The organism is Nostoc sp. NMS2, assembly GCF_017115105.1.
Lineage (GTDB): Bacteria > Cyanobacteriota > Cyanobacteriia > Cyanobacteriales > Nostocaceae > Nostoc.
In genome coordinates, this window is record NZ_JABXKH010000060.1 from 1 (window position 1) to 57,671 (window position 57,671).

At 42.5% G+C, this 57,671-nt stretch carries 46 protein-coding genes; 23 read left to right on the plus strand and 23 right to left on the minus strand.

Annotated elements, in window-relative coordinates; translation table 11 throughout:
• Nucleotides 1-140: 140 nt before the first annotated feature.
• Both HWQ36_RS11500 and HWQ36_RS11505 read right to left on the minus strand, forming a co-directional pair.
• Nucleotides 141-1,001, minus strand: a complete 861-nt coding sequence (locus tag HWQ36_RS11500) for a 3'(2'),5'-bisphosphate nucleotidase CysQ (RefSeq protein WP_292702181.1) — start codon at nucleotides 999-1,001, stop codon at nucleotides 141-143.
• 131 nt (nucleotides 1,002-1,132) lie between these two features.
• Nucleotides 1,133-2,005, minus strand: coding sequence for a sugar kinase (locus tag HWQ36_RS11505; protein ID WP_292702320.1), 873 nt, complete (start codon nucleotides 2,003-2,005; stop codon nucleotides 1,133-1,135).
• Nucleotides 2,006-2,202: 197 nt separating this feature from the next.
• Here HWQ36_RS11505 and rsmI point away from each other — a divergent pair, with 197 nt between their 5' ends.
• The 4 genes from rsmI to HWQ36_RS11525 all read left to right on the plus strand — a co-directional run bounded on the left by rsmI (nucleotide 2,203) and on the right by HWQ36_RS11525 (nucleotide 8,880).
• Nucleotides 2,203-3,063: a 16S rRNA (cytidine(1402)-2'-O)-methyltransferase gene (gene rsmI, locus HWQ36_RS11510; RefSeq protein ID WP_292702183.1), complete on the plus strand. Its 861-nt coding sequence runs from the start codon at nucleotides 2,203-2,205 to the stop codon at nucleotides 3,061-3,063.
• A 240-nt stretch (nucleotides 3,064-3,303) separates the two neighbouring features.
• Complete coding sequence (locus HWQ36_RS11515) at nucleotides 3,304-3,582, plus strand: GlsB/YeaQ/YmgE family stress response membrane protein (protein ID WP_292702186.1); 279 nt, start codon at nucleotides 3,304-3,306, stop codon at nucleotides 3,580-3,582.
• Between the two features lie 58 nt (nucleotides 3,583-3,640).
• Nucleotides 3,641-4,561: a hypothetical protein gene (locus HWQ36_RS11520; RefSeq protein ID WP_292702189.1), complete on the plus strand. Its 921-nt coding sequence runs from the start codon at nucleotides 3,641-3,643 to the stop codon at nucleotides 4,559-4,561.
• A 686-nt stretch (nucleotides 4,562-5,247) separates the two neighbouring features.
• Entirely contained in the window at nucleotides 5,248-8,880 is a 3,633-nt protein-coding gene (locus tag HWQ36_RS11525; protein ID WP_292702191.1) for a response regulator, read from the plus strand.
• Nucleotides 8,881-9,182: 302 nt separating this feature from the next.
• Here HWQ36_RS11525 and HWQ36_RS11530 read toward each other — a convergent pair whose 3' ends face one another.
• Together HWQ36_RS11530 and HWQ36_RS11535 are read right to left on the minus strand one after the other, a co-directional pair.
• Nucleotides 9,183-9,878: a Uma2 family endonuclease gene (locus HWQ36_RS11530; RefSeq protein WP_292702194.1), complete on the minus strand. Its 696-nt coding sequence runs from the start codon at nucleotides 9,876-9,878 to the stop codon at nucleotides 9,183-9,185.
• Nucleotides 9,879-10,030: 152 nt separating this feature from the next.
• Nucleotides 10,031-11,047 (minus strand): ribose-phosphate pyrophosphokinase, encoded by a 1,017-nt coding sequence (locus tag HWQ36_RS11535; RefSeq protein WP_292702196.1) that lies wholly within the window; start codon nucleotides 11,045-11,047, stop codon nucleotides 10,031-10,033.
• A gap of 766 nt (nucleotides 11,048-11,813) precedes the next feature.
• Here HWQ36_RS11535 and HWQ36_RS11540 point away from each other — a divergent pair.
• The 4 genes from HWQ36_RS11540 (at nucleotide 11,814) to HWQ36_RS11555 (ending at nucleotide 17,093) form a co-directional block, all read left to right on the plus strand.
• Entirely contained in the window at nucleotides 11,814-13,547 is a 1,734-nt protein-coding gene (locus tag HWQ36_RS11540; protein ID WP_292702198.1) for a serine/threonine-protein kinase, read from the plus strand.
• A 232-nt stretch (nucleotides 13,548-13,779) separates the two neighbouring features.
• A complete protein-coding gene (gene bioD / locus HWQ36_RS11545) occupies nucleotides 13,780-14,469 on the plus strand; it encodes a dethiobiotin synthase (protein ID WP_292702201.1) in 690 nt (229 codons plus the stop codon).
• A 139-nt stretch (nucleotides 14,470-14,608) separates the two neighbouring features.
• Nucleotides 14,609-15,727, plus strand: a complete 1,119-nt coding sequence (locus HWQ36_RS11550) for an FHA domain-containing protein (RefSeq protein ID WP_292702203.1) — start codon at nucleotides 14,609-14,611, stop codon at nucleotides 15,725-15,727.
• 148 nt (nucleotides 15,728-15,875) lie between these two features.
• On the plus strand, nucleotides 15,876-17,093 hold the full coding sequence (locus tag HWQ36_RS11555; protein WP_292702205.1) for a M20 family metallopeptidase: 1,218 nt from the start codon (nucleotides 15,876-15,878) through the stop codon (nucleotides 17,091-17,093).
• A gap of 36 nt (nucleotides 17,094-17,129) precedes the next feature.
• Here the strand turns inward: HWQ36_RS11555 and HWQ36_RS11560 are convergent, their stop codons facing one another.
• Together HWQ36_RS11560 and HWQ36_RS11565 are read right to left on the minus strand one after the other, a co-directional pair.
• A complete protein-coding gene (locus HWQ36_RS11560; protein WP_292702207.1) occupies nucleotides 17,130-17,573 on the minus strand; it encodes a type II toxin-antitoxin system VapC family toxin in 444 nt (147 codons plus the stop codon).
• A gap of 2 nt (nucleotides 17,574-17,575) precedes the next feature.
• On the minus strand, nucleotides 17,576-17,848 hold the full coding sequence (locus tag HWQ36_RS11565) for a DUF2281 domain-containing protein (RefSeq protein ID WP_181929844.1): 273 nt from the start codon (nucleotides 17,846-17,848) through the stop codon (nucleotides 17,576-17,578).
• Between the two features lie 734 nt (nucleotides 17,849-18,582).
• Between HWQ36_RS11565 and HWQ36_RS11570 the strand changes: the two genes are divergently transcribed.
• The 3 genes from HWQ36_RS11570 (at nucleotide 18,583) to HWQ36_RS11580 (ending at nucleotide 21,585) form a co-directional block, all read left to right on the plus strand.
• Nucleotides 18,583-19,905, plus strand: coding sequence for an acetyl ornithine aminotransferase family protein (locus tag HWQ36_RS11570; RefSeq protein WP_292702212.1), 1,323 nt, complete (start codon nucleotides 18,583-18,585; stop codon nucleotides 19,903-19,905).
• Nucleotides 19,906-20,359: 454 nt separating this feature from the next.
• On the plus strand, nucleotides 20,360-20,728 hold the full coding sequence (locus HWQ36_RS11575) for a Crp/Fnr family transcriptional regulator (protein ID WP_292702213.1): 369 nt from the start codon (nucleotides 20,360-20,362) through the stop codon (nucleotides 20,726-20,728).
• 491 nt (nucleotides 20,729-21,219) lie between these two features.
• A complete protein-coding gene (locus HWQ36_RS11580) occupies nucleotides 21,220-21,585 on the plus strand; it encodes a Lin0512 family protein (protein WP_292702323.1) in 366 nt (121 codons plus the stop codon).
• A gap of 40 nt (nucleotides 21,586-21,625) precedes the next feature.
• Here HWQ36_RS11580 and HWQ36_RS11585 read toward each other — a convergent pair whose 3' ends face one another.
• The 3 genes from HWQ36_RS11585 to HWQ36_RS11595 all read right to left on the minus strand — a co-directional run bounded on the left by HWQ36_RS11585 (nucleotide 21,626) and on the right by HWQ36_RS11595 (nucleotide 27,621).
• The gene (locus HWQ36_RS11585) at nucleotides 21,626-22,333 is read right to left on the minus strand and encodes a PIG-L deacetylase family protein (RefSeq protein ID WP_292702215.1); all 708 of its coding nucleotides are present in this window, start codon (nucleotides 22,331-22,333) and stop codon (nucleotides 21,626-21,628) included.
• Nucleotides 22,334-22,482: 149 nt separating this feature from the next.
• Nucleotides 22,483-24,486 (minus strand): glycosyltransferase, encoded by a 2,004-nt coding sequence (locus HWQ36_RS11590; RefSeq protein WP_292702218.1) that lies wholly within the window; start codon nucleotides 24,484-24,486, stop codon nucleotides 22,483-22,485.
• 369 nt (nucleotides 24,487-24,855) lie between these two features.
• Nucleotides 24,856-27,621 (minus strand): DUF3131 domain-containing protein, encoded by a 2,766-nt coding sequence (locus tag HWQ36_RS11595; RefSeq protein ID WP_292702221.1) that lies wholly within the window; start codon nucleotides 27,619-27,621, stop codon nucleotides 24,856-24,858.
• A gap of 159 nt (nucleotides 27,622-27,780) precedes the next feature.
• Here HWQ36_RS11595 and HWQ36_RS11600 point away from each other — a divergent pair, with 159 nt between their 5' ends.
• The 3 genes from HWQ36_RS11600 to HWQ36_RS11610 all read left to right on the plus strand — a co-directional run bounded on the left by HWQ36_RS11600 (nucleotide 27,781) and on the right by HWQ36_RS11610 (nucleotide 29,208).
• Complete coding sequence (locus tag HWQ36_RS11600; RefSeq protein ID WP_292702224.1) at nucleotides 27,781-28,011, plus strand: addiction module protein; 231 nt, start codon at nucleotides 27,781-27,783, stop codon at nucleotides 28,009-28,011.
• Nucleotides 28,008-28,298 carry a type II toxin-antitoxin system RelE/ParE family toxin gene (locus tag HWQ36_RS11605; protein ID WP_292702226.1) on the plus strand — a complete coding sequence of 97 codons (291 nt, stop codon included), beginning with the start codon at nucleotides 28,008-28,010 and terminating at the stop codon, nucleotides 28,296-28,298. The genes HWQ36_RS11600 and HWQ36_RS11605 overlap by 4 nt, the downstream gene beginning before the upstream one ends.
• A 367-nt stretch (nucleotides 28,299-28,665) precedes the next feature.
• Nucleotides 28,666-29,208 (plus strand): Uma2 family endonuclease, encoded by a 543-nt coding sequence (locus tag HWQ36_RS11610; RefSeq protein WP_292702229.1) that lies wholly within the window; start codon nucleotides 28,666-28,668, stop codon nucleotides 29,206-29,208.
• Between the two features lie 130 nt (nucleotides 29,209-29,338).
• On the opposite strand, the gene HWQ36_RS11615 is transcribed toward HWQ36_RS11610, so the two are convergent.
• A complete protein-coding gene (locus HWQ36_RS11615) occupies nucleotides 29,339-30,820 on the minus strand; it encodes a DUF3131 domain-containing protein (RefSeq protein WP_292702232.1) in 1,482 nt (493 codons plus the stop codon).
• A gap of 149 nt (nucleotides 30,821-30,969) precedes the next feature.
• Between HWQ36_RS11615 and HWQ36_RS11620 the strand changes: the two genes are divergently transcribed.
• The 3 genes from HWQ36_RS11620 to HWQ36_RS11630 all read left to right on the plus strand — a co-directional run bounded on the left by HWQ36_RS11620 (nucleotide 30,970) and on the right by HWQ36_RS11630 (nucleotide 34,017).
• Nucleotides 30,970-31,545, plus strand: coding sequence for a TIGR04376 family protein (locus tag HWQ36_RS11620; protein WP_292702235.1), 576 nt, complete (start codon nucleotides 30,970-30,972; stop codon nucleotides 31,543-31,545).
• Between the two features lie 313 nt (nucleotides 31,546-31,858).
• On the plus strand, nucleotides 31,859-32,767 hold the full coding sequence (locus HWQ36_RS11625) for a nucleotidyl transferase AbiEii/AbiGii toxin family protein (RefSeq protein ID WP_292702239.1): 909 nt from the start codon (nucleotides 31,859-31,861) through the stop codon (nucleotides 32,765-32,767).
• 689 nt (nucleotides 32,768-33,456) lie between these two features.
• On the plus strand, nucleotides 33,457-34,017 hold the full coding sequence (locus HWQ36_RS11630; protein WP_292702242.1) for a nitrate transporter: 561 nt from the start codon (nucleotides 33,457-33,459) through the stop codon (nucleotides 34,015-34,017).
• 3 nt (nucleotides 34,018-34,020) lie between these two features.
• Here HWQ36_RS11630 and HWQ36_RS11635 read toward each other — a convergent pair whose 3' ends face one another.
• From HWQ36_RS11635 to HWQ36_RS11660, 6 genes are all read right to left on the minus strand, one after another.
• Nucleotides 34,021-35,421, minus strand: coding sequence for a collagen-like protein (locus tag HWQ36_RS11635; RefSeq protein WP_292702245.1), 1,401 nt, complete (start codon nucleotides 35,419-35,421; stop codon nucleotides 34,021-34,023).
• Between the two features lie 87 nt (nucleotides 35,422-35,508).
• The gene (locus tag HWQ36_RS11640; protein WP_292702248.1) at nucleotides 35,509-36,531 is read right to left on the minus strand and encodes an NADP-dependent oxidoreductase; all 1,023 of its coding nucleotides are present in this window, start codon (nucleotides 36,529-36,531) and stop codon (nucleotides 35,509-35,511) included.
• A gap of 386 nt (nucleotides 36,532-36,917) precedes the next feature.
• Nucleotides 36,918-41,882, minus strand: coding sequence for an Ig-like domain-containing protein (locus HWQ36_RS11645; protein ID WP_292702251.1), 4,965 nt, complete (start codon nucleotides 41,880-41,882; stop codon nucleotides 36,918-36,920).
• Between the two features lie 64 nt (nucleotides 41,883-41,946).
• On the minus strand, nucleotides 41,947-43,041 hold the full coding sequence (locus HWQ36_RS11650; protein WP_292702254.1) for a TIGR03032 family protein: 1,095 nt from the start codon (nucleotides 43,039-43,041) through the stop codon (nucleotides 41,947-41,949).
• 545 nt (nucleotides 43,042-43,586) lie between these two features.
• Nucleotides 43,587-43,754, minus strand: coding sequence for a hypothetical protein (locus tag HWQ36_RS11655; protein WP_292702256.1), 168 nt, complete (start codon nucleotides 43,752-43,754; stop codon nucleotides 43,587-43,589).
• Nucleotides 43,744-45,252, minus strand: a complete 1,509-nt coding sequence (locus HWQ36_RS11660) for an FAD-binding oxidoreductase (RefSeq protein ID WP_292702258.1) — start codon at nucleotides 45,250-45,252, stop codon at nucleotides 43,744-43,746. Before HWQ36_RS11660 ends, HWQ36_RS11655 begins: the two co-directional genes overlap by 11 nt.
• Before the next feature lie 30 nt (nucleotides 45,253-45,282).
• On the opposite strand from HWQ36_RS11660, the gene HWQ36_RS11665 reads away from it, so the two are divergent.
• Nucleotides 45,283-46,635, plus strand: a complete 1,353-nt coding sequence (locus HWQ36_RS11665) for a pentapeptide repeat-containing protein (RefSeq protein ID WP_292702260.1) — start codon at nucleotides 45,283-45,285, stop codon at nucleotides 46,633-46,635.
• 29 nt (nucleotides 46,636-46,664) lie between these two features.
• On the opposite strand, the gene HWQ36_RS11670 is transcribed toward HWQ36_RS11665, so the two are convergent.
• From HWQ36_RS11670 to HWQ36_RS11690, 5 genes are all read right to left on the minus strand, one after another.
• Complete coding sequence (locus tag HWQ36_RS11670; RefSeq protein WP_292702261.1) at nucleotides 46,665-47,279, minus strand: Uma2 family endonuclease; 615 nt, start codon at nucleotides 47,277-47,279, stop codon at nucleotides 46,665-46,667.
• A gap of 320 nt (nucleotides 47,280-47,599) precedes the next feature.
• Nucleotides 47,600-48,220 (minus strand): Uma2 family endonuclease, encoded by a 621-nt coding sequence (locus HWQ36_RS11675; protein WP_292702264.1) that lies wholly within the window; start codon nucleotides 48,218-48,220, stop codon nucleotides 47,600-47,602.
• Between the two features lie 60 nt (nucleotides 48,221-48,280).
• Nucleotides 48,281-48,913 carry a restriction endonuclease subunit R gene (locus HWQ36_RS11680; protein WP_292702267.1) on the minus strand — a complete coding sequence of 211 codons (633 nt, stop codon included), beginning with the start codon at nucleotides 48,911-48,913 and terminating at the stop codon, nucleotides 48,281-48,283.
• 32 nt (nucleotides 48,914-48,945) lie between these two features.
• On the minus strand, nucleotides 48,946-49,722 hold the full coding sequence (map, locus tag HWQ36_RS11685; RefSeq protein WP_292702271.1) for a type I methionyl aminopeptidase: 777 nt from the start codon (nucleotides 49,720-49,722) through the stop codon (nucleotides 48,946-48,948).
• A complete protein-coding gene (locus tag HWQ36_RS11690) occupies nucleotides 49,722-50,738 on the minus strand; it encodes a Gfo/Idh/MocA family oxidoreductase (protein WP_292702274.1) in 1,017 nt (338 codons plus the stop codon). Before HWQ36_RS11690 ends, map begins: the two co-directional genes overlap by 1 nt.
• 430 nt (nucleotides 50,739-51,168) lie before the next feature.
• On the opposite strand from HWQ36_RS11690, the gene HWQ36_RS11695 reads away from it, so the two are divergent.
• Nucleotides 51,169-51,468: a ferredoxin gene (locus tag HWQ36_RS11695; protein ID WP_292702277.1), complete on the plus strand. Its 300-nt coding sequence runs from the start codon at nucleotides 51,169-51,171 to the stop codon at nucleotides 51,466-51,468.
• Nucleotides 51,469-51,805: 337 nt separating this feature from the next.
• Here HWQ36_RS11695 and HWQ36_RS11700 read toward each other — a convergent pair whose 3' ends face one another.
• A complete protein-coding gene (locus HWQ36_RS11700) occupies nucleotides 51,806-53,395 on the minus strand; it encodes a SpoIID/LytB domain-containing protein (RefSeq protein ID WP_292702325.1) in 1,590 nt (529 codons plus the stop codon).
• A gap of 232 nt (nucleotides 53,396-53,627) precedes the next feature.
• On the opposite strand from HWQ36_RS11700, the gene HWQ36_RS11705 reads away from it, so the two are divergent.
• From HWQ36_RS11705 to HWQ36_RS11720, 4 genes are all read left to right on the plus strand, one after another.
• Entirely contained in the window at nucleotides 53,628-53,891 is a 264-nt protein-coding gene (locus tag HWQ36_RS11705) for a ParB N-terminal domain-containing protein (RefSeq protein ID WP_012410090.1), read from the plus strand.
• Nucleotides 53,892-54,053: 162 nt separating this feature from the next.
• Complete coding sequence (locus tag HWQ36_RS11710; RefSeq protein WP_292702287.1) at nucleotides 54,054-54,545, plus strand: Dps family protein; 492 nt, start codon at nucleotides 54,054-54,056, stop codon at nucleotides 54,543-54,545.
• A 105-nt stretch (nucleotides 54,546-54,650) separates the two neighbouring features.
• A complete protein-coding gene (grpE, locus tag HWQ36_RS11715; RefSeq protein ID WP_292702290.1) occupies nucleotides 54,651-55,295 on the plus strand; it encodes a nucleotide exchange factor GrpE in 645 nt (214 codons plus the stop codon).
• A gap of 911 nt (nucleotides 55,296-56,206) precedes the next feature.
• Nucleotides 56,207-56,533, plus strand: a complete 327-nt coding sequence (locus HWQ36_RS11720; protein WP_292702292.1) for an STAS domain-containing protein — start codon at nucleotides 56,207-56,209, stop codon at nucleotides 56,531-56,533.
• Here HWQ36_RS11720 and HWQ36_RS11725 read toward each other — a convergent pair whose 3' ends face one another.
• Nucleotides 56,534-57,670 carry a SpoIIE family protein phosphatase gene (locus tag HWQ36_RS11725; RefSeq protein ID WP_292702328.1) on the minus strand — a complete coding sequence of 379 codons (1,137 nt, stop codon included), beginning with the start codon at nucleotides 57,668-57,670 and terminating at the stop codon, nucleotides 56,534-56,536. It lies immediately after the preceding gene.
• Nucleotide 57,671 lies beyond the last annotated feature (1 nt).

A 57,671-nucleotide genomic window follows, 5' to 3' on the forward strand; every position in this document is an offset into this window, starting at 1 on the left:
TGGGAGAGGGGCTGGGGGTGAGGGAAAAGATTTAAGCTTGCATTGGGATGCTCCCGTGGAAAATCCAATCCAATGGCAGGATGCCCACAAGAATCATCCTTTAATTCAGCAACGCCAAATATTTACCCTCAAATGCCCCATTAGCTACGGTCAAACTGCGCTAAAATCTTTTCTGCTTGCTTGCATAGTGCTTCGTGATATTCACCATTACTAGCCAGCAAACCTCCCCATTGATTGATATCACCAGTGTTATACTGCAACGGAGCGCCGTCAAAGTGGGTAAACTTCCCACCAGCTTCTGTTAAAATCAGTTCTGGTGCTGCCATATCCCAATCTTTGGGCGCAGACTTACCAGAAAGGGAAATATAGATATCTGCTTGTTGCTCGACAATAGTTGCGATTTTGCAGCCTACACTACCCACAGCTTTCTGATTTTGACAAGGTAAATTTTGTAGCAAGTAATCTAAGCGCTGGTTGCGGTGAGAGCGGCTAACCACTAAGGTTAAATCCTCAACTGGTTTACCTGACGACACTTGTAAAGAAATAGAGCTATCACGAGTTTCTACAAATGTCCCCCCACCTTTGGTAGCGTAATATAACTTTTCTGCCTCTGGCACTGCCACCACTGCTAAAACCGGACGTGTTTCCTTGACTAAAGCAATGTGAACTGCATAGTCCCCAGTTTTTTCAATAAAGTCTCGTGTGCCATCCAAAGGGTCAATTATCCATACCCAAGGGGCGGAAGGGTGTGCGCCTGTAGTTGCCGATTGATAAGTTTCTTCGCTGATGTAAGCAAAATCTTCATTACCCAAAGCTGCTTGTAGCTTCTGCAAAATGTATTGACTCACAGCTACATCAGCAACGGTAACAGGCTCATTTTGTTTATATTGTACCTCTAAGTTAGGGTCTTGTGCGGTGCCGTGGTAATACGATCGCAGTATATCTGCTGCACCCCAACCTATCTCACGAGCGATCGCTAATATTTCTTGTAAACCTTTCATTAATTTAGCCTGAACTAAAAATATGTATAACGTCATTAGTGACGCACAGAGATACTTAGTTTAACTAATTACTAATTCGTAATTCCAAATCTTAAATTACGAATTACGAATTACGAATTACGAATTACGAATTACTTTAATTCCATCCAGCGCCGAGTGCCAAAAAATTTACAGGAATCAGCAGCAATATTAGCTGCCAGCGCCAGCGCATCAGTAAAACTTTCCCTTAAAATATAATCACAAAAAGCACCGTGGAAAATATCTCCAGCCCCTAACGTATCAACCGCGTGTATTTGCGGCACATCTACGATACCAGTTTTAGTGCAACTCAAGTATTCAATTGGTTTTTGTCCGTGGGTAATGGCGATGTAAGGAATATCAAATCCGGCCAGATAGGCAAAAACGTCTTCTCTAGTCTGACAGTTGGGGGGATAAAAATTAGCTGAACAGATGGCATAATCTACAAAGGGCAAAATTTGCTCAAATCCAGGCTTCCAACTGCCACCATCCATTACTACTGGGATATTTTTGGCTTTAGCTGTTTGGGCTATGGAATAACTAACCACCATCTGATGTCCATCAATCAGTATTATATTGACATTTTGGAAAATATCTGATGGGATAGATGCGCTGCTAGCTTGAGTTTTGACAGCATTGATGGAAACCACGGCTCGTTCACCTGTGGCTTGGGTGACAATGATTGACGAGACAGGCGGTGCTAAATCAGTGGTAGGCTCAAGGTCTGCGATCGCAACTTTGTAATTTGCCAAATCACCTCGAATTAGCTGTGTCATTGGGTGAGAACCCACTACACCTAAGACTGTAGCCTGATTGTCTAGATGGCTGAAAGTCACAGCCGCATTTGTTGCTGGGCCACCTGCCGCTACAGTATGGTCAGTAGCAACAATCTTCTGATTATTTTTGGGGGCAGATTCAGCAAGGTAAATCAAATCTAAAGTTACTAAACCTACAAATAACCCACGATGTGATTTTGGATTTTGGATACTTCGACTTACCTCGGCTTCGCTCGGCACAAGTCGCTCAGTACAAGTTTTGGATTTTGGATTATCCATTTCTCATATATATATGCTCGTATAAATGTATAAATTATTGGTCATAGCTCCTAACTCTGCTAATTTTGGATTTTAAATAAAAATCTAAAATCTAAAATCTAAAATCCAAAATTGAATAACTCCTAACTATGCAAACCGATCCAAAACCAAGAACACTTTACGTTGTCGGTACACCCATTGGCAACCTGGAAGATATAACCTTTCGGGCGGTGCGAATTTTGCAGACTGTGGATATCATCGCTGCGGAAGACACCCGTCACACAGGGAAATTATTACAGCATTTTCAAGTTAAAACTCCCCAGGTGAGTTACCACGAACACAATCGTACCAGCCGCATCCCAGAATTATTAGAGCATTTAGTTAACAATAAAGCGATCGCTCTTGTGAGTGATGCTGGAATGCCAGGAATTTCCGATCCTGGATATGAACTGGTGAAAGCCTGCATTGAGGCGGGGATTTCAGTAGTTCCCATTCCTGGCCCTAGTGCAGCAATTACCGCTTTGAGTGCTGCTGGATTACCAACAGATCGGTTTGTCTTTGAAGGCTTTCTCCCGGCGAAAACTCAACAGAGACAAGAACATTTAGAGTCTCTGCAAACAGAATCTCGCACATTGATTTTCTATGAATCGCCCCACCGCTTGCGAGATACTTTACAAGACTTAGCAGACGTTTGGGGAAGCGATCGCCAAATTGTGCTAGGGCGGGAGTTAACAAAATTGTATGAGGAATTTTGGCGGGGGACAATTGCCGAAGCGATCGCTCATTACAGCCAACGAGAACCCCAAGGTGAATATACATTAGTGGTGGCGGGAATTCCAGCCAGTCAGCCCCAACTGACAGAAGAGGAATTGAAAGCCGAATTGAAACTGTTAATTAATCAGGGAATATCACGATCGCAAGCTAGCCGTCAGTTAGCAAAATTTACCTCCCTTCCCCGTCGCCAACTCTATCAACTAGCTCTTTCTTTAGTCCTTACTCCTGAGTCTTGAACCACTAATGAAAAATTACTAGGGCTTACGTAAAACTAGACCCTGTAGGGGCGATTTATGTAGATACAGAGCGGCTTTCCGCAGGATATTGTCCCTAACTGATAATCGGTGAATATTCAAATGATATCTAAAGATTTTTGATTTTAGTTCTCTAGATAGATCGGTAATTTTGTAGACAAACTTTAATATGAAATAGTCGAAGGGAAACGACAAAGAACATTCTCACAAAGGAAAAATTCAATGACTAACATTATTGCTTGGCTGGTTTTGGGTTTAATTGCAGGCGCGTTAGCTAAGTTATTTTATCCAGGAACCCAAGGTGGCGGTATTCTCTCCACCATTATATTAGGAATACTTGGAGCCGTAGTTGGTGGTTATTTGGGTCAAATTTTGCTAGGAAGTGGTTCAGCAGCCGCTGCATCTGTAGGAGCATTATCTCTTGGAAGCATTTTATTTGCTGTTCTGGGTGCTATGCTACTGATTTTCCTGTGGGGTTTACTGACTCGCCGGGCTGTATAATTATCTTCAATTAGCTAATAGTTTTGGGAATCACTTCTAGCTGCAATAAACCGATAAAATGACATTAGAAAAAGAGCGAAGAACTATAGTAGTTTTCGCCAAAAGTTCAGATGCACAATTGGCACTTCAGGAACTAAAAGCTTCTAATTTTCCAATGCACAAAGTTTCTGTAATTGCCAGAAATGCAGGAGAACAAAGTGATATTGCTGGTGTTGAATTTAAAGAGCGCACTAGCAATATATCCTCACTAGATGCTAGACCATTTACTGATAGTGCTTTAGGCGATTTGAATGACTTATTAGCCGATCTAGTCTTCTGGGTAGTTCCTGGTGTAGGCCAAGTCATGGTAGCCGGGGCACAAGCAATAGCGATCGCTACTACTTTAGCAGGTAGTTTACCGGATGTATTGGTAAGGTTAGGAATTTCTCAAGAGCAAGCAGAGGGTTACAGCGATCTGGTCTGTAAAGGTTATTATTTGTTGATGATAACCGGCTTAGACATAGAAATTCGTCTAGCTAAGAGGATTTTTAATCGCCGCGATCTTCAACATTGGGGTGTTTATGAGCCATACTCCACCCCAAATAGTCGCTATAAGCACGCTATTGGTGTTTTTTATACGCATCATGATGTAGCAAGAGCGATGACTGAACTAAGAACTGCTGGTTTTCCCATGAGTCAAGTATCAATCATTGCTAAAATTAACAGTAATATAAGTGATAATATAAGTGATATTATTGGCGTGAATATCAGCAGTTCCCAAGATATCTACCCCACTTTAGGAATTCATAACGATCTAGCCAGATATTATGAGCATCAAGTGGCAATTGGCTATTATCTAGTAGTCATAAAAGGCACTGATATCTACATAGCAGGTGCAAGAGCGATTTTAGAGAGTAATAAGATCCAAGATTTTACTATCCATAGCCAATCTGAAATTGATCCGGCTAGAAGCGATCGCCAGAGTATTACCAACTTCTAGTTAAATTCAATGACGGAAAATTTGAAATTTATAGTAAAAGTATATTTTTTTATATAGACTAATGCTTCGCCTAAGTATAAATAGATCCCAGATCAACAAAACATCCTACATTGAGTTTAGATAAGTTGGCGCGAAAACTAAGTATATTACGAAACGTAAATAGGCTTAAAACCCTTACTAATGACCCTTACGGGTGATGCCTCCCGCACGCTTAGGGCAACGCCAGTCACTCATAGGGGAAACTCCTACAGCCCTTCGGGCATCCTACGGCAGGCAGTAGCTCCAATGTGAGAAAACCGTGCTGGCTCACCAATGACAAATACTTCGGCTTACCTCGACTTCGCCCTTCGGCTACGCTCAGGACAGGCTCGGCACAAGTCGCTCAGTACAAGTGACAAATGACAGCCTGAGCCAGTTAGCTTTAATTGCGCCGACTTACCTAAATAGTTAGAAAATAATCGAAATAAACCACGTCTATCTTGAAACCTGTAGTTCTTCTCCGATGAAAAGGATTTGCCCTCATCCCCCAACCTATCCCCCATATCTGGGATTCAGGGAGCTAGAATTTCAAAGTCCCTCTCCCAGATATGGGAGAGGGATTTAGGGTGAGGGCGAAAACTACGGTTCTCAACTTAGATGAGATTTAGTCTTAAAAACAGAAATAGTTTAAATACCTGCCTGCAATAATGTTTAACCGTTTGAAGATTGGAACCAAGATTGGAGTAAGTTTTGTCCTGAGTTTGGCAACTCTGACCACCATTGGTCTAATCTCCTACCAAAGCACCAACGATCTAATTGAAACTTCGCGCAAAGAAACCCATACTTACCAAGTGCTAAGTCAGCTTGAAGACCTCAATCTGCAACTGACAAATGCTGAAACTGGGCAACGCGGTTACATTATTACGGGTGAACAGCGTTATTTAGAACCTTATAACGCTGCTATTGAATTACTGAATCAAAGAGTCAAAGAACTTCAAAGGTTAACAGCAGATAACCTCAATCAACAAAATCGGCTTGATATTTTGCAGCCATTGCTAACTGAAAGAATGGTTGTAATGAAAGATGTCATTGAGCTACGGCAAAGCCAGGGTTTAGAAGCTTCCCAAAAAGCTGTCCTGACAGACCAGGGTAAGCAGCTAATGGATAAGATTCAGAAAGTTATCCAGGCGATGAAAGCTGAGGAGAATGCACTGCTGAAACAGCGCTCTGAGAGAGCCAGAGCAGCCGCGCGGCAAACGATCGCCAGTATTGTTTATAGTATTCCCTTATTTTCTTTAATCTTAGGTTTGATCGGATTTGTCTTGACCAGACATATCTCAGCGCCTCTAAAGCAAGTTTCTGATTTGGCAGAAAGAATGGCGGATGGGGATTTATCGGTGAGTTTACCAGATAGCGATCGCTACGATGAAATTGGCGTGTTGGCGCGCACCTTCAACCAGATGATCGTTAATCTGCGAAATACAACTCAAAAAAATGAAGAGCAAAACTGGCTAAAGTCTAACTTAGCTGAATTTACCCAGATGCTTCAAGGGCAGCGAAATCTAGAAACCGTATCTCGGATGATCTTGTCGAATTTAGCACCACTGGTTGGAGCATCGCAGGGCGTTTTTTATGCGATGGACTCTACAGACAACCAGCCAGTGCTGAAATTGTTGAGTAGTTATGCTTATAAAGAACGGAAAAATTTAGCAAATCAGTTTCACTTGGGCGAGGGATTGGTGGGACAATGCGCCCTAGAAAAACAAAAAATCCTCCTCACGGAAGTTCCCAGTGACTATATTCGCATCAGTTCCGGCTTGGGAGAAGCACCACCTCTAAATATTATTGTGTTACCTATACTATTTGAGGCGCAGGTAAATGCCGTAATTGAACTTGCCTCTTTTGAGCGTTTTAACCAGTTACATCAGACATTTTTAGAGCAATTGAGTGAAAATCTGGGTGTATTTTTAAATAACATCGCCTCACAAGTGCAAACCCAGCAATTACTTGAAGAGTCTATTACTTTAACAGAAGAACTGCAAACCCAGCAAGAAGAACTACAGCAGAGCAATCAACGTCTAGAAGAACAGGCGCACGAGTTGGAGGAATCACAATTCCTTGTCAAGCAATCTAACGAAGAATTACAACAATTAAATGAGGAGCTAGAAGAAAAGGCAGAATTGTTAGAAGTGCAAAATCAAGAAGTTGCCCGCAAGAATCAGGAAGTTGAACTGGCGAGGCAGTCTTTGGAAGAAAAAGCTGAACAACTAGCGTTGTCTTCCAAATATAAGTCGGAATTTCTGGCGAATATGTCCCACGAATTACGGACACCCCTAAATAGCTTGTTAATTTTAGCAAGACTGTTAGCAGATAATTCTCTAAACAACTTGACCGATAAACAGGTAGAGTACAGCCGGACTATTTACTCGGCTGGCAATGATTTGCTGGAATTGATCAATGACATTCTAGATTTAGCAAAAATTGAGTCGGGTACTATGTCGCTCGATATCGATCAAATTGCTTTTGTAGATTTGGAGACATCTCTAGAACAGACTTTCCGGCAAGTAGCCCACAATAAAGAACTCAGTTTTACTATTGAACTGGACGATCAGTTACCCGCGACAATTTATAACGATTCCAAACGTCTGCAACAAGTGCTGAAAAATCTCCTAGCTAACGCCTTTAAGTTTACTGAACAGGGAGGCGTGAAGTTAGAAATTAGTATGTCTTCTGAGGCAGCCCAAATTGATAATCCGATGATTGCTTTTGCTGTTAGCGATACGGGTATAGGCATTCCAGCCGATAAGCAGAAGATTGTTTTCGAGGCATTTCAGCAGGCAGATGGTACAACTAGCCGCAAGTACGGCGGCACTGGCTTAGGTTTGTCCATCAGCCGCGAATTGGCTCAACTGTTGGGAGGGAGAATTGAACTAATCAGCGAACCAGGACAGGGAAGCATCTTCACTCTTTACATACCCAGACGACAGGAAAAGAATAGTCAAAGTACTTTTACACCCCCTCAGCCAATCACTATCCGCAAAGCATCGACTATAAAAGAAGTGCCTCTGGTAGAAAACAGACCCACTGTGGATACTTCTGCAACCGTGAAAGTACTTACCACCTTTCCCCACGAAATTCCAGATGATCGGGAAATAATTCAACCGGGCGATCGCACTTTGCTAATTATCGAGGATGATGATAAATTCGCCCGCATCTTACTAGATATGGCTCGTGAGCAGGGCTTTAAAGTCATAGTTGCCTTACAGAGCAAACAAGGTCTAGCACTCGCGCAACAGTTTAAGCCCGATGCGATTATGCTAGATATTTATATGCCAGAAATGGATGGTTGGACGGTGCTGGATCGTCTAAAGCATAAACCAGATACTAGGCATATACCAGTACATATACTTTCCGTAGATGAAAGACAGCAACGGGGATTACAGCTAGGAGCCATTACCTATCTCCAAAAACCTGTTTCTCCAGAAGCGCTAACTCAGGTATTGACTGATATTAAAGGCTTTATTGAGCGTCAGGTAAGAAATCTCCTGATCGTAGAAGACGATCCCGTACAAGCCCAAAGTATTATCGAATTGATTGGTAATAGTGATGTCCATAGTACAGCAGTGGGTACGGGAGCAGAAGCGCTGTTGATTTTGCGATCGCAGCACTTTGACTGTATGGTACTGGATCTAGGTCTGCCCGATATGAGCGGGTTTGCACTAATTGAGCAAATTAAGCTTGAACCCAGGCTGTTGAAACTGCCAATTATTGTTTATACCGGCAAAGAACTCAGCCGCCAAGAAGAAACCCGACTGCGGGGATTAGCAGAGACAATTATCATTAAAAATGTGCGATCGCCAGAGCGGTTATTAGACGAAACTGCCTTGTTTTTGCATCGAGTGCAAGCAAATTTGCCCCCACCAAAGCGGCAAATGCTAGAGCAACTACATCAAAATGACCCGGTGCTAGCTAATCGGAAAATCTTGATTGTAGATGATGACTTGCGGAATATTTTTGCCCTCACCAGCTTCTTAGAAAGCTATCAAATGCAAGTGCTGTTTGCCGAAAATGGCAGAGATGGCATAGAGAGACTGCAAACTAATCCTGACATTAATATAGTCTTGATGGATATTATGATGCCGGAAATGGATGGTTACGAAACCACCCGTGCCATCCGCCAGCAACAACAGTTTCGCTCACTACCAATAATTGCTTTAACTGCCAAAGCCATGCCAGGCGATCGGGAAAAGTGCATTGAAGCTGGAGCTTCTGACTATATCACCAAACCTGTAGATACTGAGCAACTACTTTCACTACTCCGGGTTTGGCTGTATAGGTGAGATTATAGCGGTTCTCAGTTGAGTGCAATACAGACCTAACCCCCAGCCCCTTCCCTACAAGGGAAGGGGAGTAAGATTCAAAGCCTCTCTCCTCTTAGGAGAGAGGTTTGGAGAGAGGTCAAACTGTATTGCATCCATTCGAGAACCGCTATATTGTCACTTTGTCAAAGTGAATTTTTTATAACGAACCGCAAAGGACGCGTAGAGCCTTCGGCATAGCTTCGCTTAACGCGCAGCGTCTCGAAGAGAAGGAAGAGAAGAAAGAGAAGGAATAAATTCTACTCAACCCAGAAGCGCTATGTCTATTCCCTATTTTCCATATTCTCATTCAACTTTTGCATAAATTCTTGATGTTCAGTGGCAGCTAAACCTACTTGTAACACAGATAACACTGTTGCCATTTCTCCTGACAGCAAGGCAGATATCGCCAACCACAACCCCGGAAACACCTGACTGCGAATAATTCCCTGCTCATCGGTTGGTAGCGAAACATACTCGTCCGCTTGCAGTTTAAACCAATCCAACTGATTATCTAATGTTCGCCAGACAATATACTCCTGGACTCCATTCCGTCGATAGGTGCGTTTTTTATCATGTAAATCGATAGCTGCACTGCTTGCTGCCACTTCTATCACCAGTTCGGGTGCGCCTTGGATATAATCATCTTCACTAATCAATGCCTGTCTGCCTGGAATGAATAGTACCGCGTCAGGCTGTGGTTCATTATCAGGATCTAAACGCACTGTGGGTTCAATTCCCAAAACAAGGCCAGGGGTTGCCGTTTTATAGTTCCATAACCACCCGATCAAGTCTCCATGTGGTTCGCCATGACTTTTAATTCTCAGTGGCGATGCCATGATATACACAACTCCCTCAACCAGTTCAGCTTTTCTTAAATGCGGCATTGCCTGATAGCGACGCTCAAATTCGCAGCGAGATAAGCGATCGCCATTTTCCAGAGGTAAAACTGAAACCACTTTTTTAGGAGTTGCAACCATCCCTTTATCCTCTCTACCCAAATTGTCCAAACTGAATCAAAGTGTTCTAATTTGGCAGTGCTGCATCCATTTTACCGAATCAAATAAAAACCCACATCGTACCCGATTAAAGGGTCAATGTGGGTAATTTATCCCTGTAACGGGAATGACAGTTAGCGGAACATACTACTGACTGAAGTATCTTCATGAATCCGCCAAATGGTTTCTCCTAAGAGATTAGCCACTGACAGCACCACTAATTGGGGAAAACGATTGTTTTCTGGTATGGGGATCGTATTGGTGACAATGACTTCTTCAAACAAGCCACTGGATAACCGCTCCATTGCAGGTGGAGAGAATACCGCATGAGTTGCACAGGCGTATACCTGACGCGCTCCTTCTTCACGCAGTAATCGCGCCCCTTCTGCGATCGTGCCGCCAGTGTCGATCATGTCATCCACCAACACTGCCGTTTTGCCTTTAACATCGCCGATGACATTTAACACTTCTGCAACATTATGTGCTTGGCGACGTTTGTCAATAATCGCTAGGGGAGCATCATTCAGTTTTTTGGCAAATGCTCTGGCTCGTGCTACACCGCCAACATCGGGGGAAACAACCACAAGGTCGGGTAATTGTTTGCTTGCTAGATAATCCAGCAATACTGGCGAACCGTAAACATGGTCAAAAGGGATATCGAAATAGCCTTGAATTTGCGCCGAGTGTAAATCCATTGCTAGAACGCGGTTGGCACCTGCTTCGGTGATTAAGTTAGCAACCAGCTTGGCAGTGATTGACTCTCGTCCTGCTGTTTTGCGATCGGCACGAGCATAGCCATAGTAGGGAATTACTGCCGTCACCTGTCGTGCAGAAGCTCGACGACAGGCATCAACCATAATCAATAATTCCATCAAATGATCGTTTACGGGTTGACAACATGGCTGAATTAAATAGACATCACAACCCCGGATTGATTCTTGGATTTGAACGTAAAGTTCTCCATCCGCAAATCTTTTGCGAATCATTGGCCCCAAGTCCATCCCTAGATAACGAGCGACTTCTTGAGACAGTTGTAAATTGGCAGAGCCAGAAAACAGCCGCAGGCGATGATTATCAGTCAGTCCTGTTGAAGATGCTTGCACTTTGAAAGTTGCAGAACTAAGAACAGCAGATCCTCTATTTGAATTCATAGCAATATTAGCATTAGAGATTTAATAGATTTAACTGAGAAATAGCCTAAAAAAAACATCTGTGAGTTTTATTAAAGCTTCCATACAAAATTTAAGCATTTCTCCATAAAATTATCATTCGCTAACTGTCTAATTTTCTTTGTAAGCAAACCATTGATAGCTTAACTTATATCAAGTATGTCTAGTAGATGTATAATTAAAATTTTTGATTTGAGACAAATAACCCAAGATATCAAACATTGGTGTACTAGATTGCTTCTTCTAAATACATCATTTATTACTGACAGTAAAGCATTTATAACTTTAAGTGGTATTGAAGTTTGTTCTTAGACAAGGAGCATTTGCAATTAAGTGTTTAAGTTGTATCCTATTATATTCTATGATACTAGCAATAAATAAGTAAACTGGCTCATTTAATTTTAAGTTTTCATTCACACAATAAAATTCCAGAATAGGAGTATTTAAACAAACTCTCATAGTTATAAGTTCGGTGAAAGTCCGACAGGACAGTGCCAAGCTGCGCTAATGTTTTGTTCTCCTACCCCCCACCTCCCCTGCCCCCTGCCCCCCACCTCCTGCCCCCTTCCTCGTGGACAGTTCCCAAAGTTGCATAAGAGACTTGAAACGTGACTTTGCGTATACTCCTAACTGGGGGTATACCCATTAGGTAAGGTAGAATATCGCTGCATATAACTGTGTCGCCTCTCGGACTTAATCTTGGTGGGTGACTTCCTCCTCAGTTGCTATTACACTCAATCAATCGCTCATGCAACCACCCATTACAGTTGGCACTGTCTTGCAAAACCGTTACCGAATAATTCAAATTCTCGGACAAGGAGGATTTGGTAGAACCTATCTGGCAGAAGATCAGAGGCGCTTTAACGAACTGTGCGCGATCAAGGAATTGATTTCAACAGCAACGGGGGCTTTGGCCTGGGAAAAGGCAAAAGAGCTTTTTCACCGAGAAGCTGCCATTTTATATCAAATCGAACATCCACAAGTGCCTAAATTTCGGGAAAGATTTGAGCAAGACCAACGCTTATTTTTAGTGGAGGACTATGTTGCAGGTCAAACCTACCGAGCGATGCTGGCTGAACGTCAAGCTGTTGGTCAAACCTTTACAGAGGCTGAAGTATTGCAGCTGATACAGTTGTTGTTGCCTGTTTTAGAGCATATTCACAGTCGAGGGATCATTCACCGAGATATCTCGCCAGAAAACATTATTTTGCGAGATAGTGACGCTAAACCTGTGTTAATTGACTTTGGGGTGGTAAAGGAACTAGCAACACGTTTACGATCGCCAGAGAGTGCTATGCCAGAAACCACTGTGGGAAAATTAGGCTACTCTCCGAGTGAACAAATGCAGACAGGGGGAGCTTACCCTAGCAGTGACTTGTATACATTAGCGGTAAGCGCGATTGTTTTGCTGACTGGTAAAGAACCAAGGGATCTATTTGATGAAAACCAACTAACTTGGAATTGGCAGCGATGGGTAAAAGTGAGTCCGCGATTTGCTATAGTGTTGAATCGAATGTTGAATCATATACCGAGCGATCGCTATCAAAATGCTGCTAGTGTATCTCAAGCACTACAACCTTTACAGCAAGTCAGTCTTCCTCCCCTGAATACATCGAATTTGCAGACAATGGCTGTTGGTCGCCGTCCTGACTCAGTACCACCAGCTTCGCCGAAGAAACAACCCGATCCGGTGACTCCACCAAGTCTCACTAGTTCAGTCTTGGATAATCCGTTAGCGATCGCGGCAATTGCCACTGCTGTAGTCTTCATCGCCGGATTTGGTTCTTGGGCACTGGTAAGTTCCATCCGAGGTCAGTCAAAACCATCACCAAGTGAGACGCTTCCACAAAATTTCCCTTCACCAGTTATTTCTGGCGGTACTACATTCACATCCACACCTACACCCACCCCTGAGCAACCTATTTCTAAGCGGCTCAATCTGGGAGCGAATAACACAGCCACAGTTACAGATACCATCAAAACAAATCAAATCATCCGGTATACTTTTTTTGGGCAAAAAGGTGACAAGTTAACTGCGTTGATTGACCCAGGAAGCAGCGTATTGCTCACAGTTTTAAGTCCTAATGAACAACCACTTGATAAGAATATCCAGCCAATAACAGCTTATGAAGGCATATTGCTAGTTACTGGTAGATATACTATTGAGTTAACACTGGTTTCAGGAGTTGCCGAAAGCAATTACAACCTCAATGTTTCATTAGAAAAACCAGTCAAACCAATTCCCACAGAGACACCGATTCCAATTCCCACAGAGACACCGATTCCAATTCCTACAGAGACACCGATTCCAATTCCTACAGAGACACCGCTCCCAATTCCTACAGAAACACCCTTCCCAATTCCCCCAGAAACACCCTTCCCAATTCCCACTGAGACACCAATTCCAACTCCGACAACTGGTGAAACGCCAACCTTGCCGCCGATTGATGGAACACAACCATTTTCTGGCCAAAGAAATTAACGCTCTTTTATGACTCTCGTCGGATAAAAATCATCCACTCTTATTTTTAAGGACTTTGATGAATTTAGGTGTAGGTTGGGTTGAGGAACGAAACCCAACACCAACAATCCCTGGTTTTGTTGGGTTTCACTAAAGTTCAAACGCCACTTGCTTCAAGCCGGGAAACCCGGACAACGCAGTGGCTCCCCAACCTACGAATATTTTATTTTTTCGGAGTAATAAAAGAGGGTTAATGTTAAACACACTACTGATTACTGGAACTGATACAGAAGCTGGTAAAACTGTTTTAACTACAGCGTTAGCAGCCTATTGGCAAAAATATTACCCGCAGCGTAGTTGGGGAATCATGAAACCGATTCAATCGGGGATTGGCGATCGCGAATGGTATCAAAAGCTATTTACGCTAGAACAATCCTCAGAGGAAATTACACCCTTGTACTTTGAAGCACCTTTAGCTCCTCCCATCGCCGCCGCACGAGAAAATCGCCAAGTCGATTTAGCTCTTGTGTGGCAAGCTTTGTCTAAGTTGCGATCGCAACGTGATTTTGTACTTATAGAAGCCTTGGGAGGTTTAGGTTCGCCAGTAACTGACGAGTTAACGGTAGCTGATTTAGCAGGGGAATGGCGTTTACCAACGGTATTGGTAGTGCCAGTGAGATTAGGTGCGATCGCTCAAGCAGTGGCAAACGTCGCATTAGCTAGACAATCGCGCATTAATCTTAAAGGCATTGTTCTGAACTGCGTACAACCTCGAACAGATGGAGAAATAGCCGACTGGACACCATATCAATTGATTCAATCACTCACCAACACGCCAGTTTTAGGCTGCTTACCCTATCTAGATAACCTGACTGATTTAGATAAACTTGCTCAAATAGCATCAGATTTAGATTGGGAAACCCTAATATTTAAGAACGATTAAACCTTAATTATTTTCTCCCCAGAGCAATAAAAAAGCATTATGCGGGCTTTAAGTTAATTACTGATTTTTTACGCAGCTACATCCGAAATCAGCAGATAGAGAGTTGTAGTTAGTTGTGAAAATTTACAGGGTTAGAACAATGACAACACTTATTCCCCAATGGAAACTTACTCTTGAATATGATGAAGCGGGTAAACAACAAACTTGGCAATTTTCCGAACAACAGCCAACAAAAAATCCTGACACTATCCGCATCGGTCGTGATAATTTGAGGTGCGATATAGTTTTGCAAGATAATACTGTATCATCTCTTCACGTCGAAATCTTTTTCAATCAACTACAAAATCGCTTTTTTATTAGGAATTTACGAGGATTACAAAATCTTCCTCTCGTAGACGGAGTACTACTGTATCCCGACAAAGAATTTTCTTTATACAATAACAGTGTTATCTGTTTAGGAAAACAGAAACTCAAAGTTACTGATATTTCCATATCTGGAGTTAGCAACCTTGACGCAACTAATTTAGATTATTCACCAAAGCCAGATAAAGAGGAAAATTCTGGGAAAGATACAAAGAAGAATTTCTGGAAAGAGCCAACAGGAATAGCAACAATTATAACTTCAGTCTTTACTCTTGGTGGAGTTATTATAACTTCAGTATTTGCTCTTAGTGGAGTTGTTCTTAGTCAGCAGACAGAGGGAGAAAAAATAAAATTTGAACTAAAAAAAACACAGTATCAAGTGCAGGCTGAACAAAATAAATTAGCACAAGAGCTACTATCTAAAAAACAAGAAAAGGCTGAAGAAAGATTTTATAAACATAAAGCTGAAATTTTAGAAAAGGAAAAACAAAATATAAGCAAGCAAATTACACTGACAAATAAGTGCAATAAAGATATTAATATTGCCGTAAACTTCACCGCTTTAAATGATATAGAGGAAACTAGGGGCTGGAGAGGAATTTCTGCTGGAGAAACTATAAAACCTAGTTATTTTATCCGAAGTGGAACGATATATATACATGCTGAGACTACAGACAGCAAGTATAAATTAAAAGGAAAACATCTCCGCCAAAAGTACGCTATAGAGAGTCATTTTGATTATATTGCTGATGATCTTACTATCCTATTGTCAGGAACTCAGGAACGGATATCGAAAAAATTTCAACTGGAAGATTTTTATAGAGTAGACTTTGCTCAAAATGGGGTTACAACTAAAACATTTACTTGTACAGGAGATAGTTTAGAGTTAAGTTAATTGCATATTAGCTTCTTTAGCTAAAACCTTGACGAAAAAAATCTATTTAATAGAATGAAGCATTAAGTAGTTACTGAAGATTCGTCCAACTCACGTTAAACTGGAAAAATAATCTAAGTTAATTATACTTAAACTAGTTGTATTCATAATGGTTTCTACTTTTCCCAATTCCTCTTCTGTTGATCTATCTCGCATCCGACTAGCAATTCGCTCATTGCAACCGCAATTAGTAGAGTGGCGGCGGCGATTGCATCAACAACCAGAGTTGGGTTTTCAAGAAAAACTGACTGCTGAGTTTGTATCACAAAAGCTGCAAGAGTGGGGAATTGAGCATCAGACTGGCATTGCCCACACTGGCATTGTTGCCACCATCAAAGGTAACAAATTAGGTGCAGAGAAAGTTTTAGCGATTCGGGCGGATATGGATGCTTTGCCAATCCAAGAACTTAACGAAGTGCCCTACAAATCGCAGCATGATGGGGTGATGCACGCTTGTGGACATGATGGACATACAGCGATCGCTTTAGGTACAGCTTACTATCTCCAGCAGCATCGCCAAGACTTCTCCGGTACAGTGAAAATTATCTTTCAGCCAGCAGAAGAATCACCAGGAGGCGCAAAGCCGATGATTGAAGCTGGAGTTCTGAAAAATCCTGATGTTGACGCAATTATTGGTTTGCACTTGTGGAATAATTTACCCTTGGGAACAGTAGGTGTCCGTCCTGGGGCGTTGATGGCTGCTGTGGAGTGCTTTAACTGCACAATTTTGGGCAAAGGTGGACACGGCGCACTACCCCATCAAACTGTTGACTCCGTAGTAGTTGCTGCCCAAATTGTCAATGCTCTGCAAACCATTGTCGCTCGGAATGTTAATCCTATTGATTCAGCTGTGGTAACGGTGGGCGAACTTCATGCTGGAACCAAGCGGAATGTGATTGCTGATACAGCGAGAATGAGTGCTACTGTCAGGTATTTTAATCCTAGTTTGAAAGGCTTTTTCAACCAGCGCGTCGAGCAGATTATTGCTGGAATTTGTCAAAGTCATGGTGCGAATTATGACTTAGAATACTGGTCACTTTATCCACCAGTAATTAATGATATTAAAATGGCAGAATTGGTGCGGACTGTAGCAGAACAAGTGGTAGAAACACCGTTGGGTATTGTGCCAGAATGCCAAACTATGGCTGCTGAAGATATGTCATTTTTCTTGCAAGAGGTTCCTGGTTGCTATTTATTCTTAGGTTCTGCGAATCCAGAAAAAGATTTGGCGTATCCTCATCATCATCCCCGGTTTGATTTTGACGAAACCGCCTTGGGAATGGGTGTGGAAATATTTGTTAGATGCGTGGAGAAGTTTTTTAGTTGAGTGGGTGTAAATTAGCTGTTTTTTACTCTGTTTAATTTACACCCAACTTTCCCAAGAAATTTCTCTGACTTGTCGCATTCGCTCAAAGTCGCTATCAGAGGAAACAAGAGTCAATGAATGACGTAAAACTGTAGCAGCTATCCAGAGGTCATTTTCACTAATGCCTATGGTATTTAGTTTGGTTGTTTTACGTTTATTTTTTTCTTTTGGGCCGAATTGTTTGATAATTTCTGATTTAAAATCACCGTAGATTTCTGTTGTTTCTTTGTCGATCCCGTATAGGTTAATTCGTTTGAGAAATGCATTAATTTTTATTAAATTAGCAGCTTTTTGATGTGAGTTTTGTGACATAAAGTGCAACTCACCAGCAACAATAACACTGGTTGCTAATTGTACCTGACCAAGCGATCGCAAGTGATTTACAACGTTAGGCACACCTTCCATCAAGAAGGAACAGTGATTAGTATCCAAGAGATACATAATTAAAATTCTAGAGGTATCCGACTGTCATGAACTAGTTGCAGGCATTCTCTAATATCTGAACCTTCCCAACTGCCCACAAATTCTAATAAATCTTCAGCAGTAGAACCTGTTAAGGTATGCTCTGTTGTGAGCATCTGAGCAGATTGGCTATCTGAAGATATGCTGTTTGTTTGATGTTTGGCTTGCAAAAATTGCACAAAATCTAAAATTTCCTGTAATAAGGGTTCAGGTAATTTTTCTAGTTCTTGATTAATTTGTTCCTTAGTAGTCATTATTGGCCTTGTGTTTACAAGGTTGAAAAACTGGGTATTGATTTATATGTTGATTGTGACACGCTTTTTGTGAGTTATCGTGGTTGGCGTTGCTGAATAAGCTCACGCAGAGGTGCAGAGAGGAAGATTGAGGTCTTCTGGCTACTGCTGAACTAACTATTGGAGTCGCAAAAGCTACTAATGTGACTTGAAAACTAACTATTGGAGTCGCAAAAGCTACTAATGCGACTGCTTATCTAACTATTGGAGTCGCAAAAGCTACTAATGTGACTTGAAAACTAACTATTGGAGTCGCAAAAGCTACTAATGCGACTGCTTATCTAACTATTGGAGTCGCAAAAGCTACTAATGCGACTGCTTATCTAACTATTGCGTAAGCGTAGCAGGACTTTTGTCCAGGTATCCAAGTCATTAGTTGATTATCTCAGAGACTTGTATTAATTTTTGCATATAGCAATTCTCCTGTGGATGTAATACAGCTTCTCTCAACAAATGTTCTGTAGCTTGCACCCTGACATCTAATAGTGAAGCTGTTATGCTTCAAAAAATATAATATGACGCGATCGCAGAAGTTGTGTTATAAAAACGGGCAAAGTCTTACCAAATACGAAAGTCTTTGCTATGAAGCTTTTTCGTTAAATGCGTAATTTCTACAGCAATGGAATCAAATGCTACTGTAACCAATCAAGCTTTAGCGTTTAATCATCAGTAATCTTTAAAAAATTGAAAAAATAATGTTAAGTATCCCTATTAACTTAAATTTACCTCGTACACCTCATTTAATAACTTCCTTACCTGGGCCTCGCGCTCAAGCAATTGTACAACGCGATCGCGCCGTAACTTCCCCTTCTTATACCCGCGATTACCCGTTAGTTGTATCTCGCGGTCAGGGCTGTATGGTAGAAGATGTGGATGGCAATGTATTTCTGGATATGACCGCAGGTATTGCCGTTACCGCCACCGGACACGCTCACCCGGAAGTCGTCAAAGCAATTCAAGAACAGTCGGCGCGTCTGCTGCACATGTCAGGGACGGATTTTTATTATGAACCGATGGTGGAACTGGCGGAACAACTAGCGATTCGCGCCCCTTTTCCTCAACCACAGAGTAACACTGGGTTTCCCGCAAAAGTATTTTTCACCAATTCCGGGGCAGAGTCAAATGAAGGAGCAATCAAACTAGCTCGATATTACACCAAGCGATCGCTAATTGTGGCTTTCTTAGGAGCATTTCACGGACGCACTTATGGGGCAATGTCTCTTACGGGTTCTAAAGCAGTGCAACGAGCGAATTTTGGGCCTTTAGTTCCTGGGGTAACTCATATCCCCTACGGCACTCACGCCAGCTTAGATTACCTGGAACAACAGCTATTTGGGACAATTTTACCACCGCAAGAAGTAGCCGCGATCGTAGTTGAGCCGATTCAAGGAGAGGGTGGTTATATCGTACCAGAGGATGGTTTTTTAAAACGGATTCGGGATATTTGCGATCGCCACGGTATTCTGATGGTAGTGGATGAAGTGCAAGCGGGAATGGGGCGGACTGGTCGCTTATTTGCGATCGAGCATTGGGGTGTGATGCCTGATATTATTACTACTGCTAAAGGTATCGCCAGTGGTCTACCATTAGGAGCGATACTTGCCAGACCAAAGTTAATGACTTGGCCTCCAGGTTCTCACGCTACCACATTTGGCGGTAATCCCGTAGCTTGTGCTGCTGGTATTGCCACACTGCGACTGCTGGAAAGTGGTTTGATGACCAACGCTACCCAGATGGGAGAATTATTACAAGCTAGTCTTACCGAGTTACATCAAAAATTTCCGAGAGTATCGCCGCCACGAGGTAAAGGTTTGATGGTAGCCGTGGATTTATGGGATGAACAGGGTAATCTCGATCATAAATTGCGCGATCGCATTATTCAAGAAGCTTTTTTACGCGGTTTATTATTGCTAGGTTGCGGTAAAGCAGCAATTCGTTTCTGTCCCCCTCTAGTTATCGACAGCGACCAAATTCAGATAGCCCTTCAGATTATCAGTGAGATTTTAATACCAATTTAATGTGAGGTTGCACATATCTCGATCCCCCTAAATCCACGCCACTTGCTTCATTACAGCGCAACTCTTGGAGACGCTTTGCGCTAAGCGAAGCTATGCCGAAGGCTTTACGCGCATCCTGCGGCGGGGGAGACCCCTGTTCCCGCAGTGGCTCCCCGATAAATTGGGGGGTTGGGGGGATCAAAATGTGGGGCAACTCTCCAAGACTTGTGTGTACACCTCCGAAGCAAAGAGGGGAGCAAAAAGCTGAATTTTCGTTCAAGTCTCTCCCTCTCCGACTCGGAGAGGGACGGTTTTGCGTAGTAAAACCAGGGAGAGGTTTCTAGACAATTAGGGGACTAATCAGGAATTTCGCGGAGATTGAGTGTTAACCAACAGAAAGTAGTATACTTTTCTGGGTTCGCCTAAAGTTATCAAAAAGTTTCGTCTAAAAACCAAGAATTTTGGGGTTGCTCTAATGCTAAGTCCTGTAGTCACAGTCAGTATCTTTCAAAAACAACCCGACCCTAAAGGATTTTCGGCAGGTGAAGTCATCTTTGAAGAAGGACAGCCTGGCGATCAAATGTACGGCATTCTGGAAGGAACAGTGGATATATTAGTCAATGGCAAGGTTGTAGAAACCATTGATACAGGCGAAGTTTTTGGTATCGGGGTACTTGTAGGAGTCCAAAATAGAACTTATACAGCTGTTGCCAAGGTGGATACCAAACTGGGTTTCCTTGATGAGAAAAAGTTTCTCTTTGCCGTTCAGGAAACACCTATGTTTGCCCTAAAGGTGATGAAAAGTTACTCAGAGCGTCTGAGTCGCTTGCAACATCTGCTCTAAACCTCAGTCAGCAGAAGTGCCAAAATTAATCAGAATCTGCCACTAATTTTAAACCTCATCTAAGTTGAGAAGCGTAGTTTTCGCCCTCACCCTAAATCCCTCTCCCAAATCCTACCGTGTATACACAAGTCTTTGAGAGTTGCCCCATAAGCTTTTGATCCCCCCAACCCCCCTTAAAAAGGCTACCGTGTACACACAAGTGACTTATTTTGCTCAAAGCGCTCCCAGACCTAACCCCCAGCCCCTTCCCTGCGAGGGAAGGGGAGTAAGATTCAAAGCCCCTCTCCGCGTCGGAGAGGGGTTTGGGGAGAGGTCTGCTGACTTGTGTATACACGGTAGCTCCCAGATTTGGGAGAGGGACTTTGAAATTCTAGCTTCCCGAATCCCAGATATGGGGGATAGGTTGGGGGATGAGGGCAAATCCTTAATCTAAAATTGTTTGACTCTTAATTTATATAAAGTGAAAGGTGCAAAATTTACCGGAGGTAGTAATGGCGCGTAAACGGTTGATTATTGAGATGGGGATGGGAATAGATCAACATGGACAAGATCCAACAGTAGCAGCATCTAGGGCAGTAAGAAATGCGATCGCTCACAATGCTTTACCTGGTGTTTGGGAAGTTGCAGGTTTAAGTCATCCCAATGAAATGATTATAGAGGTTCAGGTAGCAGTGCCATATCCAGAACAAGTTAGAGAAGAAGAGGTACTAGCTGTACTACCATTTGGTCGAAAAACTCTGACCGTAGAATCTGGGGGGATGATAGTTCAAGGGCGGGCCATTCCCGAACTCCATGATAAAAATGATGAAATGTTGATTGCGATCGCAGCTGTTACAGTTCTAATCGAAAATGAGTAGTTGAGCTAAAAACCGCAACGTTTATTTCATGAAATGACGATTAGCTGTGTTTAATTACTTGGTGATTGTTAGCCATTGCTGTAAAAAAGCTAGCATCTACACATTGTCGGGAAATTTCAAAAGCTTCAAAATAGCCATCTTTTTGACCTAACTCTCGTGCCCAAAAACGAGATAAAACTAGTATAGCATCAAGTTGCATAAATGCTTTGTTTAGTTCTGATTCATAACAGCCGATAGCTGCCACTTTTTCCTCAATTACAGAAGTAATATCCACAAAAAAGTTGGGTTCAAAACCACGCAAAAAAACAGGCGGGGCTGAATACCACAAAGTTATATTTTTACGGGTGGCAACATTAGAAACTGCGATCGCACACACTTCATGATCTCTATGTCCATATTTTTCAGGTTGTGGTGCATGAGTAATAATCAGATCCGGTTGCCAGCGCCCAATAGCTTCTTCAGTAACTTTAATCACTGCTTGAGTCGAAAAATTATATTCCTCAAGTGCATAAAACTCATAAGTTGCACCGATGATTTTACCTGCTGCATCTGCCTCTTGATGACGTGTACCCTTAATAGGCGAACTGGAAAGATTTCCATCAGTCAAAATTAAGCAACGAATATTCCATCCTGCCTTAGACATCAGACTGAGAGTGCCAGCAGCAGGTAGAACTTCATCATCAGCGTGAGCATAAATTGTTAAGACAGTTCTTTGACCAAAGTTGTTTGAATATGAATCAATGTTCATGGCTATGTTTTCTAGATTAGATTTATCAAGCAATTTTAGATTTTAGACTTCGGCGTGAGCGCTCAGTCGAATGCTTTTTCCTTCAATCCAAAATCTAAAATTGGCATAGTTAGGAGTCAGTAGCCAGTAGTTTTTCTGTTATTACCCTCTTAAACCTTTTTTGGAGGCTGCCAAACAGATGCACGGATAATAGCCCACAAAAGTAACAAGTTATAGATAGCCCATGCACCATTAATTAGGTGAAGCCAAGGATTATTTAGATGACCAATTGCAAATTGGTAAAGGCTCCATATCATTCCTAGAATAGTGAGGGTAAAGATAAGTATTTGGGGCCAAACTAGTTGGAGATACATTCCAGATTGCCTCAGTTTAGGTGTTACTTGGAATTTGAGTTTACTCCCAAAGAATACGGTTAATATGGCTTGAATGAATAAGGGGAATAAAGCGATCGTGTATTGTTCGGATCGCCAAATTTCTCTGGCAGGAATGCCCCAAGTAGCAGTCATGGCAGTTAAACGGTTGATAATAAAAACGGGGAAAAAGTGGATGGCAAAATCAGACCCGTAGCTTTTAACTGGAACGATGTCTGTGAAGAAATAGATGATTGGGCAACAAAGAAAAACAAGAGTAGAAAAGCCACAGAAATAGCTATACATTGTCTTAAAGTAATGCAATCGTTGCCAAAATGTTAGCCCTGATTTTGTGAATGGATTCTCTCTCAGTAGTACTTGGATAGTACCTTGTGCCCAGCGTAGTCGCTGTTTTAAGGTAGATTTTAAGTCATCTGGTGCTAAACCTTCTGCTAAAAGTTCACGGTGATAAATAGATTTCCAGCCAGCACTATGCAGACGCATCGCTGTATTCATATCTTCTGTAATACTGTTGCTAGATAGACCAGCAATTAATTGAAATTCATTTAAACGTTTTTCATCTTTGGCAAACTCATCAGCAAAATGTTGTAGTCCAACACTAATAAGTGCTTCCCGCCTCAGAATCGCATTTGTGCCTGTATAAAAAGCGGCATTCATGCCATCTTTGCCTTGTTGGAGTGGCCCATAAAATAAATTTGCTCGATGTCCAAAGGGATCACCCGGAGGAATATTGTAAAAATCTTGGGGTGTCTGGACAAAAGCAATTTGATTCTGGTCGTATTTCCCGATGAAAAGATTATAGGTATAGAAATAAGGCAGAACTCGCTTAATAAATTGTGGCTTGGGAATATGGTCAGCATCTAGGGTAAGAATAAACTCTCCTGAAGTTTCTCCAGAAAAAATCGCGTAATTGAGGTTCCCAGCTTTAGCGTGGTGGGGTACACCAGCTGGTTTGGGACGAGCAATGTAACGAAAACGAGCGAGTTCAACTAGTTCTAGTTCTTTGTTGCGAATAGCTTCTTCTAAAGCTTTCCGTTCGGTAGTTAAGCGATCGCGTAGCGTCTTTGCAGGAGAATCGCTAATAGTATGATGTTCTGGTGGTAGCCAAAGAATAAGCGATCGCAAACTTTGCACAAATCCAGCCGCATCATTAACTACTGATTCTGATGATGCTTGCAACCATTGTTCAGCAGCTTGAGTATTAGGTGTCAGATTTTCCAGTTGCTTTAAGCGCTCCAACAAACAAGAATGTTCTGCATCAATCCGTTCTGCTTCTAGTCGTAATTGTGGTGACTGCAAATCCTCAATACACAATCTTTCTGTCATCGTTCGCATATCAGCCGAGTTACCATCATCCAGCACAAAAACACGTAACTTTATTGGCGGATAATCCATTGCAAGAGCAGCTTTGGCAGTTTCTTCGACAATTTCCGGCGGCTCGTTGTAACAGGTTACAAAGACATCCACTGTTGGCCAGTCTGATCTAGGTAGAGGTGGGGTCATCTGGTCGAGAGACTTAACCTGTCGCACTAAAGGTCGCCATAACCCAATTACAAACATTACGCCGCCGAAATAGCTATAAATTTCTGCTATCAGCAAAGGAATAGAGATCCACAGCGCATCAAAATTGATGGAATGGGTGATGCGCCATTGCAAATACCAGATCCCAAAAATTAAATTGATTTCTGCCAGATAACGAAATAACAGCGTTCTTTTTTTGAGTGATGAGCGGCTGTTACCGGAAAAGTGTACGGAATTATCAATAGTAGAACCTGAAGTCATCTTAGTACCAGTAGTTAATGTATCTACATCCCCTCAAAACAAGTATTCCCTAGTTCAATTTGTGACTAACAAACTCCTTCTTAACTAACCCAAAATTCTTGGGTAGAATCTGGGGAAAGGCGTAAGGATAAAACACATTGGGAGCATCCACTTTTGGAAGAAACACCGGGCGATCTGCCAAAACCGGATGCTCCCAACACATTTCCCCTTAGCTCAGAAATTATCGTCGTTATTTTAACCAGTCTGTCGAATTACCCCACCCTAACCCTCCCCGTATGTATTGGGGAGGGAACTGGATTTCTTTTTTTCCCTTCCCGCCATGGGTTGGGGGTTAGGTTTTTTGTGGACTTCTCCAGATGACCTGAATTGTTAGTCTGAAACCCAGTAACTTCTAGAACTCTCAGAAATTAACTTGGTTTGTTGTGTGGCAGTGCTGGGTAGACCTCGCCCAGAATTTCCCTTACCAACTTCTTGCCACCAAGGAGATTTCATGTTGACTGTCGGACGAATTAGAGGTTGTTGATTCATCGCCTTGTACAGCAAGGATTGCAAAATCATACTGTTGGTGCTGCTGGTGAAACCAACTGCCGTTTTACCTGTGGCTTCATAGAAACCCTCATAAAATCCAGCTAATGGGTTATATAAGTCAGTCGTTCCTTGCAGTAACTCTTGACTGTACTTGTTTTCTGGAAGCAGGGCATGATAGGCAAAAGCGACTGCTGTACTTACCAATCGCCCCTTTGGTACGGGTTGACCGTTATCTCCTAAAGCCACCCAAGACTCACCTTTTCCAGTAATTGTGCTGTGGACAGTGTAAGGCTTACGATCAATTAAGGTGGTAGCTGAGGCTGTCAGAGTGTCGGTGCGACGATAACGTTCAGCTTGCGCCTGAAAAATTGGTTCAAAGAGCGATCGCATTTTTGGATCTATTCCAAACTCTAGTGCATAGAGTAAGAAAGGATTGCTAACTGTATATTGGTTAACTTTGGAGTTGGTATCTTTGCGGCGGCGTTGAATTGGCACTTTCACTCCCTCCACTAAGGCAGTTTGATATTCTCCGCCAACAGCAGAACTATCAACATTAAATCCCCATAATTGAAAAGCCCTAGCTGCATATTCTTCATATCCCAAGCGGGTTTCTGGGGTGACGCGGATTAGCGATCGCCCTTCTTGCTCTTTGGTGACAGTAGCACCAGAAAGAATACCTTCGCGCACCACACGCAAGTATGACCAATCCAGCACAATTTTATCTACCGCAGCCGTGTATTCTGGATGACAGGTTTTTAAGTTGTAAAGCGCTGCCAGCATTCTACCTAAATCTAAAGCTGACCAGCCGTTCCCTTCTGGAATTGGATTTCCACCGTAATCTACTGGTTGGAGCGATCGCGTATCATAACCCCGACCGGGCAATTCTCCACCAAACAATGGTAGCTTTGTCAAGGCTGCTAAAAGATGTCGGGTGCGCTGGTCAAATTCCTTGGGGGTAATTATATCGAGCGATCGCGCTGCATGGAGGGCTGCGAGATAATCTCCTAGTCCCCAGAGGGTTGCACCTTTGAAATCACTGCGATCGTCAATTAGCCCATTCTTGGAATGATAATTCGCTTGAAAGTATCGCCAAGCCGCTTCTGCATAACGCCGTTCAATAACCGTTAGTGGTCGATCTAGTTTGAGATTAGATGATGATTGGGGACTATCTACTGGTGGAATAGGTGCAACGGCCACTTCTGTTGGTTTAGAAGTATCCGCAGGAGTTGCGATCGGAGTTGTAACAGTAGAATTCGATTGACTTGAAGGTGTTGCAGGAGAAGCATTTTCACTCGGCTTACCAGTAGACACACTCGCAGAACCAGAAGCAATTAAAGGGTGATTTCCCTTAGCTTTGTAGTATAAAATCTCCAAAATCAGTCCATTAGTATTACCTGTCAAAGCTTTATTAGGCTGTTTTGATTCTTCATAGATACCAGCATAGTAACCACCATCATCAGGACTGCGGAGATCCTTGACAGCATCAAAAACTTTTTGAGCATAAGCATTCTCTGGAAAAAGATAGCGCCAGCCAAAAGCCGCTTTGGTGCTGATGCTGCGAAACTGGGGATAAGGTTGATTAGCATCAGTGATTGTTGCCCAGTTTGCACCGTTAGCGTAGACAGTGTTGTAGAGAAAATAAGGTGCTTGATCGATATTATCTTCTGTGACAGCAGTCAACTGCCCTGTGGTATCGTAACGCCGTTTTTGGACATCTAAAACCTTGGCAGCAAAATCAGCTAGCTCACCTTGCAAGCCAAACTCAATTCCATCAAGGATATAAGACTCACTCACAACGTAATTATTAGCATTGGTGCTTTTAAAGTCACGAGTATCAACGGGAATTTGCACACCATTAATTTCAACTAACTTAAATGGTTCTAAAGAAATAGCCTTGGGTGCAGAGAAACCCCAAAGTTGATAACCCCTCGCGCCGTATTCTTCGTAGCCGAGTCGTCCTTCTTGCACCAATAGCGTTTTGTTGTCTGGGAGAACAGTAGCGCCAAAGAGTTGCCCATCTTTGAGCGATCGCGCCACTTGCCACTTTGCTACAATTCCTTTGAGCCAATCATTATATTGGGGATGACATGTACGGATGACATCAAACGCCGCCAGTATCCGCCCAACATCCAAAGCAGACCAGCCAATACCCCGCTCAAGGGGATTGTTGCCATAATCAACCATTTGTGCATTGGCTGCGTTATAGACTTTATTGGGTAAAGTATCCTCAAATAACTTCAAGCTGCTGAGAGTCGTCAAAAACTTATTGAGGCGGGAATCAAAGTCTGCTTGGTCAGTAAGATTCAACCAGCGTGCAGCATTCAACGCCATCAAGTAATTACCCATATCCCAGAGTGTACCAGAAGGATAACCCCCAGTAGAATTGGTAAATCCCGTTGCTGGCTGATAATTTTTGACAAAATACTGCCAAGCACCACGAGCGTAAGTTTGTTCTTCAGATGTCAGAGGGGCTGTAATATTACTACAGCTATTGGAATTTTGAGATAAGACTGGTGTCGGGATGTAAAACAACAATTGCAGAAATGTTCCAACTAAGAACAATGCAATCCATCTCAACAGCTTTTGTTGAGGGGGTTTGTATATCATAATTTCAAGAAGGAGTTAGGAGCGTCATAGCCCGTCTGTTCAGTTATATTTCATAAATTGAGCTTTAGATTAGAACAGCCGCCGCGTAACAAGGTTGGTACAATGAGTTGGGATTTTTGTTAAACTGTGTAGCAAAACTTGTCAACTTTTTGAGCAGCCATGAAATCAATTGAGCAACTGACAGAAGAACTATTGTCTCTTCCTGGCGCGTCTAGGGCACTGTTGGCAGAGAAATTAGTTGAAAGCCTAGAATTTGGAACCGATCCAACCATTCAAACAGCTTGGACTACTGAAGCAAAGAAACGACGAGATGAAATTCGGGACGGTTCTGTACAATCAATTCCTGGAGAAGAAGCTCTGGCTCAGGTGAGGCAGTTACTTCAGCAATGAGGTATGTATTTCATCCTGAAGCTCTCACAGAATATGCTAATGCCGTTCAATATTATGCAGAACAGCGTACTGAGGTAGCGCAGGCATTTATCAATACAATTGAGGATGCAATTTATCGGATTAGAGAATCCCCTACTCGCTACGTTGAGATTGATGAAGATGTTCGACGATGCATGACACGCAAGTTTCCGTATGGAATTCTTTACACGATTGAGCAAGACTATATTCTTGTCCTAGCAGTGATGCATTGTAGCCGAGAACCTGGATACTGGCAGAGTCGTAGGTAATCGCAGTTGCCAGCAGGCTAACACCACGCTATACCAAAATAGTTGGTTAAGTTCCAAAGGTTATATACATCCGGTGAGGTAGTCACACAAAACACAAGTGATTTTTTGTACAACATATTTTGCTATTCTTGCGGTTATGAGTTGATGCACATCTTGGACATTCCATTAGGCTCAAAGATTGGGGTGTTTCTAAGTCAAGCAACTTTTAAAATTGAACAAGTTCCTCGGGTTTAAGTCCCCCGGTTCTGTAACCAGTAAGTTTTGTGTTGGGGTTAAATCCCCATTACAAAACTTAATTACGAATTACGAATTACGAATTACGAATTATTTTAACTAGGTCTATCACAAGAATGTGAGCAATTCTGCTATGAAAACCCTGGCTAAATGGTCTGTAGACGACTATCATCGCATGGTTGAAGCGGGCATTCTACATGGTCGTCATCTGGAATTGCTAGCAGGCGAAATTGTTGAGATGAGTCCAGAAACGCCAATTCACTACACCACAGCAAAACGAGGTGCAAAATATTTAGAAGAGTTGCTCTCAGGTAAAGCTGATGTTCGTTTCAATGGCCCTATTACACTATCCGACTCGGAACCCGAACCTGATATTGCGATTGTTCGACTTCCAGAATCATCCTACAGCGATCGCCATCCTGCTCCCCAAGATATCTTCTGGATTGTGGAAGTTGCCAAGACAAGCTTAAAAAAAGACTTGGATATCAAGGCTGCAATTTATGCAATGGCTGCAATTCAAGAATATTGGATTTTAGATTTATCTACCAAGCAGATAATTGTGTTAAGGAACCCTCAAGATGGTAAATACCTTGAAGAACATACTATTGAGGAGGGAATAATTACACCAATAGCCTTCGCAGAAGTTTCAGTTTCTGTTAAGAGGCTTTTCTCATGAGGTGATTACCAGATATGTGATTTTGTTTAGCATATTTTCTGCCATTCTTGCGGTTATGAGTTGATGTACACTCTGGACATTGCATAGCAATTCGGCATCACTTCTATGCAACGCCAGTTTTTTCATTTTTTTAGTTCTGACTTTTAACTCCTGCCCAAACGGTAAGTGGTTGTCCGACTTGTTTATACAGCAAGCTTTCTAAAATCACGCCATTATTGTTGGCGGTGAGAGTTTTATTCGGCTGACGCAGAGACTCATAAAAGCCGTTGTACCAACCATCTTTAGAGTTAAGGTTAGCTTGGACAAAATCAAATAATTGGCGGGTATAAGCAGTGTTATAAAGCACATGCCAGCCGATCGCAGCTTTGGCACTGAGAAACCGCAAATCGTTGTGTTTTTGTTGGGTATCTGTGATGGTTGCCCAAGGTTCTCCGTTGACAAACAAGCTGCTGTAAACAAAGTATGGAGGACGATCTAAGTTGTCTTCGGTAACGGCGGTTAATTGTTTTGTCGCTTCATAACGCGCTGCTTGAGCAGCTAAAATCCGATCGGCATAAGCTTTTGGCAAAGCTTGAAACCCAGTTTCGATGCCATCTAAAATATAGGGTTCGCTAAGAACGTAATTATTGGCTCCAGAGTTTTTATAGTCCCTTTGGTCGTAAGGAATTCCCTGTCCGTAAAGATCAACAAAAGCAGCATGGGACTGATAATCCAATGCTTGTGTAACATCCAAGCCCCAAAGCTTCAAACCATAAGCAGCATAATTCTCATAGCCCAAGCGGCCTTCTTGATTGTATTGTTCTTTACCTTTAATAACGGCAGTCCCATACATTTGGCCATTTTTGGTCAGACGCTTGACTTGCCAATGTTTCCAAACGTCTGTAGAAAGCGATCGCATTTTTGGATACTTGGACTCGACAATCTTTAACCAGATTGCCATTCTTCCTAAATCGATAGCTGACCAGCCAATTTCTTCGCGTTTTTCTAGTTGACCATAATTGACGGGTACGAGGGTTTTGGCATTGTAAACCTTGTTGGGTAGTTCCCCTTTATATAAAGGCATTGATGCCAGTGTTTTCAACATTTTGCTCATTTTGGCTTCAAATTCAGCCACAGGCACGATATTGAGTTCTCTAGCACTAACTAAGGCTGCGATCGCTGCTGTCTGATCCCAGATGCTTATAGAGGCAAAGCCATCAACCGAATTTACCAAACCAGTTTCATCATTCCAGTTGCGCTGGAAGTATGACCAAGCAATACGTGCGGTTTTTGTTTCCTCTGGAGTCAGTTTTCCAACACCAGGAGCAATGTATGGAATTATGGCTACTGTGAGTTGGTTTTTAGGAACAGGTTGACCTGGCAAAACTACAGATTTAGCATCAAGACTGGCAACTATTTCAGCACCAGAGACAGGGTTTTGTGGTTTATTTGGTTCTACTAACTGGCGTGAAGCAGTTTCGGGTGTTGAGATTTCCGGTTTTTTAATAGAAGTCTGGGAAAGTTGCTTAGACCAACCATTTAAAATTGCGATCGCAATTACAGCCGTAACTACCCCTCCTACAGAAGCTAGTATGGACAAGCTCTTAGATGGCGGTTGAAAATCAGAACTCATACTGAGTAAAGCCTTATTTTGTAAGTCAGCATTGTTTGCGTAGTTTCACCAAATACATTCTTCCCAACTTTGAAATCTAACTAACACCCAGAAGTCCACCTGACTATTACAATAAAATAGTCACGCACCCGATCTCTGGAGTTCTAGCAGTGGGCTTATTTGATGATTTGAGTCGGTTTTTAGAAAACCGTTTAGAAGAATTCTTGCGTAACAATCCACATTTGGAGTTAGAGGCGCTGCTAGAACAGCTGCGTGAGCAAGAAGAAGATACATTAAAGCTGATCGCAGATTTACAATTACAAGAGAAGCGATCGCAAGAAGAAATTCTCTCCACCGCTCAAGAAATTCAGCGTTGGCATATCCGTGTTCAAAAAGCCAAAAACGCTGGTAGAGAAGATTTAGCGACTGCGGCGGGTGAGCGAGAAGCAGCCCTGTTGCGCGAAGGAAATCAGCGCTGGGGACACATGCAAGGGCTGAAAGAACGCATTAACCAATCTCAAGAACTATTACGAAAAATCCAGCAACGGCGACAGGAGGTGCAAGCCAAAGCCGCCGAAGCACAAACAGCCCGTGATAAAGCGCAAACTCAACAGCGTTTTGAAACCAGTGGCTGGTCAAATAAAACTAGCAGTTATTCTAGTGGGTTTGATGACTTAGAAGAGAAGTTCCGTAGCTGGGAAACCCAAGACGAATTAGAACAAATGAAGCGGAATCTAGGGAAATAATCGCATCTGGATAAAAAGGACACACTGAAATTTATAACGTAAATGTATAATTACTTATTTTACAGTAATTATACATTTTATATTAATTATACTGAGCCAACAAGCAAGTTATTAGCGTTATTTGGGTGTCACTGAAAAGCAGAAGTAGAACGCGATCTCGGCTTTAGATTTTTGAATATTTCTATACAAAATTCTCCACGCTCATAATCAAACAAAAACTTAAGAAAGCTTAGTAACTACTAGAACAATAGTCGAAAGGTTTGACAATATTTTAAGACAATTTACTACAAGATAAAATTTAAAAATTAATTTTATGCTTAATCCACAAAAACTACCATTTCTAGAATCTATTGGTTGGCAGCTAAAAAATGTATATCAAATGAGTGAGAAAGAAATTGTTCAATTGTATCAACGCAATTGGCATCATAAAACTACTTTCAACAATTTAAAACGAGAAGAAAAGGACTTTGTTCATTATTTAGCAAAAAAATATAACTCTTGGATATTACCAGATTTTGAAATGTTTAATCTAGCTCATCACAAAAATATACTTAAAATCATTAATACTTTTAATCCAGAAGTTTTCAAAAAAGCTTCTGCATACTTTGGCGGTGGTACACTCTTGACGTTAGAGTATGATGAATACAGGCTTAGTAAAGATATTGATTTTCTCTTCCCTTATGGAACTGAAAATTACAGGTATTTAAGAAATTTGATTTATGACGAAGGAATTGTAGCATTATTTCAAAGTACAACAGATATCGAATTAGGTGATACTACAATAAATCAATATGGTATTCGTTTCCCTATTGTAGTCAATGAAACAACTATTAAAGTAGAAATTGTAGCCAATGGAATTTTTACTTTAGACCCTCCTATTTATCCTGAATGGACAAAAATTCCTTGTCTGAGTATAAGCGATAGATTTACATCCAAACTAATGGCTAATGCTGACCGATGGAACGATTCAAGTACACAATCTAGAGATTTGATTGACTTAGCAATATTGCGTGTAAATAACGAAATGCCCGCACGTGCAATCGCTAAAGCTGAAGAAATCTACGAAGTAAAAAAGCCATTAGTTAAAGCCATCACTAATTTTACTGAAAAAGAAAGATATAGAGATAAATGTTTTCAGGAGTTAAATATACCTGAAGAAAAATTCCCAGTAATAATGGATGGAATAAATTGGCTTCTTGTTGACTTTGAATCTATGAATTAAAGGAATTTAAAATGCAATTATCACTACCAAACGAGCATTCACTGAATTATTTATCGTGTAAAGTTAGCAGTAAACATCTGAAATTATGCCCAAATTTAAGTGTTAAGTAGCATCTGTAAGTTTGTCGGAAACTTCAGTAATTTTATTTTTACTTGATAAAGCATCTGTGACACTTCCTATTTTATAAATATTCTGTATTATTTATAACAAATTTTGCTATTTATTTAATATTGAAAATTTTAGATATTCATACTTCAATACGGTTCAGTTAAGGGTAAAAACTAAAAGTTGTGTAGGTTGGGTTGAGGAACGAAACCCAACATTATTAACCATTTGTTGGGTTTCGCTATTGCTCAACCCAACCTACTATTTTTCTTAACTGAACCGTATTGATTCATACTTAGTCCGACCATCAAGCAAGTAAAATCTGGAAATTGTATTTAATTTACTAATCAGGATTTATTTTTCTGATAAAGTTTAATAAAGTCAAGTTTTACCTCTGCTTTGTATTACTACTAACATCTCGTAATAATACTTAAGTTGTTTTGATTAATTGTCAAGAGGAGAAGATATCAAAATCTTGTAGTCTTCAAATAAAACGTGTAGTCAAACACATTTTTTCACTATTTGGTGTTATTGCCGCAGTATTTCCTAAATGTTTTTCATGAGAACTGAGGCAGAGATAATATATGTTTTTAGACATTTTAGCTAGCCTGCAACGGTTATTTGTGGGTTACATTCCAGCCGCCGTATTGGGTAGTTTTATCGGATACCTAGTAGGCATGAATAGCATGGTTTATCAGTTATTTAGGCTGATATTTCAAATACCACATAGTATCCCTCCTATAGCTTTGCTACCTATTGCATTAATAGTGTTTCAAGAGAGCGAATCGGCTGCAACTACAGTAGTTTTTCTAGGAACTCTCTGGACGATGATTATTAATACGGCAATCGGTATGCAACATTTTCAGAGACAGAATAATAACTTTCGAGTAGCTATATTCCATATATTTCATGCCTTGAAAGTTAGTATTTGGGTAGCCTGGTTTATAGTTATTTCTATAGAAATGTTAACAGGCCCAAAAGGACTTGGCTTTACTCTCTGGGAAGCTTATAAAGCTGGCAATGCCGATTATATAATTCAGGTGATTCTCTACATTGGTATCATTGGCTTTTTGCTGGATCAGTTACTAGATTTTGCAGCTTATGTTCTCTCGCAAATGGTTTCAGACGGGAAAAAATCTTCCTAAATTTTATCTAGGCTTGCGGATTGAACCCTGCCAGCTAATAGTTTGTTTGGCAGAACGTATTCCCAAAGAACGAGTCGCTACGACTTCAATATCAACGTTGACACCAGGACGTAAAGCTGAATCAGGAATTTTGAGCTTGCCCAAAGCTAGAGTAAAACGGTTGTAGTCACGAGTCACAAGTTCGTTGGGAATATCCCCTTCATATTCAGTTTTGTAGCCAGAAAAGCCGTACAAGTTATCCTGTGCGCGAAATTTGATGCGAAACTGAGTATTAATAGCATCAGATTTTGCTGCCAAATCAACTATTTTTAAGTTGAGGTTTTGTCCTGCTTCGGCAAACTCTGCTACAGCTAACCGGGTGACATCTTTTTTGGGAATGGCATGGTTGACGGTAAATGTTGTTAAGTTAGCCTCATTTTTGATACTACCATCAACCCATAAGTCCTCAGCAAAAGTAACTTCTATTTGTTTGTTGTCAGTTAAATTCAGTGTGACAGCTTGATTGCCAAAGCTGGTGATGGGTTGTCTTTCTTGCCAAACTATTTGAAAAGTCCCTTCTAAACGCTGTTCAAACTCAAGGTAATTATCTGCGATCGCAGAACCAGGCGCAAGTAGAGAAATTGCCCCTTTGCGTGGATTCCATTTGTTCTTCGAGAGGTTTACTGGTTTGTTTGTCAGTTCCGAAATTGCTAGCTGCACCGTTGGATTATCAGCCGCCAAAGCTTCCTTGCTATTGACAATACTTAAAGTTCCTAAGCGCCCTTGGCTACCATCGCTACCATCGCTACCATCTCGCCCATCGCTACCGTCGCTACATCGATAAACCTTATCAGTACACTTATAATCAGGGCTACCGGGGGTTCCTGTACAAGTTTTTACTTCCCAACTTTGCCTGTGACAGTGACAACCCTCCGTACCGTTGCCACCTCTACCGCCGCGTCCACCTTCCCCGCCAGTTGCTCGAACGGAAATGTTTCGTAAATCTGCCAAATTGCTGTAATACACTGTGAGGGAACCACCATTTCCCCCATCTCCTCCCTTACCACCGTTACCGCCATTGCCGCCATTTGGTGCATTTATATCATGGCTCCCGCCATAGGCATCGCGTTCATAACCACAGTCAGGGCGATCGCCATATTCCCCATGTTCCCCATCTTCACCATCTTTACCAGATAAATCAAGATTAACAGGTGAACCATTGACAAAAACGTTTTGGTTTTCACCGCTTCTACCCGATCGCCCATCGGTTCCTGTACGTCCATCTCTGCCATTATTTCTGGCTACTCTATAATATTCGTCAGAGGCAACAGCTGGACATAAAACTGAACCAGAGGCAGGCAAAAAGCTTGTAAATAAGCAGAATGTCAGTAGTAGTGGTAGTTTACTCCTAAAATCATTGTGCATTTAGTTACACCTAAAACTTTAGTTGAATTCTCTACTACTGACGCTGACTTTCAACAATTTGCTCCTTTCTGTTCAGTGGTATGCCTTTCACTTGGCTGTTGGATCGTCATTGACCTTAACAATCAGCTTGCCAAAATTATCACCTCGAAGTAAATCGATGAATGCACGAGGAGCGTTTTCTAAACCATTAACTACATCTTCTTTATACTTAAGTTGACCAGACTGTAACCATCCAGAAACATCACGCAAAAAATCGTTCAACCGATGTTGATAATCACCAACTAGAAAACCTTTAATTAAGGCCCGCTTGACTAGCAGTGGCATTAAATTAGGCCCTGGTGGAGTAGATGTAGCGTTATACTCCGAAATCAAACCTACTAGTGGAATTCTTGCCCCAAGGTTGATCTGCTGCAACACAGTTTCTAAAATCACACCTGCTGTATTGTCATAGTAAATATCAATGCCATTAGGTGCAGCTTCTTTGAGCGCTGAATCAAGTTCTTGGGTTTTGCGGTTAATGCCAACATCAAAACCTAATTCTTTAACTATATAGTCTCGCTTATCATCACTCCCGACAATTCCCACTACTCTAGCACCTTTAATTTTGGCAATTTGACCAACTACTGCACCGACAGCACCAGAAGCGGCTGAAACCACAACAGTTTCACCTTCTTTCGGTTGGCCGATATCAAGCAAAGCAGCATAAGCAGTTAGACCAGGCATACCTAGTACACCTAAACTATAAGATAAAGGTGCTTGAGTGGGATCAAGTTTACGCAGTGTCTCACCCTTAGATACAGCATAAATTTGCCAACCGTTATTACTCAAAACAAAATCCCCTACTTGAAATTGAGGATGATTTGATTTAATTACTTGGCTGACTGTACCACCCACGATCGCAGAATTCAATTCTACTGATGCAGCATAAGACTCGCCTGCACTAATGCGACCACGCATATAAGGGTCGAGAGATAGATAAATGGTGCGGCTAAGAATTTCGCCTTCACCCGGTTCGGGAGTTGGCGTTTCTACTAAAGCAAAATCACTCTCTTTTGGTTCGCCAACTGGACGACTTTTGAGGATGATTTGTTTGTTCATTAAATCAGACATCAGTTATTTTCCTTTAAATCAATCTGACTATTGGTGAACGCACAGATGTGTGTGTCCATTCAAAAAACATTTCAGAAATTATCGAACAGAATTCAGGAGTCAGAATTCAAAATTCAGTTGGGTATTCTGACCGAAAAAGCGGTGCTTCACAGCGTAAAGCCTTCTCTTCTCCTATCGGAGACGCTGCGCGTAGCTTGCTTCCACGAAGTGGTACGGCATAGCAACGCTGTGAGCGAATCCGCGTACTCCTACAGGGATCTTGTTAGCAAGAGCGTCTTGTAGAAAGCATCTTGATTCTGACTCCTGAATTCTGAATTCTGAATTCTTCTTCAAACTAATTCTGTATTAAGATGCGCCAAACTAGCGGTTGGCAATTGCGTAGCAAACTATGCTTGCAGCACAAAATTAGATGCAGTGAGAGTTGGCGCACCAGTTAGAGTCGCAAATAGTCCACCGCTACCAAAACCAGCCGCGCTGCCATTTTGATTGTAGAACAACTCACCACTCACAGAATCGTAGACAATTTTTGCCGTGCTACTCGCTGCTGAACTCGTGATTTTCAAATCACTGGCGTTACTAAAACCAGTTCCGGCAGCAGAAGTAATTGCACTAAAGGTAGTCTTACTCAGTACAATCTTGTCACCTTCGCTGCTTTTGAAGTCAGCAATTGCATCAACACCAACAAAGTCAGCATTGCTGTTGTAAACGAAAAAGTCAGCACCGACACCACCGCTCAGAACATCATTGCCTTTGCCACCCACAACAGTATCATTACCTTCTCCACCAATGAGAATATCATCGCCTTCACCGCCCCGTAATAGGTCATTTCCACTATTACCATTGATGATGTCATTACCTCCTTGACCATTAATCACATCATTGGAGTTGTCAAAACCCGCGACGTTATTGTTCAGGTCATTCAGAAAGGTGACGGTATTCTTGTTAAAGAGATTAGTTTGAGTCGAATTGGCATTGAAGACATCAAAACTGTCAGTTATACTGGTTTGTCCATCAAACAGGATATTACCAATAGCAGGTTGTGAACCATTTGCTGGCAGATTATCCAGATTTTCTAATTGGAAGTTTTGCAGGATAACTTTGGTAGAAGCTGCATCTAAAAAGGTGAGTTCTAAGTTATTAGCATTTTGAGTAAGTTGCAGATTTCGGGCAGTTAAACCACTACCGATAAATTGCAATGTATCTAGTTGCGTAATCACCGTTGCTGATGGATTTGAGCCTTTACCAGTACCAGCAAAATCAGTGATAGTGTCGTTCCCATCACCAAGGCGGAAGACAAAAGTATCATTCCCCGCAACGCCTGTGAGAATATCATTGCCCTTGCCACCAGCGATCGCATCATTTCCTGGAGTGCCAGAAATGGTATCGTTTTGGTTAGTGCCAGTAATCTTAGTGCCAACTGCGATCGTAACCGTAGCAGTACTAGTCAGGCTACCATCGCTAATGGTGTAGTTGAAGTTGGCATTGCCACTCAACCCATTAAATGGCGTAAACACAACGAAATCATCCGCCGAGTTGCCCGGTGTGCCGTTATCATTTAGCACAGCAGTACCGTTAGTTACATCGCTTACAGCAGTAATGCTGAGGTTACTGTTATCGCTGTCGGTATCATTAGCCAGTAAAGTCCTAGCGAGGATGGTAGTAGCAGTATTAAAACCAGCAGTCAAAGTATCATTGACGGCAATGGGTGCATCGTTGACGGGTTTAACGTTGAGCTTAAAAGTACTAGTAATGCTACCGCCATTGCCATCAGCAACAGTGAAAGTGAAGCTGTCAGTGCCATTGAAATTGGCATTGGGGGTGTAGATGAAGAAGTCGTCACTGGGGTTGTCTGGAGTGCTGTTGTCGTTGAGTGTTAGTGTGCCGTTAGTGGGGTTAGTGAAGTTGCTAATGGTTAAGGTATCGCCATCGATATCTGTATATCTACGTAGGATATTTCTAGCAAGGATGTTAAGGGCGGTATCTTCGTTAGTGCTAGCGGCAGTCGGAAAGCCAAACACTACGTAGCTCTTCCCGGCAAAAAGCTGACCGTTGGGGGAGGCCTCTGGTGCCCCGATAATCAGGTCATCAAAGCCGTCGCCATTGATGTCCCCCGCACTGCTGACAGAACTGCCTGAGCTGTCACGGCTATCAATGCCATTAATCACAAAGCCGTTGCTGCCATCCAGGGACGAAAGGTTAAGACTGGCTCCAAACCCATTACTGCTGCCAAACACTACGTAGCTCTCCCCGGTACGATTCTGACCGTTGGGGAAGGCACCAGATGCCCCGATAATCAGGTCATCAAAGCCGTCGCCGTTGATGTCCCCCGCACTGCTGACAGAACGGCCTGAGTTGTCATTATCAATGCCATTAATCACAAAGCCGTTGCTGCCATCCAGGGACGAAAGGTTAAGACTGGCTCCAAACCCATTACTGCTGCCAAACACTACGTAGCTCTCCCCGGCATTATCCTGACCGTTGGGGGAGGCGCCTTGTGCCCCGATAATCAGGTCATCGAAGCCGTCGCTATTGATGTCCCCCGCACTGCTGACAGAATTGCCTGAGTAGTCACGACTATCAATGCCGTTAATCACAAAGCCGTTGCTGCCATCCAGGGACGAAAGGTTAAGACTGGCTCCAAACCCATTACTGCTGCCAAACACTACGTAGCTCTCCCCGGCATTATCCTGACCGTTGGGGGAGGCGCCTTGTGCCCCGATAATCAGGTCATCGAAGCCGTCGCTATTGATGTCCCCCGCACTGCTGACAGAATTGCCTGAGTAGTCACGACTATCAATGCCGTTAATCACAAAGCCGTTGCTGCCATCCAGGGACGAGAGGTTAAGACTGGCTCCAAACCCATTACTGCTGCCAAACACTACGTAGCTCTCCCCGGTACGATTCTGACCGTTGGGGAAGGCACCAGATGCCCCGATAATCAGGTCATCAAAGCCGTCGCCGTTGATGTCCCCCGCACTGCTGACAGAACTGCCTGAGCGGTCATCTGCATCAATGCCGTTAATCACAAAGCCGTTGCTGCCATTAAGGGACGATAGGTTGACACTGGCATCAAACCCATTACTGCTGCCAAACACCACGTAGCTCTCCCCGGCTCCGTCCTGACTGTTGGCCTGTGATGCCCCGATAATCAGGTCATCGAAACCGTCGCCGTTGACGTCGCCCGCACTGCTGACACTGCCTGAGAAGTCACCCGAATCAATGCCGTTAATCACAAAGCCGTTGCTGCCATTAAGAAACGAGAGGTTAAAACTGGCTTCAAACTCAGTACTGCCGCCAAACACCACGTAGCTCTCCCCTGCATTTAACTGACCGTTGGGGGAGGCACCAGATGCCCCGATAATCAGGTCATCAAAGCCATCGCCGTTGATGTCTCCCGCACTGCTGACAGAACGGCCTGAGAAGTCAAGGCTATTAATGCCGTTAATTACAAAGCCGTCGCTGCCATTAAGAGAGGAGAGGTTAAAAACTGAAGCAACTTTGGGTGCATCATTGACTCCATTAATGGTCAAGTTGACGCTAGCTGTATTAATCAAGCTGCCATTGTTGGTGGTGTATGTAAAGCTGTCAGTACCGCTTTTACCAACAGCCAAAAAATCAAATGAAGCATTCGGGTCGTAGGTCAAGCTGCCATCAGCATTAAGGGTAACTAAAGCACCAGAACTCAGGGTAATGGCAGTGCCAACAACAACTGTCCTACCATTGACAGCCGTCACAGTCTGGGAGTTGCTGTCGTTAGCTAGTATATCTATATTAAAGGCAGTATCTTCGTCGGTGGTCGCCGTGTCATTAGCCGCGACAGGAGGTTTATTAGTAGGTGTAGAAGATGCAAAACCAAAGACCACGTAGCTCTCCCCGGCACCAAACTGACTGTTGGGGTCGGCACGATATGCCCCGATAATCAGGTCATCAAAGCCGTCGCCGTTGATGTCCCCCGCACTGCTGACAGAACTGCCTGAGCGGTCATCTGCATCAATGCCGTTAATCACAAAGCCCTCGCTGCCATCCAGAGAGGAAAGATTGAAACCAGCACCGAAACCACTGCTGCGACCAAAAACCACGTAGCTTGACCCGGCATCATTCTGACCGTTGGGGGAGGCACGATATGCCGCGATAATCAGGTCGTCGAAGCTATCGCCGTTAATATCCCCCGCACTGCTGACAGAACTGCCTGAGAAGTCACCCGAATCAATGCCGTTAATCACAAAGCCGTTGCTGCCATCCAGGGACGAGAGGTTAAGACTGGCTCCAAACCCATTACTGCTGCCAAACACTACGTAGCTTGACCCTGCAGCAGACTGACCGTTGGGGGAGGCACTTGATGCCCCGATAATCAGGTCATTTATGCCGTCGCCGTTGATGTCCCCCGCACTGCTGACAGAAATACCTGAACCGTCACCGCCATCAATGCCGTTAATAACAAAGCCGTTGCTGCCATTGAGAGATGAAAGGTTGAAACTAGGTTCAAAGCCACTATTGCTCCCAAACACCACGTAGCTCTCCCCTGCATTTAACTGACCGTTGGGGTCGGCACTTGATGCCCCGATAATCAGGTCATCGATGCCGTCGCCATTGATGTCCCCCGCACTGCTGACAGACCTGCCTGAGTAGTCATACGCATCAATGCCGTTAATCACAAAGCCGTTGCTGCCATTGAGAGAGGAAAGGTTGAAGCTAGCTTCAAAACCACTATTGCTGCCAAAAACCACGTAGCTCTCCCCTGCATCACCCCTGCCGTTGGGGGAGGCAAATAGTGCCCCGATAATCAGGTCATCTATGCCATCGCCGTTGATGTCCCCCGCACTGCTGACAGAATTGCCTGAAAAGTCACGCCTATTAATGCCGTTAATCACAAAGCCTTTGCTGCCATTGAGAGATGAAAGGTTGAGACTGGCTTCAAACTCAGTACTGCTGCCAAACACCACGTAGCTCTTCCCTGCTCTCTCCTGACCGTTAGCGTAGGCAGTACTTGCCCCGATAATCAGGTCATCGAAGCCGTCACCGTTGATGTCTCCGGCACTGCTGACGGAAAAGCCTGAGCGGTCACGATCAATGCCGTTAATTACAAAGCCGTTGCTGCCATTGAGAGATGAAAGGTTGAAACTAGGTTCAAAGCCATTACTGCTGCCAAACACCACGTAGCTCTCCCCTGCCCCAACGGTCAGTTTGGAGTCGGCACTTGATGCCCCGATAATCAGGTCATCGATGCCGTCGCCGTTGATATCCCCCGCATTGCTGACAGAAATGCCTGATTCGTCATCTGCATCAATGCCATTAATCACAAAGCCGTTGCTGCCGTTGAGATCAGATAAATTTAAAACTGCATTTGCCATTATTGTTGATTCTCCAAGTTATGTTGTTTATCGAGTTTAGAAACGTGAAATTTCATCTCTAGACTCATCCCATCGTCACCATCCGCCGAATTTCATCACTCTTAAAGCCGATCGCCATTGGACGACGCACCCCTGGTAGTGCCACCACGTCGTATAATTCCAGTACGGCTCCCTCTATTCGCAGGGAATGCACAATATCCCCAGTCCGCAGGTCAATCACCAGCAACCCACACCGAGGTTCAACGTTTTTTTGTTGCAATTTCTCATCTAGGGGTAAACCACTAAAAGTCTTGTTGTGCCTGGGCTGAGAAATTCCCACGATCGCAAAATTGCCATGAAATGCACAACCACGCATATATCCTGGACAAAAAGCTACGGGTTCAAAGCTCCCTCTTTCCAAATCTACGTAGCCAAAATCTCCTGTCCCAGAGTTGAGTAACCACAATTTGTCTCGATACCAGCGAGGAGAATGGGGCATAGAAAGCCCCTTAATTACTATCTCGTTACAAGTCACATCAATGACGCAACCACCATCAGCCCGTCTGTCCCGCCATCCCTCCGCCGCATCTGACTGACTAACAACAGTGACATATCTGGGTTGACCATCTCGCATTGCTAACCCGTTGAAATGACACCTGTCTTCTGCTGCCAATTTACTAATAAAGGGCGGTTGCCACAAGGGAATGAAACTATGGGTGGAACTAACTTTGGCTAAACAGCTAAATAAGGTATTGACAAATATCAGATTCTCTGATTCATTTAAGCCACCACTGGGAATTTTGCCGTTTGGGAATGGGGCATTACTCAGGGCGATATCGTGAATGTCTAAGTCTCCGGTAACATAACTTATCTGGGGCAAATAAACAGCATCGTAGTTGTCGTGAACTTGTCCCGGTTGGAGGATGTTTTCAAAGCGCCACAGTTGATAAAGCGAACTCATATACAAACTGCTGCCACAGGCATACAAACCCATGCAGCGTTCAAAGGTGCGCTCGAATACTGATAGTTTGCCGCTAGGTTGCAAACCAATGAAAAATAATTTACCTGCTTGATATGTGGTGAAAGCTAGACTGAGATTCTGTTCCAACAACCAAGGGGTGAACTGCCGTGAGGCATTTATTTCTAAGCTATTAGTTGGAGTTACAGGATTTTGATTCATTTTTTCTACGAGGGAGGAGGATAAAAAATTATCCTATCCCGATGTAGGTTTTTTGCCTCTTCAATTATCTCTTAAGTAGAATCACATAATCTGCTTTACCAACTCTTGAAGATCCAATTTTTTGTCAAATCTTATACATTGTCAAATCAACATCATATTAACTTTATTCTTCGTCGGAATATATTTTGTTTGCTGATTAAATTTGATAAAAATGCATTTTCTTCTTGTGCTATAAATCATTTTATGGTAAATACTTTTGCGGAAATTACATAAGTAAATTTTATCAATAGAAGCTGACGACACCCTCGCGTGAGCAAAAATCAAGTTCATGCAAGCTTTATATAAGGGATTTCCAAGAAATAAATTTAGGACTTATGCGTTAAGTCTGAAATGTAGAGGCAATTCATGAACATTGGTCTCAACTTAACGTGAAACCCTCGCAATGGCTTTATACCAAGTCCACTCAACTACTAATCATGCCCTCGCAACCCCACCCCGCTTTTGTCTAGCGACAAAATCTCCCCTCCCCGTGAACGGGGAGGGGATTAAGGGGAGCCAGTGCGGTCTTGGGGTCTCCCCAAGTGGAGCATCTGGCGTGTGGGGTAAAATGACTGGGAATGAGCTTCCTGACTTAAGTTGACACCAATGGTGCGGACACCCATCCCACAAGAAAATTTGGGATATTTTTTATTTGTCAGTCCTTTAACTGCCATATTTGAGATAAAAATAATTCTGGAAAATCCCGTCCGGGTCATACTTACGCTTGAGGGCGAAAAATTTAGCAGATTGTGGATAAGCTCTACGAAATTGTTCAGGTGTGGCATGAAGACGATAGGGCAGATAATACCTGCCACCAACTGCTAGGGCTGCCTCAATCAGTTTTTGGGTCATTACCTGCATCTTTGCTTCCGCCTCTTGGGTGCGTTGCTGATGAAACAGCATCACCAATCCAAAAACTTCCCGGTTGGCATATCTGAGAAAACTGTCGTTATCTTGGTGAACATTTCGCACCGTAACATTGAGCAAATCTGCCTTGGACTGGGGAATAATGAGGCGACACTTCTCTAAAAAAGCTTCCAGAGATTTAGGGGGAATAAAGTACTCATGCAGGATGTCAGTCTCTGCCTGGTGACGATTCTCAAATAAGGTGGAGGAACGGTTGAGAATCTGGTTTCTCAAAACCTGGTTTCCGGCTTCTCCCCCAACGATTTTTTCTAGTTGCCAGCGCAAGTTTTTGCCATAGTCACTGCCAATGCTGCCACGGAAAACTGTCCGAGGTAATCCAGACTCTGGCTGTTTTTCTAAAGAAACAATAGCGTGAGTTGCTTGAGGAACTCGGTGATAGGTGGTGAGAATAGCTTCTTTTAAAAAGCTTTCTGGTGCAACAGAAAGTCTACCGTATGCCATACCAATATTGCCTACACTATCTACCCGTTGCTGATAGGTATTAATATAGTTCTCGCTCTTAATCACGAACCGTTCAGCTATATACGTCTCATTGGGTACTACTCTCAAATCAACGTCAAGAATGATCCCGAATAGTCCGTAACCGCCTAAAACTAGAGAAAATAACTCTGGATTTTGCTGTCTGGAACACTCTACAACCTTGCCACTTGCCAGCATTAACCGGAAACCTTCAACAGTGCTAGCAAAGGGGGGACTATTATGTTGCCAGCCATGAGCATTGGCACTCATCGTACCACCAACAGAAAAATCGTTGTTGGACTGCATCACGGCGACAGAATAGCCACGTTCATTTAGGTAAGGAATAACATTAGACCATTTAGCTCCTGATTGTACTGTCAGAATTTTAGTCGCCGGGTTGAATTGCATCCGGTTTAAGTGGAGCATATCGAGGGAGATGCCCTTAGCATACAGAGTGTGACCACCCATAGTATGGCGTGAACCCGCGATCGCTACTTTCTGATCTTGACGTAAGGCATCTCTAAGTACAGACTGTAATATCACCTCAGCAATTCCAGGCTGACTTTTAACCTGCTTAATTGTTACCTGTGTCTGGTTCAGGTGACTGGCATCATCAACTGTGCCGATAGCCAGAGGTTGACGGTCATCGCGATCGCTCCAGGCTGTTAAAGTCAGGTGAGTAACTGGTCTAGCAATGACTGTCAGGGCAATAGTGGTAGTTGCCAGAAGGACAAGCAGAATAATCTTCAGTCTGCTATTTAAGAATTTACTGCGGTAGGAATGCATAACTTGGATTGAGGGGGCAAAATAGAAAACATGACGATTGAATCCGATTCCTCTAATCTACCAACCCCAGAACCAGTCCCCGAAAACGACTTGCAACCGGATGACTTTGACGGTAGTTCAACTGAGAAAAACCTAAGCTCAGAAACGCTCGCGACACAACAAGCACTAGCGGCGATCGCATCTTTGCAATCTCCGCAACATACAAATGCTCTAAAACTTGCCCTTTCTGACTTTAAGCAACCCATTACCAGCCAATTCACAGTTAAGCCAAGAGCATTGCTAATTACTTTAATCGCGATCGCTATCACCTTCATTGGAATTATCCTCAATAACTGGATTGTTGGCATTATTGGAACGCTGATAACTTTGCTGTTATCCCTGGCGATATTGTTGCCTTGGTTCCAAGAAGTTTTAGATGAGTGGTTTTCAGCCCAAGAACGCACCCTGTTTGTGGCCTTTTTGGGATTACTAGTAGCCATCATCGGCTTGATCCGGTTCACAGGTGTGGGCGATCGCTTACTTGTTTTAGGACGCAAAATTAACTGGGATATTGCTGGAACCCTAGCAGATTGGTTTGGCGCTTTGGGGCAAATTCTCATCGCCATCATTGCCGTTTATGTGGCGTGGCGACAATATGTTATTTCCAAAGACTTGACAATTCAGCAAAACCTGCTCACAGTTCAGCAAAATATTATCACCCAGCAACAGACAATTGATTCCTATTTCCAAGGCATTTCAGACTTGGTGTTAGATGAAGAAGGATTATTAGAAGATTGGCCCCAAGAAAGAGCGATCGCTGAAGGACGCACTGCGGCAATTTTAAGTAGCGTTGATGGTAGTGGGAAAGCGAAAATTCTCCGCTTTCTCTCACGTTCCAAGTTGCTCTCACCCCTAAAACGCGATCGGTTATTAGGTCGAGCCATTCTCGATGGCACTGGCGGATATGCAGAAGACCGCCTGGAAGGTTTGCGTGTCATCGATTTAGGTGTAATGCTAGCCGCAGCAGACCTTTCCGGTACTGATTTACGTTGGACTGACCTCAGCGAAGCTAATCTTGTCCGCGCTAACCTGACTGGTTGTGACTTAGTAAAAGCCAACCTTTCCCGCACAATTTTATATAATGCTAATCTCGGTGATGCAGATATCAACGGCATTCGCCTATTCTACGGTGTAGTAGATAAAGCATCACCCCGCAGTCGAACCCAACCACCAGATTATGAAACCGGTGAACAAACTGGCGCTGTAGTGGAAAATGCCGATTTCAGCAATGTGCAACGGATGTCTGAATCTGCACGTTGCTACTGTTGCACTTGGGGTGGCGAAAAAACTAGAGGTACTATTCCTGATGGTTGTGAAGGTATTCCTAATAAATTGGGAAGATAGGTTGAAGAAGAATTCTGTTCAATAAAAAATTAGTTAGCCGCATTAAAAATCTGCTGTGCAGTTAAATTTAATTGGGGAAAAGTAGGTGATGAAATCGCTGTGTTGCCTTGAAAAGGTGTCATTTGATATTCGCCATCAACTAATTCGCATACAAAAATAGTGGGTTGTTTGGGATTGCCGATGAACTTTCTTGCACCCAACGCAGCATAATCAGCAATCCAATATTCGGTAATTCCCATTTCTTCATAATCTCTAAATTTATTGTAGTAATCATCTCGCCAGTTGCTTGAAACAATTTCAATAACTATTGGAACTGATGCTGCTTGGCTTACTGTTGACTGTTTTTGAAAAAGCGGTTCATTGTTGAGATTATCAAGATTTAGCAACAACACATCAGGCGAATAAGCGGATTCGGCAGAAGGAGTTTTGACCAATGCGGTTTTGGGAATTCCGTAGGGGAAATTAAGACGATCAAACTCCACGGTTAATTTCCGCGACAAAAATGCAATAACTTTCTCATGCGCTCCGGTTGGGGGTGGTATTTCAACAATTACTCCTTTGTGCAATTCATAGTGTTTACCATCATTGGGATACCATTCAATAAATTCATTGAAGGTGAGTAATTTGGGCAACGCTTGGGTCATAATCTTACCTCCATATATGTTTTACATTATCATGCAATAAATATTGATTTTTAATTGAGAAAATTCGCGTTTTTGTTGTATATATTCAATTGCAGATTGCAAGGCATTTAAACCGTAGAAGCACAGAGAAGCCAGTGCGCCCTTGCGGTTCCCTGACTTGTTCGCGTAGCGTCTCCCCCTGGGAGAAGCAACTGGCGTAGCGCTGAGAAAAAATAAGAGATTTTACAAGTCATATTGAAAGGGTTAGTTATACCAATTTTTGATTACCTTTAAGCACTGTAAATATTTATCCCCAAATAGCGCCACATGTTTCTCAATTTTTAACTATAGCGTCCCGCAACAAATATCTGTTCTGCGGTTAAATTCAGGTCGGGAAATGTTTGGGAAATGAGGCGTTCTGTTCCCCTAAACTGCTGTCCTTCATAAGTTCCATCGACTAACTGATAAATCGTGATTACAGGTTCTTTGGATAAGCCAATGTAGCGTTTGCCTCCTAGCCCTAGATAATCTGCGATCCAATACTCCGCAATGCCTAAAGCTTCGTAGTCTTCCACTTTCCGGGCATAGTCATTCTGCCAATTAGTACTAACAACCTCTACTACTAACTTTACAGACTTGCCTAGTGTAATCACTGGCTCAGTTCTCCATAATGGCTCATTCGCCAAAGCTGTCTGATCGAGAATCGCAACATCGGGTCTAAAGGCTGAATTTTGACCTAATGGTTTAATCAGGCATTTCATGGGAATAAACCAAGGCAAGTTGAGCAGATCAATTGCTACGTTAAGCTTACGATTAATTAACCCAGCAACCTGTTCATGAAGTCCAGTGGGTTCCAAGTCGATTAGTTCTCCATCAATTAACTCGTAGCGTATATCATCCAGATAGCCAGCAACGAATATCTCAAAGCTAATAGTACCTGTATTAACAGTGGCTGAGACCATAGAGATTGATCCTTCCAGGTTCAGAACTAGAGCAAGTATTGCTGCTCTTGATTATTCTAACTATCTTTGATTAGGCAATTGACTAATATGCTTCAAAATCTGGAGTACACTATACAACTCATTGCCCCGGTTACGGACATCAAAAATATCTGAAGTGGCATAGCGAGGAGCAGAACTTTTAAGCAGTTTAATGAACATAAAACTGCCACCAGAAGTAATCATGCCAAATACTACATCTTGTGACTGGGGAGCAGCCAACATATATGCCAAAATTTGGTCAAGTCCTGCTTCTACAGAATAAGCAACCTGTTTTGACTCAATGACTGTTACCCAGAAATTTTGATTTAGAAGTAAGAAATCAATTCGTCCTTTAATAATAATTTGGTTATCTTGTGTTTCAATCTCAATAGATTTCTCTAATTTGAGGTGAAAAGGAGGTAAATAAAACTTGCCAATGAATAGCAGTGGCGATAAAACAGTTGTGTTAACTGTATTTTCTAATAAAGGCGGATAATTCCGTAAATTTAAGTAACCTACCTTTATTTGATCCAATAGCTGCTTTTCCAAGTTTGTGAGTTCTGATAGGTTCTCTTGCCACTCTCGAAAGAATTCTTCCGAATCAACTAACTCTAATCCATAGAGCAATATTAGTTGCTCTAGTGTGACGTTTTCCGCAGCCAGAGTTTGAGTCATTGTGTTAATCAAGTAGTAGAAAACCTACCAGTTTAGTAATTATTGCTTTCAGGTAGGGTGAGAATTTCAACGCCATCTTCAGTTACAGCTAAGGTATGCTCACATTGAGCAGATAGTTTGCGATCGCGCGTTACCGCAGTCCACTTATCGCTGAGAACTTCGACTTCGTAAGTACCTTCATTAATCATTGGCTCAATAGTAAAAACCATCCCCGGTCTGAGGCGCTTGCCTTTACCGCGAGTGCCATAATGGGGAACATCCGGCGCAGTGTGGAAAATGTTACTGATGCCGTGTCCAACGAAATCCCGCACTACAGAAAAGCCTTGCCCTTCAGCATACTCTTGAATGGCTGCACCAATATCGCCAATCCGTCCCCCAGGTTTAACTTCAGCAATCCCCAGGCGCAAACACTCCTGTGTCACCTCTACCAGCTTTCTCGTTTTTGGGGAAGGAGTGCCAACAAAGAATGTTTTGGATGTATCGCCATGATACCCCTCAACAATCGGCGTTACATCAATATTAATAATGTCACCGTCTTTGAGAATCTGCTTGGCATTGGGAATGCCATGACAGATTACCTCATTGACGCTGGTGCAAATCGATTTGGGATAACCCTTATAGCCAAGAGGTGCGCTTTTTGCTCCATGCGCTTGCGTCCAACGTTCGGCTTCATCATTTAGTTCTAGTGTGCTAACCCCTGGCTTCACAAACGGTTCGAGATGCTGGAGAAGTTTAGCTGCTAAACGCCCAGCTTGACGCATTTTCTCTATTTCTCGTTGGGATAAAATAACAATTAGTTCAGTTTTCATTAACTTTTATCTAAAGTATCTTTCATAAACATAGTTAACCCTGTCTGTGCCGCTCTTTGGGCAGCATCAGCAACCTTTAAGGTATACAAACTCTCCTCTGGGGTAACGTACAAAGGAGTGCCATCAAAAAGATGGTCTAACACCATACTTGTGTCTTTGGCAAACAAACCCCGGCGAGGGCCAACCTCTATAGATGTTGTTTCCCCTGGCTGGATGAAAATTCCTGTGTCGCCATCAAAAACTAAACCACCTTTTTCTCCGTGAACTTCAAACTTGCGTTCTGATTGCCAAATACTTTCGCCTTTGCCATACACTACTTGGGCTAAAAGTCCATTGTTAAAGCAGATTTGACTAGTGCAAAAACAGGTTTGGTAATATTCCGGTTCTATTTCCCAATATCGCTGATGACAGTTAACAGTAAATACTGTACCAAATAAATCGATGAGGCGATGTAGGCGAGACAGCGCTCCAATTAAGGGAAAACCGAACAACTCGTGGTTATAAGTCCATTTACGAGGTGCAGGATTTTGGGGATTGATGGTGCTGTAGCGAACATAAAACACTTCCCCAACTTTGGCTAAGTTTTGCTTCAAGGCTTGATGCAAACCACCCAAAAGTTCTAGGTGTTCTACGTGCAAGAGTTTTTTTTGTGCTTTGGCTAAAGCTATCAGTTCCTCTGCTTCGACTACATCCAACGAAAGGGGATACTCTATAATTACGTGTTTGCCATTGGTAAGTGCTGCACGAGCGATCGCACCATGATCTCGATTAATAGTGCAAATCACCACCAGGTCTACATCTTCACGCTCTACTAGCTCTTGCCAAGAACTCAATGCTTCAATCTGGTAGTCTTTGACAAAGGCTTCTGTTTTTTCCGTGGTATGACCAACAGCTGCTATTAACTGCGATCGCTCATCATGGAGCAATGCTTCAGCCCGGAACTTTGCCGCATACCCAGTACCCACCAAACCTACACGCACTCTTGCTTTTTCCAAAGCTGCTCCTGAATTATACATGATCCTGTTATAGAAAAAATTCGCACAAACTCATTATGTAACCTACTTACAAATAGGTTTTTCTTCGTCTTGAAATTTTCCGAGTTGTTGCAGGAAGTTTCTTGACTGTCTTGACAAAAGTCCGATTTTATGGGTAAAAAAGCTTGATTGCAAATTTAAATAACATCAAATTTAATCATATTTCCTTAGACATAAGATAGTTTTTTATTATCACAGCCTAACTAGGGCAGTAAATACATAAATAAAACTTATCGGGATTAAGCAACTAAATTTCATTACTAATCGGGTTCAATTTCGAGTTACATCGTTTAATTTTTCTCGTAGTATCAGAATTGAAGCAAATATAAACTAGCGGCTAATTCCAAAGAACAGCCGCGACCTTTGGCTTAAGATAACTTATACTGCCGTTCACAAAAGAGAGGATTACTCAATGCCAAGTTATAAAGTGACACTAATCAACGAGGCTGAAGGGCTGAACACAACCCTTGATGTTGAGGACGATACCTATATTCTAGACGCTGCTGAAGAAGCTGGTATTGACCTGCCCTACTCTTGCCGGGCTGGTGCTTGCTCTACCTGTGCAGGTAAACTCGTAAAGGGTACTGTCGATCAGGGCGATCAATCATTCTTAGATGACGATCAAATAGAAGCTGGATATGTACTGACCTGTGTTGCTTACCCAACTTCTGACGTGACAATTGAAACTCACAAAGAAGAAGAACTCTATTAAGAGCAAAACTAAATAGCTAAAAACCTATTTCTATTGGTGATTATAGTTGTTCAACATCTGGACTGAGCGATCGCCAAACGTATCAATGTTGCAAGGCTAAACATCAAGTTGTGTGTGCCTCTTAAAGCCACTTTGACGAAAAGCCTGATTTCATGTTGAGCAGGAACACTAATTTTACCGTGTTCCTGCTTAATTAATTTTTTGAGTTATGGAATTCCCTTTTTGCCTTTTGTTGACTCCTGATTCCTACCTCAAGATAGAGGCAGGAGGTAGGAGATAGAAACTTTTTCTATCCAGTTTTGAGTCAAAAAGCAAACTGCTGTAAAGAGCGATTAGCTTAGAGTTTAATCTCTTTGTTGAGAATTTGAATCTGAGTACCAGGATAATAAAATTGGAGAATTTTGGGACTTGACCAACCTAGTTTTGCTAGATTTTGAGCGCCAGTTTGACTCAACCCAACTCCATGTCCTAATCCACCACCAATAAAAGCGTATCCCCACAGTTCTGGTTTGCCTTTATTCAGAGGCTCTAAATAAAAAAGCGTACTCGTAGGAGCAGCAAAGGCACTGCGAACTTCGTCTTTGTGCAGAATAAAGGTGCTTTTATCGGTTTTAACCGCCAGTTCCAGGATGCGTCCACTCTCGCTTCGCTTCACCACTGCCATAGCCTGAATTGTCTTAAATTTGGCATGAGGACTGTTTTTTACCTGCAAAAATTTCTGCAAGTCCTTGATGATATCCTCTAAACGGGTTTCCTTGTGCCAACGAAAAGCATCCCATTTGCTCTCATTAAATCCCTGTTGGATATTAATAAATTTATGGAAGTTCTTTTCATTTGCCAAACTCTGCTTAGACAAGTTCCAAAAATTAGTCGCAGCATCTAGTACAGGACGCAAATAGGGACGGTCATCGCCATTCCAGACATCGCTGAAGGAAGCAGTAACACCACCTGTGGTGGAAGAATACAGGGCATCTACTAGTTCGTTTTTATAAGTTACTACTTTACCCCTGGTGGAAGCGATCGCTCGATCTGTTTTGGCAGCCGCTCCATTTAGCCCATAATAAACTTGGCAGTGAGTATCGGCACACAACTGATAGTTATCTGCGGCAAACCTGCGTAAATTTCTTAAAGCATAAGTCCGGGCCAGAATTGCTTGGGCTTCTAGCGCCGCTTTTGGTGCATCCGTTCCTATTTCGTAAGGCACAACCCCACGTAAATAAGTTTCTAAGGGGACTTGGTTAACTAGAGTGTATGTGCCGTAAGCATTTGGCTGCAAATTCAGTTGCCCAGCATAAAGACGAGCATTTTCTGGTTTTTCGCTTTTATTCACCCGAATCAAGTTTTTATCAGTGCTGATTTCCAAATCATTTGGGCTATAGCGTTTACCATCCACCACCCAACTAACTTGCGGCACTTGTTTTAAAACTTTAGTATCAAGATATACTTTTTCTTTAGTAGAAGCTTGGATGTTCTGTAATAGTAAGCGTCGCAGTAAAGGAGTGCTATAAACATCTCGTTTAGCCCAAACCTGCCAGCGTTCTGGCTGGGATATTTCCACTTCTATTCCCTGAGAACGCCATTTGTTAGCACTATCTTCCGCAGTTTCAAAAGTGCGGTATGTGCCTAAGACTACCATTTCTTCAACTGTGGGCTGGGGTAAAGCTTGCATGGCTGTTTCCAGCAATACGTGGTTCTTTGTCACCAGGATTTGCTGCTTATTGCCCACTTGAAATTTTAGCTTTAAGCGATCGCCTTTTGTGGGTTCCAGTTGCAGTTTAGCTGTAGGTTGTGAACCAAATCGCTGCACAATCCCAATTTTCAGTTCTATATCCTGGATATTACTCTCAGGACCTGATGCAGCAGTCAGTCCCAATAGACAAAATGTTGTCAGTACAGTGTGAGAAAAACGCCAAAACGAAAATTTCATGGCTACCTGATAGCAAAGCGATAGCGAGTAATCTCTCGTAGAGAGCGTTTTTTGCCCCCTAATGCGGCGTTGGAGCTTATTTTCCAATTGCTTTGCAGTGCGGTCTTTTTGTCGCATGAGCGCTCCAATGATACCATTACCAGTTTTGCCCCAAATATACATTGCAAAACGAAGTCATAACGACTATGATTTATTTAGAGACACAAAACAGAACTAGTTGGATAAACTCCTTATGGTTAGAGTCCAAGAAATTCCATTAAATCAGATAAAACGGCCATTGCCCCGTGCAAACGATCCAAATAAAGTGCAAGCCTTAATGGAATCGATTGCGGAGATTGGGCAGCAAGAACCTATTGATGTCCTAGAAGTAGATGGACAATATTATGGCTTTTCTGGTTGCCATCGGTATGAAGCTTGCCAGCGTTTAGGCAAAGAAACCGTTTTAGCCAGAGTTCGTAAAGCACCCCGCAGCGTTTTAAAGATGCACTTGGCATAGGGAATGGAGTGGGGAAGAGGCAGAGGGGCAGGGGCAAGGGTGCAGAGGAGAAAGATGTAATTATTGTATTCTCTCCCTTGCCCCCTGCTCCCCACTCCCCTGCTTCTTCTCGATGCCCAATGACCCATTCCCAATTACATATAACCTAATTAGGAGAAAATTATGTCATCAAAAGTAACAGTCAAAAATGTAAATATCGGCATTGACGAGGCGAGTAGGGCTAAAATTGCCGAGGGTTTATCTCGTCTGTTGGCTGACACTTATACACTTTATCTGAAAACTCATAACTTCCATTGGAATGTAACCGGGCCAATGTTCCAAACGTTGCATTTGATGTTTGAAACCCAGTATACAGAATTAGCCTTAGCGGTTGATTTAATAGCCGAGAGAATTAGAGCGGTTGGCTATCCTGCACCAGGAACCTACAGCGAATATGCCAAACTGAGTTCGATTCCAGAAACTCCTGGAGTTCCTAAAGCTGTTGAGATGATCCGCTTATTAGTGGAAGGACAAGAAGCCGTAGTCAGAACTGCACGGTCTATTTTCCCCGTGATAGAGGAAGTCAACGACGAGCCTACTGCCGATTTGCTAACTCAACGGATGCAAGTACACGAAAAGACAGCTTGGATGTTGAGAAGTTTACTGGAAGAATAAGAATAGGGAATAGGGAATAGGGAACAAACTTAATCGCCAATGCCCCATTCCCAATACTTCGGCTTCGCTCAGTACAAGTGCCCCATGCCCAATATCCAATGCCCAATGCCCAATACCCATCTGTTGCAAGATTTAATGCAACAGGTGGGTATTTCTAGTTTTAAAGCGCTCAGTCGCGCTGCTGGTGTTTCAGAGCGGCAAATTTTGCGGTTACGCCAAGGAAAGCTAGCGCAGATGCGGGTAGATGTGCTGCTGAAGCTGTCGCTAGTGCTACAGATGTCATTGAATGAATTAATCGCAACTTTTTCAACCGTAGAGTTATTACAAGAAAAAGCAGCGCCCAATCAGGAATTGTTACAAGAAATTACAGATTTAAGAAAAGAATATCAGCGATCGCAGTTTCAACTAGAACAGCAGCGAGAGATATTACTACAAGAACTCCAGCAGTCAACTTTACAACTGCTGGAGTCTTTATTATTGCAATGGCCTACAGCAGCACAGAAAGCCCAAGAGAATCCACAGCTAGCAGCAGTGAAAATAATACCGTTAGTGCAGAAACCTCTGGAAAAGCTTTTACAGGCGTGGGGAGTGGAAGCGATCGCACCAGTGGGAGCAGAATTACCTTATAATCCTCAACTACACCAACTGATGGAGGGAACTTCACTACCTGGAGAGATAGTCAAGGTGCGCTACACTGGCTATCTTCAAGGTGAAAAGCTGCTTTATAGAGCTAAAGTCAGTCCTGTTTGAGGGAGTTAGGGGTTAGGAGTTATAAATTCATAAGTAAGTTGGCGCGAAAAAATCCAAGTATGTTACGAAACGTAAATAGACTTAAAACCCTTGCTAATGACCCTTACGGGTGAGCCAGTCACTCATGGGGGAAACCCCCAAGACCGCGCCGCGCTGGCTCACCAATGACAACTTGCACTGAGCGGAGCCGAAGGGAGGACAAATGACAGCCTTAGCTAGTTAGCTTTAATTGCGCCGACCTACTTAACTCTTTACTTTTTGTGTTGTCTGTTGAAAAATGACAGATATTGGGAATACTAAAATTGCCGAGGCGATCGCCTCTGAGAAGTTCTGTTAAAGCGTTAGTGTAGGTTTAGGCTTACTTAGCGCTGTTGAAACCGAATTTTTCGCTCTAGAGCGGCATTCCAGAGATAAATTATTTCCATAATGTAAGTAATCGGACATAAATAAAAAAATATTTGGGAAATAATCTGAAAAGTCATAACTTCAGCTTGTAGAACAGTAGATAGCTACATCAATGAGATGGAACTAAGTTGGCGTTAAAAAATCAACATCTGTGATAAAACATAAAATCAGCGAACAGCTTGAAAATTGGTTATTCCAATGTTTTTACACAACTAAACATACATGGGTTTTATCATGCCAACTTACTTATCTTGTTATTTATAGTTAGTCTGTTTCTAGTAGAAAAAATATATTTAATTAAGTTAATATTTTTTTTATAATTACAAAAACCCCATATTTAAATACTTACAATGAATCTTTATCGATACAGATTAATTATCAATTATTGCTAAATGTTTAATGTTAGATTTTATTTTGCAAGCATTTTTAAATGCTCTATGATGGGTATATAATAGCGAAAATAGCGGCATCAGAGCATCATTTACACAAATAAGCGTGACATAATTATGAGAGAACAAGTAAAAGTTATTAAGCTCAGTGGCAATTTGAACGCCACAACTTCACAAGAATTTCGACAAAACGTCACTGATACTTTAGAAGGTGGTGCGAAAATTGTGTTAGTAGATTTTAAAGATGTAATATTTATGGATAGTTCAGGCTTAGGAGCTTTAGTGTTAGCCTTTAAAACCTTGCGGGCAGCAGACACTAAGCTTGTTCTCTGCTCAATTAATGAACAAGTCAGAATTTTATTTGAACTTACTAATATGGATAAAGTATTTGAAATATTCCCTAGCCAAGACGCATTTAATCAGGTTTTAGTCTCCAATACTTAATTAATCAAACTTAATTTGCAAAATAGATAAATCATCATCAAAAGCATCTTTGGAGTTCATAGCGATTAAATAACTCAGTACTCGTTCGAGTTGGCAATCAACAGGGTTTTGTAAGCTAACTAGTAGCTGAATAAAAGCATCCAAACTCCAAAGAGTGCCATCTGATTTAGTGATTTCATAAGCGCCATCACTAAAAATATAAAGGCTACTGAATTTTTCAATATTGCAAACTCTATCAACATATTTTGCTTCTGGAAACATCCCAACTGGCATACCGGGGGTTTTCAAGAGTTTAACATCAGACTTCCTCGGAGATAAACCAGTTATTAAAACTGCTGGCGGATGACCTGCGCTAGCATAAACTAATTGGCGGTTGATTCGGTTGTAAACTCCGTACCAAATCGTAAAGTATTTGTCATTTTGATAATTCATCTGGAAGGTATCATTCAAAGCCTTCAACACATCACTAGGCTGATAGTAATTCAGACTTTTGAGCGCACGAGAACGCAGCAAATTCAGCACTGAAACTGAGGGAAGAGTAGCTTTGAGTCCATGTCCCGCAGTATCGAGTAAATAAATTGCCAAATAATCGTCATCAAGCCAATAATAATCGAAACAATCACCCCCAAGTTGTCGTGAGGGAATGAATCGGAAATTTATATTGAAAGGTTCAGTCATAGGAAAAGGCAGCAGAGAGCGCACATATTCTGCTGCTTCTGACATTTCTGATTCTAAAAGCAACTTTTGAGCCTGCAAATCTCTACTCAATTGATGCAGGCGTAACCCTGCTCTTACCCGTGCTTGTAATTCATTATGCTCGATAGGTTTGGAAATAAAATCATCAGCACCAGCATCTAGACCTTTGACGCAATCGGCAACTGAATCTAAGGATGTTAATAAAATAAAGAATGTGGTGAAAAATTGGGGATCTGTTTTAATGTGGTGGCAGACTTCCAGACCAGTCAACCCCGGCATAATCCAATCACAAATAATTAGTGCTGGATGGCAAGCCAGCGCTTTTTCTATTCCTTCCTCGCCACTACTGGCAGTAACTACCTCATAACCCTGTTTTTCCAACATCCTTTTCAAAAGTGTTTTTATGGAATAATCGTCATCAATTATTAGTATTTGAAACATA

Excerpts from the sequence above, each read along its gene's own strand:
- HWQ36_RS11500 (WP_292702181.1), bottom strand. The coding sequence starts at position 1,001 with ATGAAAGGTTTACAAGAAATATTAGCGATCGCTCGTGAGATAGGTTGG.
- rsmI (WP_292702183.1), top strand. The coding sequence starts at position 2,203 with ATGCAAACCGATCCAAAACCAAGAACACTTTACGTTGTCGGTACACCC.
- HWQ36_RS11515 (WP_292702186.1), top strand. The coding sequence starts at position 3,304 with ATGACTAACATTATTGCTTGGCTGGTTTTGGGTTTAATTGCAGGCGCG.
- HWQ36_RS11520 (WP_292702189.1), top strand. The coding sequence starts at position 3,641 with ATGACATTAGAAAAAGAGCGAAGAACTATAGTAGTTTTCGCCAAAAGT.
- HWQ36_RS11525 (WP_292702191.1), top strand. The coding sequence starts at position 5,248 with ATGTTTAACCGTTTGAAGATTGGAACCAAGATTGGAGTAAGTTTTGTC.
- HWQ36_RS11530 (WP_292702194.1), bottom strand. The coding sequence starts at position 9,878 with ATGGTTGCAACTCCTAAAAAAGTGGTTTCAGTTTTACCTCTGGAAAAT.
- HWQ36_RS11535 (WP_292702196.1), bottom strand. The coding sequence starts at position 11,047 with ATGAATTCAAATAGAGGATCTGCTGTTCTTAGTTCTGCAACTTTCAAA.
- HWQ36_RS11540 (WP_292702198.1), top strand. The coding sequence starts at position 11,814 with ATGCAACCACCCATTACAGTTGGCACTGTCTTGCAAAACCGTTACCGA.
- bioD (WP_292702201.1), top strand. The coding sequence starts at position 13,780 with ATGTTAAACACACTACTGATTACTGGAACTGATACAGAAGCTGGTAAA.
- HWQ36_RS11550 (WP_292702203.1), top strand. The coding sequence starts at position 14,609 with ATGACAACACTTATTCCCCAATGGAAACTTACTCTTGAATATGATGAA.
- HWQ36_RS11555 (WP_292702205.1), top strand. The coding sequence starts at position 15,876 with ATGGTTTCTACTTTTCCCAATTCCTCTTCTGTTGATCTATCTCGCATC.
- HWQ36_RS11560 (WP_292702207.1), bottom strand. The coding sequence starts at position 17,573 with ATGTATCTCTTGGATACTAATCACTGTTCCTTCTTGATGGAAGGTGTG.
- HWQ36_RS11565 (WP_181929844.1), bottom strand. The coding sequence starts at position 17,848 with ATGACTACTAAGGAACAAATTAATCAAGAACTAGAAAAATTACCTGAA.
- HWQ36_RS11570 (WP_292702212.1), top strand. The coding sequence starts at position 18,583 with ATGTTAAGTATCCCTATTAACTTAAATTTACCTCGTACACCTCATTTA.
- HWQ36_RS11575 (WP_292702213.1), top strand. The coding sequence starts at position 20,360 with ATGCTAAGTCCTGTAGTCACAGTCAGTATCTTTCAAAAACAACCCGAC.
- HWQ36_RS11580 (WP_292702323.1), top strand. The coding sequence starts at position 21,220 with ATGGCGCGTAAACGGTTGATTATTGAGATGGGGATGGGAATAGATCAA.
- HWQ36_RS11585 (WP_292702215.1), bottom strand. The coding sequence starts at position 22,333 with ATGAACATTGATTCATATTCAAACAACTTTGGTCAAAGAACTGTCTTA.
- HWQ36_RS11590 (WP_292702218.1), bottom strand. The coding sequence starts at position 24,486 with ATGACTTCAGGTTCTACTATTGATAATTCCGTACACTTTTCCGGTAAC.
- HWQ36_RS11595 (WP_292702221.1), bottom strand. The coding sequence starts at position 27,621 with ATGATATACAAACCCCCTCAACAAAAGCTGTTGAGATGGATTGCATTG.
- HWQ36_RS11600 (WP_292702224.1), top strand. The coding sequence starts at position 27,781 with ATGAAATCAATTGAGCAACTGACAGAAGAACTATTGTCTCTTCCTGGC.
- HWQ36_RS11605 (WP_292702226.1), top strand. The coding sequence starts at position 28,008 with ATGAGGTATGTATTTCATCCTGAAGCTCTCACAGAATATGCTAATGCC.
- HWQ36_RS11610 (WP_292702229.1), top strand. The coding sequence starts at position 28,666 with ATGAAAACCCTGGCTAAATGGTCTGTAGACGACTATCATCGCATGGTT.
- HWQ36_RS11615 (WP_292702232.1), bottom strand. The coding sequence starts at position 30,820 with ATGAGTTCTGATTTTCAACCGCCATCTAAGAGCTTGTCCATACTAGCT.
- HWQ36_RS11625 (WP_292702239.1), top strand. The coding sequence starts at position 31,859 with ATGCTTAATCCACAAAAACTACCATTTCTAGAATCTATTGGTTGGCAG.
- HWQ36_RS11630 (WP_292702242.1), top strand. The coding sequence starts at position 33,457 with ATGTTTTTAGACATTTTAGCTAGCCTGCAACGGTTATTTGTGGGTTAC.
- HWQ36_RS11635 (WP_292702245.1), bottom strand. The coding sequence starts at position 35,421 with ATGCACAATGATTTTAGGAGTAAACTACCACTACTACTGACATTCTGC.
- HWQ36_RS11640 (WP_292702248.1), bottom strand. The coding sequence starts at position 36,531 with ATGTCTGATTTAATGAACAAACAAATCATCCTCAAAAGTCGTCCAGTT.
- HWQ36_RS11645 (WP_292702251.1), bottom strand. The coding sequence starts at position 41,882 with ATGGCAAATGCAGTTTTAAATTTATCTGATCTCAACGGCAGCAACGGC.
- HWQ36_RS11650 (WP_292702254.1), bottom strand. The coding sequence starts at position 43,041 with ATGAATCAAAATCCTGTAACTCCAACTAATAGCTTAGAAATAAATGCC.
- HWQ36_RS11655 (WP_292702256.1), bottom strand. The coding sequence starts at position 43,754 with ATGGCAGTTAAAGGACTGACAAATAAAAAATATCCCAAATTTTCTTGT.
- HWQ36_RS11660 (WP_292702258.1), bottom strand. The coding sequence starts at position 45,252 with ATGCATTCCTACCGCAGTAAATTCTTAAATAGCAGACTGAAGATTATT.
- HWQ36_RS11665 (WP_292702260.1), top strand. The coding sequence starts at position 45,283 with ATGACGATTGAATCCGATTCCTCTAATCTACCAACCCCAGAACCAGTC.
- HWQ36_RS11670 (WP_292702261.1), bottom strand. The coding sequence starts at position 47,279 with ATGACCCAAGCGTTGCCCAAATTACTCACCTTCAATGAATTTATTGAA.
- HWQ36_RS11675 (WP_292702264.1), bottom strand. The coding sequence starts at position 48,220 with ATGGTCTCAGCCACTGTTAATACAGGTACTATTAGCTTTGAGATATTC.
- HWQ36_RS11680 (WP_292702267.1), bottom strand. The coding sequence starts at position 48,913 with ATGACTCAAACTCTGGCTGCGGAAAACGTCACACTAGAGCAACTAATA.
- map (WP_292702271.1), bottom strand. The coding sequence starts at position 49,722 with ATGAAAACTGAACTAATTGTTATTTTATCCCAACGAGAAATAGAGAAA.
- HWQ36_RS11690 (WP_292702274.1), bottom strand. The coding sequence starts at position 50,738 with ATGTATAATTCAGGAGCAGCTTTGGAAAAAGCAAGAGTGCGTGTAGGT.
- HWQ36_RS11695 (WP_292702277.1), top strand. The coding sequence starts at position 51,169 with ATGCCAAGTTATAAAGTGACACTAATCAACGAGGCTGAAGGGCTGAAC.
- HWQ36_RS11700 (WP_292702325.1), bottom strand. The coding sequence starts at position 53,395 with ATGAAATTTTCGTTTTGGCGTTTTTCTCACACTGTACTGACAACATTT.
- HWQ36_RS11705 (WP_012410090.1), top strand. The coding sequence starts at position 53,628 with ATGGTTAGAGTCCAAGAAATTCCATTAAATCAGATAAAACGGCCATTG.
- HWQ36_RS11710 (WP_292702287.1), top strand. The coding sequence starts at position 54,054 with ATGTCATCAAAAGTAACAGTCAAAAATGTAAATATCGGCATTGACGAG.
- grpE (WP_292702290.1), top strand. The coding sequence starts at position 54,651 with ATGCCCAATACCCATCTGTTGCAAGATTTAATGCAACAGGTGGGTATT.
- HWQ36_RS11720 (WP_292702292.1), top strand. The coding sequence starts at position 56,207 with ATGAGAGAACAAGTAAAAGTTATTAAGCTCAGTGGCAATTTGAACGCC.
- HWQ36_RS11725 (WP_292702328.1), bottom strand. The coding sequence starts at position 57,670 with ATGTTTCAAATACTAATAATTGATGACGATTATTCCATAAAAACACTT.